This window comes from Glaciimonas sp. CA11.2, assembly GCF_034314045.1.
Taxonomy (GTDB): Bacteria; Pseudomonadota; Gammaproteobacteria; order Burkholderiales; family Burkholderiaceae_D; genus Glaciimonas.
Window position 1 is genome coordinate 4,149,559 of record NZ_JAVIWL010000001.1, and the last position, 57,671, is coordinate 4,207,229.

The following is a 57,671-nucleotide window of genomic DNA, read 5'->3' on the forward strand; positions in this document are numbered from 1 at the left end:
CGAGCATGGTTACGACGGTAGCTACACCCTGGTGCGCGAGTACGTCAACGGTGTGGCCAGCCGGCAGAAGGAAGTGTTCATGCCACTGGCGCATCGCCCCGGCCATGCCCAGGTCGATTTCGGCGAAGCCGACGGGTACATCGGCGGCAAGAAGGTCCGCTTCCACTATTTCTGCCTGGACATGCCGCATTCGGATGCGTGTTTCGTCAAGGCGTATCCGACCGAAGACACGGAAGCCTTTCTGGACGGTCATCTTGCTGCCTTCGCGTTTCTCGGTGGCGTGCCGCAATCAATTCTGTACGACAACACCAGGATTGCAGTGGCCAAGATATTAGGCGATGGCCAGCGCCGACGGACCCATGCCTTTGCCGAATTGCAGAGTTATTACTTGTTTGATGATAAATTCGGACGTCCCGCCAAAGGTAACGACAAGGGTAAAGTGGAAGGACTGGTCGGCTACAGCCGACGCCACTTCATGGTGCCATTGCCGGTGGCAGATGACTTCGCTGCATTGAATAGCCAATTGCTGGACGGCTGCCTGAAACGTCAGCGTGCCGTGCTGCGTGGTCAATCTGACACCATCGGCCAGCGCCTCATCCATGACCGGGCGGCATTGATGCCGTTGCCGGTAACGCTCTATGACGCCAGTCACAAGCAAACCAGCCGGGTATCATCGCAATCGTTGGTCCGTTACCGCACCAACGACTATTCGGTACCGACGCAATACGGTCATCAGGCGGTGCTGGTCAAAGGCACCGTCGACTGGGTCGACATCTATCTGGTTGGCAATCCGGAGTGCATTGCGCACCATCGTCGCAGTTATGCCAAAGCGGACTTCGTGGTGAACCCGCTGCACTATCTGGCGTTGCTGGAGAGGAAGCCGCGTGCGCTTGACCAGGCTGCACCGCTGCAAGAGTGGGCATTACCAGCGGCCTTCGAGCGATTGCGACGCCTGCTGGAAGCGCGCATGGACAAGCGTGGGCGCAAGGAATATATCCAGGTCCTGCGGTTGCTGGAAACCTTCAGCATCGGGCAAGTCGAGCGTGCCATTGGCCAGGCCCATCATCTGGGCGTGCTCAGCTTTGATGCCATCAAACACCTAGTATTGTGCGCCATCGAACGACGACCACCCAAGCTGGATTTAACCCTGTATCCGTATTTGCCGAACGCCACGGTCGGCACGACCGATGCCGGCAGCTACCTCAGCTTGCTCAGCGGGAATGCGCTACTGACGCAACCTGTTACCGGAGACCTCGCATGAACGCCAACAGCGCGGCGCTGTCCGAGACCACCACGGTGGCACCGCAGGTACTGTTGGTCAACCACTTCAAAGCCCTGAAGCTGCCGACCTTTGCCCGGGAGTATGAGAAGGTCGGCGCCGACTGCGCGCGTGAAGGCGTAGATTACCCACGCTATTTATTACGGTTGTGCGAACTCGAACGTATCGACCGTGAACGCCGCACGATGGAGCGGCGCATCCGTCTGGCCAGGTTTCCGGTGACCAAGAGTCTGGATACCTTCGACTTCATGGCGATGCCAACCTTAAACAAATCCCTGGTGCTCGAACTGACACGCTGTGAGTGGATTGATAAGCGCGAGAACGTCATCGCGTTAGGACCTTCGGGTGTTGGCAAGACGCATACTGCGCTGGCACTAGGATTAGCTGCCTGTCAGAAAGGACACAGCGTTGCCTTTACGACGGCCGCCGCCCTGGTCCATGAACTGATGGAAGCGCGTGACGAGAAACGACTGCGTGCCTTGCAAAAGCAACTGACTAACGTGAAGTTACTGATTATCGATGAACTGGGCTATGTGCCGTTCACAGCGGTCGGTGCGGAATTGTTGTTTGAGGTCTTTAGCCGACGCTATGAGCACGGTGCCACGCTGGTGACCTCGAATTTACCGTTTGACGAGTGGACCAGCGTCCTCGGTTCGGAGCGGCTGACTGGCGCCTTGCTTGACCGGCTTACCCATCACGTCCACATCCTGGAAATGAACGGCGAATCGTATCGATTGGCCACCAGCAAGAAACGGCAACAGCGCAATGTCAAACCAAACAGCACTGCTGAAAAAGGAGGGGCCAACCCGTAAAAGCAACGTCTTGAGGGAACGGGCTACGCTGCGCTGCGCCCGCCACCCCAACTCTGCAGAGTATAGAAATGTGCATTGAAAAGAGAATAATTCAGGCCCTCAACGGCTCTATTTATTAACCCGGATTGGTACACTTTTAACGCGCCATTTGGTACATCTTTACTCCGGCATTGACAACTAAAATTACGACAAGCGTTGCTGCACCGAAAAGACCCGCGAATCGCAGTGAATTTTCGCCTTTATTCGTGAGCATAATTGCTGGAAAATATAGCGCTTCTGAAAGAGAAGCGTTTTGGGCCGACTATAGGTAGATCGATTGTATGGGAGTTTAATTTACTCAAGAATTTTATCTTATTTTGACTAAGAATTCTCTAGAGTAGTCACTTTTTTTGGCGTTTAAATGTGAAGTAAAAGATATATAGCCCGTTATTTAGGCTTAAAAAACATAACGCCATAGAAGAAAAAAATTATATCGAGCGTGTTCAGATGGCATTGTTTATGAACAAATCTCCGTCGAAGTGTAGAACTAGAACTTTCTTAGTCGTATGGAGGCGTTCATATGTGTAATATGGTCGGTATCGGTTGCTACACAATACGTGCGGCGATTCGATGATTGCGTCATGCTTTTAATTGAATGTGGAGCGTGATATTTTGCGGATGCTGAAATTAATTAAAATAGTGAAGTTAGCAAAAGATATGGAGACAAGAAGGTGACACGGTGCATCATAAAATGAGTCCATCTACAGTTCGTAATGCGTCCATTGATAAAGCAAGAAGCATTAAAATGCTAAGAGTGGGCTAATCAGCGATCAGGTCGAAAATTTTATGAAAACTATTTGGCGCATTCCTACAGTCTATTTAAAAAAAGACTAAAGATATATTTAAAAAGACGCTAATTATTTTTTTATATTTTCTGGCATTCGCGATGCATCAGAATTATTTACACGTTCGTCTTAAATTAATTCGTGCGACTGAGTGGGGTGTAGTAATTTAAAATCGTTTTTCTTCGGTGAGATCTGTTTTGTTTTTTAGCTTAAATAAACAGAGTTCCATATATTCTTGTCCCACTCATTTGCGACGCCTTAAGCAACTAAATCAGAGATTTCTTAAGGTAATCAGTGAATACACAAATAATCAAAGTAATTATTGCTGATGACCATCCATTTGTATTGGCGGGAATCAGATATGTAATCGCTGCAAGTAGCCTGAAAGTAGTAGCAACAGCTTGTAATTCAACAGAAATAATTGATCTGTTAAATAAGGGTTTATGCGACGTGCTGGTGGCTGACTATGTAATGCCAGGTGGCGAATTTGGCGATGGCATTCCTTTGTTTGAATTCATTCTTCGACGTTACCCAGGCGTGCGTATTGTCGCCATGACCATGATCGATAATCCGGCAATTTTAGGGAAATTAAGAGCGATAGGAGTGCGCTGTATTCTTAGCAAGATGGATGACGTCAATTATTTAATATCGGCAGTCCATATCGCCTATGGAAGTGATAAGGGTGAGTTCTTTTCCCCAACGATAAAATCTATCATGAAGGAATACGGTAATGTGAAAGGACGCTTGGCATTATCTCAGCGAGAGGCAGAAGTACTGCGACTGTATGTCTCTGGTATGGCAATCAGTGAGATCGCAAGTCATCTGCATCGGAGCAAGCAAACTGTGAGCTCCCAAAAAAATAGCGCGATGCGAAAGATCGGAGTCGAATGCGATATGGATCTTTTTAAATACGCGATTGAGGTAGGCCTGGCACCTTCGTCAAGGACCGAAAACCAGAGCTATCACGATAACATCAGCTTCCGAACGCCCCTTTGCTAAAATATCCTATTTAGGTCGGATGAGCCTACGCGAGTGGCGTCGAAGAAAGATACGGACTCGAGATTTAAGTTGTAATGCATCTTTGAATACAATCCACCCGCGCTAATCCTCGTCTTAATTCTAAGAGAGAGTCGCGACATGATGATATTCCAGTTTACATGTAAATTATTGAAAAATTGGAAACGAAGCTAAGACATCATATTTAAATCTGCAAATAAATATATAAATATATAAATATTAAAAATTTACAAAGTGACGCGTTTTACAGATTCATATTTACATGTTGAACCATTTACTTTGCAATCAGTTCCGCCGACATGACTGCTTTAAGATAGGTTGTCGTGGTATCACCACGCTGCCGTTGTGCGATCCACCAGGCGCTGCCTTTACGTATCGACCATTCTTTTTTTTCGCCAGCGATAAGTATCGCAGCTACCTGACCCAGCGTGGGTTGATGCCCGATAATGAGTACTGGTTCGCGAGAGTCTGGCCAATGGGCCGCTGCTAATAGTTGATCAGCAGTGCAGTTTGGGGCGAGTTCTGGATGAATCTTAAATTTGCGTCCCAATGCTTCCGCTGTCTGGATAGTGCGAGTCGCCGGGCTGCAGAGTATCTTACAAGAGTTGGGTAAATTGCGGTCAAGCCAGTCTGCCATTTTCCATGCTTGTTTATGACCTTTTCCGGTCAGAGCACGGCCTTCGTCGGGTTCGCCGACCTCAGCCTCAGCGTGACGCCAGAGTATCAGTTCCATGAAAATTTCCTTAACAATTATTAGATTAGCTGGTTTCTGAAGACGCACCTAAAAGAGACATCAGGTGCTGCTGGGCGCTAAACGCTGCACTACGTGGTCCTTTTTTACGTTTGGTCCAATTTCCATCCGACGACAATTCCCATGCATTGACATTGTCTTTCAGGTAAGGCGTTAGTCCCTCATTGATGACACGCTTTTTTAGTGCTTTGTCTAATATGGGGAATGCCACCTCAACGCGCCTGAAAAGATTACGATTCATCCAGTCGGCACTGGCAAGATAGACATCGTGCTGTAAATTATTCCGAAAGTAATAGATTCGCGTGTGTTCAAGAAAACGCCCGATGATAGAGCGCACCGAAATATTGTCCGATAGTCCGGTCACGCCAGGGCGCAATGCACAGGCGCCTCTAATAATGAGTTCTATTTTCACGCCATCTGCTGAAGCAGCATAGAGCGCTTTGATTACCGACTCATCCAACAACGCGTTCATTTTTGCGACTATCCGCGCTGGTCTGCCTTGCCGCGCTATTTCTGCCTCGTTTCGAATCGCGCGAATTAATTCTTTTTGCAAGGCGAATGGGGCCAGCCAAAGATGGTCCATTTTTTTTGGTTTCGTCAGACTGGTTAGGTGAATGAATACTTCATTCACCTCGATTGCTAACTTTTGGTTAGCAGTTAGCAGACCAAAGTCGGTGTACAGCTTGGTGGTGTTCGGATGATAGTTTCCGGTTCCTAGGTGCGCATAAAAGCACAATCCATTCGTATCGTCTTTTCCTCCATTGATTATTTCGCGGCGGATAACGAGTGCCAGTTTTGCGTGCGTTTTCAAGCCGACTACACCATATACAACATGGGCTCCGGCGCGCTCTAATCGGTCGGCCCAATTAATGTTCGCTTCTTCATCGAAACGTGCCATTAATTCGACTACTACAGTGACTTCCTTACCCAACTGCGCTGCAAGAATTAATGATTCGATTAAATCCGAATTCATCCCTGCGCGATAAATAGTCTGCCTTATAGCAACGACTAACGGGTCATGTGCCGCGCTGCGGATAAAGTCGATCACTGGTTGAAACGACTGAAACGGATGGTGCAACAGGACATCTTTTCTTTTTAATAAGGTGAAAATATCTTCAGATAACAAGTGCGAAGGCAGGCCCGGTGTAAAGGTTGGGAAGCGCAGATTCGGGAGCGTGGTCTGATCAATCATTTCTGATAGTCGCACCAGATTGACTGGTCCATCAACGGCATACATTCGATTTGGCGCGATAGAAAATTGATTGAGTAAAAAGGTAGATAAATGCGGAGGGCAGTTTTGGGCTATTTCGAGACGAACCGCAACGCCAAACTGGCGACTTTGTAATTCACTTTGTAGCGCCTGACGTAGATTTTTCACCTCCTCTTCATCGACCCATAAATCACTATTGCGCGTCACCCGAAATTGGTAGTAGGAGAGTATGTGGCGCCCGCTAAACAGATCATTAATATGCGCATGAATGATTGATGACAGTAAACAGAATGAAATGCCATTCGGCGATAGCGCATCGGGTAATCTAATCACACGCGGTAATACACGCGGCGCTTTCACAATGGCGATTGTCGCTTCTCGTCCGAACGCATCTTTTCCCGCCATTTCGACGATAAAATTTAAGCTCTTGTTGAGAACTTGCGGAAACGGATGAGCCGGATCAAGCCCGATGGGGGTGAGTAAGGGACGAATTTCGTGCTCAAAATACGATTTCACCCAAGCACGCTGGGCTTCGTTACGATCTTTATGCCTTAGAAGATGAACACCATTCGCTGATAGTTGCGGCAAGACTTCCTTGTTCAGGATGGCATATTGACGTGCAACGATATCGTGACATTCGGTACTGGTTAGTTTGAACGCCTCAGTCAGCAGCGGGGGATCAATGACTTGGCTGCCGTCCTCTGTGTGACTATTGGCCAAAAGACTTGCAATGCGTACTTCAAAAAACTCATCCAGATTGTTACTGACGATACATAAATAGCGTAACCGCTCAAGCAATGGAATGTGTCGTTGCTCGGCTTGCGCCAATACCCTCCGATTAAAGGCGAGAAGCGAGAGCTCGCGATTCAAATAGGCAGGGTTGCTATCAATATTTGGTTTAATTGGGTCACTTCCCTCGCCCGGGCTAGTATTTTTTTTCATAAAGTGAGTGTACTAGTCTGGACAATTTGATCGGAGTGTATGCAGACAATATGACATCTTGATGACAAATACGATAGCTATTTGAGCCCTTTATTATTCAAACAGAACACTAATTACACTGTTATGTTGCTCTTCATTGCGTGTCACAAACATGTCATAAATGTTGGTTAAAGTTCCGCCTGTCCCAATGGACGTTATGAATTTGCGGCTTTAAATGTATCAAATAAACCATTTTAGCTAGCCTGATCCGTAAGAAACCGTAAGTTTCTATAGTTTTATTTTAAGTTTGGTGTTTAATTTTAGTGAACAAGGGAGTAATTGAATGCGACTCAATAAAGTCTTTACATCCGTCGTTTTGGCGTTGGGTGCAACGTTCGCAGTTTCATCGGTAATGGCAGCGGAAATCACTGGCGCTGGCGCTTCATTTCCTTATCCGATTTACGCAAAGTGGGCCGAATCTTACAAAGCGGCAACTGGCAATAGCTTGAATTATCAATCGATTGGGTCGGGCGGTGGTATCAAACAGATCAAAGCAAAGACCGTCGATTTTGGGGCGTCCGATATGCCGCTAAAGGCGGAAGAATTGGCCGCTGACAGTTTGATGCAGTTCCCTGCAATCATGGGTGGCGTAGTGCCGGTGGTAAATCTGGAAGGTATTACTCCAGGCCAATTGAAGCTGACTGGTGCATTATTGGGAGACATCTATTTAGGCAAAATTACTAAATGGAATTCGCCAGAAATTGCTGCTTTGAACCCTGGCGTGAAGCTGCCATCTAGCGACATCACGGTTGTGTATCGGGCTGACGGTTCAGGTACATCTTTTGTGTTCACTAGTTACTTGTCAAAAACTAATCCTAGCTTTAAGAGTGGCATTGGTGCAGGTACTTCGGTTAAGTGGCTGGTCGGTGTGGGTGGCAAAGGTAATGAAGGCGTCGCAGCCAACGTCCAAAAAATCAAAGGTTCGATTGGCTACGTTGAATATGCATACGCTAAAAAGAACAAGCTACAGCATACACAGTTGAAAAATCGTGACGGTGGATTTGTACAACCGGATGACGAAACTTTTAAAGCAGCAGCAGCGGGTGCCGATTGGGCTAAAACACCGGGTTTTGCGGTCGATTTCACAGATGCTTCCGGTAAGAATAGCTGGCCTATTACTAGTGCTTCGTTCATCTTGCTGCATAAATCACAAGCTGATGGTGCCAAGGGCAAAGAAGTTCTGAAGTTCTTTGACTGGGCCTACAAGAACGGTGGCGCAGCAGCGACTGAACTTGACTATGTGGCGATTCCTGCTTCTGTCGTTAAGCTAGTAACCGAAGCTTGGAAAAGTGATATTAAGGACAGCGCTGGTAAGGCAATCTGGTAATCAGGGCTGGTTTTAGCGTGTGTCTAGATAGTTAATAAAAATACAGATGGACGGTGATGGTAGACCGTTTGTCTGTAGTCATACTGTAATAGCGCCTCCCGATACCAACATTAAGTTGCAAGGCCCATCGCCTCAATTCCTACGCAGAAAAACTCGCTAGGTGACCGCCGGGCTAATAATTTGTAATAAGTTCCGAGATGTTAGACGGACATGGCACACACTTCATCGGATATCGCTACTCATGAGTGCAAATATTCCTGTTATGGCACAACCAATATCACTCCACCCCAAAAGCCTTGATCAGGCCGGTTTGTCGCAACAAGCATTGCTTGTCACTATGCGCAGACAACGCGTCCAGGACTTCTTCTTTCATAAAATCACGATGGGATTTTCGCTCATCGTACTGTTTGTTCTGATGGGAATTATTGTCTCGCTTGCCATCGGCGCGTGGCCTGTATTTCATACATTTGGTCCGTCTTTTATTACCAGTATTGAATGGGATCCGGTCAACGATCAGTACGGCGCATTAACTGCGATTGCGGGTACGCTGGTGACGTCATTTATTGCATTAGCAATTGCGTTCCCAATCAGTTTCGGTATTGCATTATTTTTGACGGAAATTTGTCCTTCAAAATTACGTCAGCCTTTAGGTACGGCAGTCGAACTTCTCGCTGGGGTTCCGAGTATTATTTACGGCATTTGGGGATTATTTGTGTTTGCCCCGTTGTTTGCGGAATATGTACAGCCCTTGTTAGGTGATACTTTGGGTCATATTCCTGGTATTGGTATCTTATTTTCAGGTCCGCAAATGGGCATCGGCATCTTAACAGCTGGCCTGATTTTGGCAGTGATGATCATTCCTTTTATTGCCTCCGTGATGCGCGATGTATTTGAGGTCGTACCGGCGGTATTGAAAGAATCAGCGTACGGCCTTGGTTGCACCCGTTGGGAAGTCGTCCGCAAGGTGGTGTTGCCCTATGCTAAAACCGGCGTTGTGGGTGGTGTCATGCTTGGACTTGGTCGTGCTCTAGGCGAAACGATGGCGGTGACCTTCGTTATTGGTAATTCGCACCGCTTATCGTGGTCCTTATTCGGTGCCGGTAACAGTATTGCATCGACGCTAGCTAACGAAATCGCTGAGGCTTCGTCAACCTTGCACGTCTCTGCGTTATTCGCACTTGGTCTTATATTATTTGTGATTACTTTTCTTGTACTATCCGCAGCTAAATTGATGTTGATGGGAATGTCCCGGAAAGAGGGGGTCAAATGAGTGCACAGAATTCAGGGCTTTCAACGCAAACTTTTCCTGTCAATCCAGCTGCGAACAAAGTATATCGCAAGCGAATTTTGATACACAAAATTGGCATGGTGTTGTCTTTTTTGGCGATGGCTTTCGGTTTAATTGTGTTGATGTGGATTTTGACAACCCTCGTGGTAAAAGGGGTGGGTGCAATGAATCTTGGATTGCTTACCCAAAACACCCCATCGCCAGGTGGGGAGGGCGGTGGCTTATTTAATCCGATAGTGGGCAGCTTGATGCTGGTTGGACTGGCCACACTGATTAGCACGCCAATCGGAATATTAGCCGGCATTTATTTGGCTGAATATGGGGAAGAAAGCAAACTGGCCCAAGTGACGCGCTTTGTGACCGATATCATGTTGTCAGCGCCGTCAATTGTCATTGGCCTGTTTGTTTACGCAATTTATGTCGCGAAAATCGGTCATTTTTCTGGTTGGGCGGGGACATTTGCTTTGTCATTAATTGCTGTTCCTGTGGTAGTCCGGACAACCGACAATATGCTCAAACTGGTACCCGGCAATTTGAGAGAAGCAGCATTTGCGCTCGGCGCACCGCGCTGGAAGGTAGCATTGACTGTGCGGCTTCGCGCGGTAAAAGCCGGTGTAGTGACGGGCGTTCTATTGGCTGTGGCACGCATAGCCGGCGAAACCGCACCATTGCTTTTTACAGCTTTGAACAATCAATTTTTCAGTACCAATATGAATAAGCCAATTGCCAATTTGCCTGGCGTGATTAATCAGTTTGCCAATAGCCCTTACGACAATTGGGTATCTTTGGCCTGGGCGGGTGCTTTGTTGATTACATTGGGTGTATTGATTTTGAATATCGTAGCGCGTACCTTATTTAGCCAAAAAATTCCAAGTTGAGGCAACGTCTGAAAAAGTGCTATAAGGCATTTTTTTCATTGATGTTTGCTTGGCTAACAGCTAAACCATTTACTGAAAACTGCATTTAATGACTGCGATTGCCATGACTAATCAAGCACTGCAAAGCACCGATTTCAACGCTCTTAAAAAGCCGACTATAGAAATTTCAAAGTTGAATTTTTTCTATGGTAGTTTTCAAGGATTGAAAGATATTAATCTTCATATCAATGAAAAAAAGGTAACCGCATTTATTGGTCCATCCGGCTGCGGAAAATCCACATTACTACGTACTCTCAACCGAATGTACGATCTTTATCCCGGTCAGCGTGCTGAAGGACAAATTATCTACGCTGGGAAGAATATTTTGGATGCCGGTCAGGATCTGAATATGTTACGTGCCAAGGTCGGTATGGTGTTTCAGAAGCCGACGCCGTTTCCAATGTCGATCTACGACAACATCGCTTTTGGTATTCGTCTTTATGAAAATTTGCCAAAAGGTGAAATGGACGAGCGCGTTGAATGGGCACTGACGAAAGCGGCCTTGTGGGGCGAGGTAAAAGATAAACTGAATAAAAGCGGCTTAAGTTTGTCAGGCGGTCAGCAGCAACGTTTGTGTATAGCACGGAGCGTCGCAGTACGTCCTGATGTCCTTTTACTTGATGAGCCGACATCGGCGCTGGACCCAATTTCGACGGCTAAAGTAGAAGAGTTGATTACTGAGCTGAAGCAAGATTACACGATTGCTATCGTGACGCACAATATGCAACAGGCCGCACGCTGCTCGGATTTCACGGCTTATATGTATTTGGGTGAGCTAGTCGAATTTGGCAAGACCGATCAGATATTCATGAATCCGGCCCGTAAAGAAACGCAGGATTACATTACTGGTCGCTTTGGTTAATCAGTTATACGGAGTGGCGTTGGATGATTAACTTCTATTTCGTATGCACCTTTTAACTCTTATTGAATCCGCATAGAACTGTAAGGAATAACCAGATGACTGGCGAACACTCTTCAAAGCAATATGATTCAGACCTTGAAACAATCCGTTCAAAAGTATTACTTATGGGCGGTTTGGTCGAGCGACAATTTCAGGAAGCAATGAATGTCTTCCATAACGGAAATATTGCCGCTGGCGAACGCGTCATCAAGGATGACGATCAAGTCAATTTATTAGAAGTGGAATTGGATAATGCTTGTAGTCACTTGATCGTGCGTCGTCAGCCTACGGCTAATGATTTACGCGTAGTGATGGCGACGATTAAGGTCATTACCGATCTTGAGCGAGTCGGTGATGAGGCCGCCAAAATTGCACGTACGGCGATCCATCTTCATAAGCGTGGCGTCGGAGGTGTCGATCACAATGAAACTGTACGGGTGATTGCTACAGCGGCTGCCGATTTGCTGCACGATGCTCTTGATGCGTTGGCACGTTTGGACGAAAAGCAGGCGATCAAATTGATTTCAGACGATGCAATTATCGATCGGGATTTTCGGTCAATTATGCGCAACGTCATCACTTACATGATGGAAGATCCACGCACGATTTCTGCATTGATGGACACTTTGTGGGTCGCAAAAGCAATCGAGCGTATTGGGGATCACGCTAAAAACATCGCAGAATATGTTATTTATATCGTCGAAGGTAAGGATATACGACATACCGACTATGCAGCGACACACCTTGGCTCAGGTACTTGATTGTTGCGTAAAGCAGGCGAGCAGCGGATCAAGTGAGGAAGAAAAGGGCGAACGCGTATGTTTATAATTCATGGCTTGTTAATTTTTACGTTGACCTGTGCCGATGACTTCTGAAAAAGCATCAATTCTGATCATTGAGGATGAACCGTCGATTGCAGAGTTAGTTGCATACACCATGTCGGAGGCAGGTTGGAGTCCGACGGTGGCGTCTACGGCAGCCGAAGGTTGGTCATCGATTCAGCATCGAACGCCAGAGTTGGTGCTGTTGGACTGGATGCTTCCCGATCAGAGTGGACTCAGATTTTTGTCACGTCTACGTGCAGAACGGCAATTTCAGTCGATACTGGTGATGATGCTAACGGCTAAATCCATGGAAGAGGATAAGATATCCGGTTTGGATAATGGTGCGGATGATTATATGACCAAGCCGTTTTCACCACGTGAGCTAACGTCGCGGGTGAAAGCATTATTGCGTCGTAAAAATCCTGATCAGACTGTTGGCATGATGTCTGCTGGCGCGGTAACGCTTGATCCAGCGAGTTGTTCGGTGCTGATGAATGAACAGAAAATTGATATCGGACACGCCGAGTATCGTCTGCTGAAGTTCTTTATGGCCAATCCCGATCGGGTTTTTTCACGCAGTCAATTACTTGACAAGGTGTGGGGCGATCATGTGGTTATCGAAGAGCGAACGGTAGACGTGCACATACTACGCTTACGGAAGGCTCTGCATGAGGCGGATAATTTGATTCGTACCGTGCGTAGCGTCGGCTACATGTTGTCGACAAAATAAGTCTTTTTACGTTAACGCACTGCATTGCGCTATCTCATTTCCTTTTAATACCTTATGAATCCAACGATGTTGTTCTGGATACCAGCGGCCCTTCGGCTGCTGATGATTTTTGTCGTTTCGGCTTTCGCGTGGCTTTTTTTTGGGGCAATTCCAGGGTTGCTTTTGTGCGCCGCAAGTCTCGTAATGCTGATTGTTTTGCAACTATATTATTTGTATCGTTTAGGTGGCTGGCTGGATAATCCTCGTGGACAAAAGCTTCCAGATGGTTGGGGAGCGTGGACAGACATTTTTTCACGTTTGTATCGTCTGCGACGTGATGATGAAAAAAATCAAGCTGAACTGTCCGAATGGCTGGCGCGTTTTCGACAGGCCATGCATCTATTGCCTGACGGTGTGGTGATCATGGATGACGTTTTATTTTTGGAGTGGTGTAATCCAGCGGCCGAGCGTCATCTCGGCCTCCAACATGGCCGCGACAAAGGAATGCGTGTTACCAATTTGATCCGAAACCCAGATTTCATCGATTACATAATTCTTGGTCGCTATGATCAGCCGCTGCTATTAACGCTACGCGAGCGGAAACTGGTTGTACAAATTATTCCATTTGAAAATCGCCGTCAGATTCTGGTAACCCATGACGCGACTGAATCAGAACGCATCGATATGATGCGCCGCGATTTTATCGCTAATGCCTCACATGAATTACGCACACCGCTGACGGTTATTAACGGTTTTTTAGAAATTGCCCAAGCCCATCCAAATCTCGACCCACAAGTAAGGGCTGGACATCTAAAAATGATGACCGAGCAGGGCCAGCGGATGCAAAATTTGATTGGCGACATGCTGACACTAACGCGGCTTGAGTCAATCGATTATCCGATGCGTCCAGAACGCGTGTATATCGAAGCTATGTTAAAAAATATTTTGCAAGAAGTTGAGTTGTTGTCGGCTGGTCAACATATTTTTTCTCTTCACATAGATGGCCCGGATATCAACGGAAACACAGAAGAATTACGAAGTGCTTTCAATAATTTGGTATCTAACGCTGTGCGGTACACCCCGGCTGGCGGGAAAATAGATTTGATTTGGCAAAATACGCTCAAGGGACCACAGTTCGTGGTGCGTGATACGGGTATAGGATTCAGTGCTGAGCATATGTCGCGTTTGACCGAACGTTTCTACAGGGTGGACAAAAGCCGGTCTCGCGAGACGCGAGGAACCGGGCTTGGCCTAGCCATTGTTAAACATGTATTACTTCGACATGGGGGAGTGTTGGGCGTCGAGTCGAGTCAAGACAAGGGGAGCGTGTTCACAGCACGCCTACCGACGACGATCGTAATAAATAGTAAGGCTGATATACATTGAGGAAAGTTAGGTCGATGATAGAGGCAATACTCATGCCGTGCTAATGAATTCCAGGTGTTCTGCATTTGCGCCATTGTCTAACGCCGAAGTTGTAGCGTTAGTCTGATTAATGGTTTATTTTGCAATCAATTTACCTATCATTCCGGTCGTAATCTTTCGTCGGGCATGGCTGCCGAGGTCCGCCTCTGATGTAAAATCGCTGACTTTCATCGTATTTCTTAATTAATGAACGCTATCTTATCGCCTCGTTGCCTGCCAGTAGTCAGATCATCGCTGTCTATTTTGCTCACTTTGTCTTTAGTCACAGCCTGTACGACTATTGCACCAGTCGCGCCAGTGACACCCGTAGTCACGGTGCCGGTTGTTCAAAAAGAAGCGCCGCGGCACATTAAAATTGGCCTTGCCTTGGGTGGTGGCGCGGCACGTGGCTTCGCGCACATTGGAGTCATTAAGGCTCTTGAAGCCCAAGGCATAGTTCCGGATATCGTCGTTGGTACCAGCGCAGGTAGCGTTGTTGGGGCGCTTTACGCCGCAGGAAACAACGGATACGCATTGCAAAAATTGGCATTGAAAATGGATGAGGCGGCATTTTCTGATTGGTCGATTCCCTTATTTGCCAAGGTAAGCGGAGTTTTAAAAGGCATCGGCCTTGAAAACTATGTTAATAATACCATCGGTAATGTTCCGATCGAAAAACTGAAAATCCCATTCGGAGCAGTCGCTACAGATCTGAACTCAGGCCAGCCGATTTTATTTCGGCGAGGAAATACTGGGTTAGCAGTGCGTGCTTCCTCAGCCGTCCCGGGCGTATTTCAATCGGTCAAGATTGGTAGCCATCTATATGTAGATGGTGGGTTGGTGGCCCCGGTACCAGTTCGATTTGCCAAGGAAATGGGTGCCGACTTTGTGATTGCTGTCGATATCTCTGCCGTGCCGAAAGCGCAGGCCGCATCTAGTTCTGTCGATGTGTTACTGCAAACCTTTGCTATTATGGGTCAGACGATTAATGAAAAGGACCTGAAAGAGGCGGACATCGTCATCCAACCTAGGCTCGACGCTATGAAGGGTAATGACTTCAATGGACGGAATATGGCAATTCTTGCGGGGGAGCAAGCCGTGATGGCTCAAATGGTCGAGATCAAAAGGAAGTTGCTAGAGAAGCGCGGTGGGTGAAGCGGAACCGTTAATAAGGCTTGCGCAGGATTCCAATTCCTACATTTCTTGTGCTATTCGAAACAGCAAAAAGCCACATCTATGGATGTGGCTTTTTGCTGTTAAATAAGTAAATGAATAGACAGTGTTTCTATTTTTGCGCTGCTGTAATATTTGCAACTGTTGCCGGATCCAGATCACTAATGCGACGCGCGCCGTTGAAGCGATTTTTCCAATAAGCTATATCCATGCTTTCTACTCGCACTGAAGAACCGGTCCTTGGAGCGTGGATAAACTTGTTATCCCCTAGATAGATGCCGACATGAGAGAAGCTGCGTTTGAGGGTGTTATAAAAGACCAGATCGCCAGGTTTTAAGTCATCCTGGTCAACTTTTTCGCCTTCTTTGCTGAGTTCTGCTGAGGTGCGGGGTAAGTTAATACCGAGCGCTTCCTTAAACACGTATCGCACCAAGCCGCTGCAATCAAGTCCAGTTTGCGGCGTGTTGCCGCCGTATTTATAATTAATACCGATTAAACCGATGGCACTTTGTGCAAGATCTGATGCACGTTCGGTAAGTTGCTCAGTGAATTGTTGAAATTTACTGCGAGGCGGTTGGGCGGGAGGGGCGCTATCGAAAACAGTTATATCTGACGACCAGGCCGGGCTGGCGATCCAGCAACTAGCGAGTACGGTACACGCCATTGCTAAAGCACGAAAAAGTGGAATGTCAATTTTAATCGTCATCGTAATTGAGGCTTGGGTCAAATGACCGCATGAATGTAAGTGAATAAGAGTCCCCGTGTCAAAACAAGGGCTTAACTCAAGATGCATAACCAGACGGCAGATTCGGCTACAAGTTCCCGAAACGAATATTAATTAACGATGTTAATGCAAAAAAGTGGTTTTTGCATGAATTTTTTTCTGAAACCCATAATGGGATAGCATCATGTGGCCTCACTAAAGTACAATCCTCGCCATCATCCAAGGAGAAATAATGAAATCGAAACAAGTATTAACACTCGACGATCTAAAGAAAATTGCGAATGCGGCAGAAGCTGAAGCCAAAGCAAATAACTGGGCTGTGACGATTTCTATTGTTGATGACGGCGGACATTTATTGTGGCTGCAGCGGTTGGACGGTGCGGCGCCAATTTCGGCCCACATTGCGCCATCCAAAGCCAAAACGGCCGCTCTTGGTCAGCGCGAATCTAAAGTGTATGAAGATATGATCAACAATGGTCGTTTCTCTTTCATCACTGCGCCTAACCTGGATGGATTACTTGAAGGTGGCGTTCCTATCGTTATCAATGGCGAATATTTGGGCGCGGTCGGCGTGTCTGGCGTTAAATCATCGGAAGATGTACAAATTGCTAAGGCAGGGATCGCCGCTTTAACTGCATAACTTAGTGGCAAAATAGCTAATCGCAATAGTTGTCAAATAATTAATTAAACGCAAATGAGCGTTGTCGTTGAATTTATTGTGTTCTGCGATGGACTCTTAAGTTAATTATTAGTCAAGTTGGTAGGTGGGAATTAGCGCTGGTTATTGTGAGTGGGCGCGGTAAGGCTCAACGCCATAAATTAATTTTGTAATAACCAGCGTCTTTTTCGAGAATAGCGCGGTTCACCTGATTGTCTGAAGGGTGGTTTTGCTCTATAATCGGAGGGTTAAGCCCAATTTACTCCGCCGTAGCGCATACAACTCCATTCCGTCTCAAAAAGACTATCAATATCTCCAGATTGTTGGAGGGTTTCTTAGCGGTCGTTTGGCACAGCGTAGCGGCGGTAACAACATCAGGAGTTACCTTTGCCGCCATTTTTTTCTGGCCATGCTGTTCCGGCCATCCTCGCGCTAGCAGATGGATCAATTTTTCAAGGTTTTTCGATTGGCGCTGTTGGCCACACGACCGGCGAAGTGGTATTTAATACCGCAATGACCGGATACCAGGAAATTCTTACCGATCCTAGCTATAGTCAACAAATCGTCACACTGACTTACCCTCACATCGGCAATACCGGTGTTAATCCAGAGGATATCGAGTCGTCCCGCGTGCATGCTGCGGGCTTGATCATTCGCGATTTGCCGCGTTTGATTTCGAATTTTCGCTCTACCCAAACGCTTGAGTCTTACTTGCAAGATGCGAATATTGTCGCTATCGCCGGCATAGACACGCGCAAGCTGACACGTATTTTGCGTGAAAAAGGTGCGCAAAGCGGTGCCATCGTAACGGTCGACACAGACGTTGCCAGCGCGAAGGCGAAGGCCTTAGAGTTAGCGCGCGTCTTTCCTGGTTTGGCTGGAATGGATCTGGCTAAAGTGGTGTCTACCACCAAAGCTTATAGCTGGAGCGAGACAGAATGGCGTCTCGGTCGCGGCTACGATCAGCAAATTACCGCTAAATATCACGTCGTAGCGTTTGACTACGGCGTTAAATTCAATATCTTGCGCATGCTGGCCGCCCGTGGCTGCAAAGTAACCGTGTTGCCTGCCCAGGCGACCGCCGCTGAAGCGTTAGCGCTCAATCCAGATGGCATATTTCTGTCAAATGGTCCTGGCGATCCCGAGCCATGCGATTACGCAATTTCAGCGACCAAAGAATTAATCGAGCGAGGCATTCCTACTTTTGGTATCTGCCTCGGACATCAAATCATGGCGCTGGCATCCGGCGCGAAGACGTTGAAGATGAAATTCGGCCATCACGGCGCCAATCATCCGGTACAAGATCTCGATACCAAGCAGGTCATGATCACTTCGCAGAACCATGGTTTTGCGGTTGACCCGACAACGTTGCCCGCTAATTGCCGCGTGACACATGTCTCGCTATTCGACGGCTCGTTACAAGGCTTTGCTCGTACTGATAAGCCGGCATTTTGCTTTCAGGGACATCCAGAAGCATCACCTGGCCCGAATGACGTCGCCCCCTTGTTCGATCGCTTTGTGGCGATGATGGAGAAAAATAAAAATGCCTAAGCGTCTCGATATAAAAAGCATCCTGATTATTGGTGCTGGTCCGATCATTATCGGCCAGGCCTGCGAGTTTGATTATTCCGGCGCGCAAGCCTGCAAAGCGTTGCGTGAAGAAGGCTACAAAGTCATTCTGGTTAATAGCAATCCTGCGACCATCATGACTGATCCGGAAATGGCTGATGTCACGTACATTGAGCCGATTACCTGGCAAGTAGTTGAGCGCATTATTGCGAAAGAAAAGCCGGATGCAATCCTGCCTACGATGGGCGGCCAGACCGCGCTGAATTGTGCGCTGGATTTGCATCATCATGGCATTCTGACTAAATATAACGTTGAGTTGATTGGTGCTTCGCCAGAAGCGATCGACAAGGCAGAAGATCGCTCCAAATTTAAAGCGGCCATGACCAAAATTGGTCTTGGTTCGGCCCGCTCTGGTGTCGCGCACACCATGGACGAAGCATGGGTTGTGCAAAAAGAACTCGGCTTCCCGACCATTATTCGTCCATCGTTCACTATGGGTGGAACCGGCGGCGGTATTGCGTATAACGCGGAAGAGTTTGAAGCGATTTGCAAGCGTGGCCTCGAAGCCTCGCCAACTAAAGAATTGTTGATTGAAGAATCATTGATCGGTTGGAAAGAATTCGAGATGGAAGTTGTGCGCGATAAGGCGGATAACTGCATTATTGTCTGCTCAATCGAAAATCTGGATCCGATGGGCGTGCATACCGGTGACTCCATTACGGTTGCGCCAGCACAGACATTGACAGACAAAGAATATCAAATCATGCGTAACGCCTCACTCGCTGTTTTGCGTGAGATTGGCGTTGATACAGGTGGTTCTAACGTACAGTTTTCAATCAATCCGGCTGATGGTCGGATGATTGTCATTGAGATGAATCCTCGGGTATCACGTTCATCAGCATTGGCATCGAAAGCGACCGGTTTTCCGATCGCGAAGATCGCGGCAAAACTGGCAGTTGGTTTTACGCTGGATGAACTTCGTAACGAAATCACTGGCGGAGCAACGCCTGCGTCATTTGAGCCTTCGATCGATTACGTCGTGACGAAGATCCCGCGTTTTGCATTCGAAAAATTTCCTGCAGCTGACGACCATTTAACCACCCAAATGAAGTCGGTTGGCGAAGTAATGGCGATTGGCCGCACTTTCCAGGAGTCATTCCAAAAGGCATTACGCGGACTTGAAGTTGGCGTTGATGGCATGAACGAAAAAACTCAGGATCGCGAAGTTATTGAAGAAGAGCTTGGCGAACCTGGTCCAGATCGTATCTGGTACGTCGGTGACGCGTTTGCACAAGGTTTTACATTGGAAGAAGTGCATCAACTGACCCATATCGATCCATGGTTTCTATCGCAAATTAAAGAAATCGTTGATACTGAATTGTGGCTGGAAAGCACCCAAACGCTAGAGGGGCTCGATCGCGATACGCTGTATAAACTAAAGCAGCAAGGCTTTGCCGATCGTCGTCTGGCGAAGCTGCTGAAAGTTACCGATACCGAAGTTCGTGCCAAGCGCCATGCGCTGAATTTGCGTCCGGTCTATAAGCGTGTTGATACCTGTGCTGGTGAGTTTTCGACGAATACCGCTTATATGTACTCGACCTATGAGGAAGAGTGCGAGTCGAATCCGACCGACAAAAAGAAAATCATGGTACTGGGCGGCGGACCTAACCGTATCGGCCAAGGTATCGAGTTTGATTATTGTTGCGTACATGCGGCACTGGCACTAAGAGCAGATGGATACGAGACCATCATGGTCAACTGCAATCCGGAAACCGTTTCGACCGATTACGACACGTCTGATCGTTTGTATTTTGAATCGCTGACGCTGGAAGACGTACTAGAAATCGTCGATAAAGAAAAACCATACGGCGTCATCGTTCAATACGGTGGTCAAACGCCGTTGAAACTCGCGCTGGATCTGGAAGCGAATGGCGTACCGATTGTCGGCACCTCACCAGACATGATTGATGCTGCCGAAGATCGGGAACGTTTTCAAAAACTATTGCATGATTTGAATCTCCGTCAGCCACCAAACCGTACAGCACGTACTGAAGAAGACGCATTGCGTCTGGCTCAGGAAATAGGCTATCCGCTGGTAGTGCGCCCGTCCTATGTATTGGGTGGTCGTGCTATGGAAATCGTCCATGAGCAACGTGATCTTGAGCGCTACATGCGTGAAGCCGTGAAGGTTTCGCACGATTCTCCGGTATTGCTGGATCGTTTCCTGAACGACGCGATTGAAGTCGACGTCGATTGCTTATCAGATGGCGAGCGTACATTCATCGGTGGCGTCATGGAGCACATTGAGCAAGCGGGTGTCCATTCGGGGGACTCAGCATGTTCGCTGCCACCTTATTCTTTGGCGCAGGAAACTATTGATGAGTTGAAGCGTCAGACTGCATTGATGGCTAAAGGCCTGAATGTGGTCGGCTTGATGAACGTGCAGTTTGCCATTCAGCAGATTGATGGCAAGGATGTTGTGTTCGTTCTAGAGGTTAATCCGCGTGCATCGCGTACGGTGCCGTTTGTTTCTAAGGCTACCGGTTTGCAATTGGCTAAGATTGCGGCGCGCTGCATGGTCGGCCAATCTCTGGATAGTCAGGGGATCAAGGACGAGGTCGTACCGAAATACTTCAGTGTCAAAGAAGCGGTATTCCCGTTTGTTAAGTTCCCCGGCGTGGATACCATTCTGGGGCCGGAAATGAAGTCAACCGGTGAAGTGATGGGCGTGGGCAAAACGTTCGGCGAGGCTTTCGTTAAATCGCAACTCGGTGCCGGTATCAAATTGCCAACATCGGGTCAGGTATTTCTCAGCGTTAAAGCTAGCGATAAGCCACGTGCAGTGAAAGTTGCCAAGGATTTAGTAGCGATGGGATTCTCAGTGGTCGCCACGAAGGGCACAGCTGCCGCTATTCATGCAGCGGGTATTCCGGTGAAGACTGTCAACAAAGTGGTTGAGGGTCGTCCACATGTCGTCGACATGATTAAGAACAATGAAATTACATTGGTCATTAATACGGTCGAAGAGAAGCGTAGTGCGATTGTCGATTCACGCGCTATCCGCACATCAGCCTTGCAAGCGCGGGCGACGACTTACACCACCATCGCGGGAGCGGAGGCGGCGGTTCAGGGTATGCGGCATCTTGATGAGTTGAACGTCTACGATTTACAAGGTCTGCATAAAACCTTACACTAAGTCCATACGTATCACTATCCTCTTGGTAAGTCGCTACGAGTTGTAGCGACAACTATGCTGATCGGGGCAATCAGTTTGCGTTAAATGAGGCAGAAAAGTCGAAGTAGTCTCAATGACTATGAGGATTTTTGAGTTCTACTTAGCACCAATCAATGCCTGAGTAGTAAGATGAGATGCAGATTTTAGACGTCCCACGCGGAGGTCGCACACAGTGCCGAAATTCGGTGCCGTTTGTGACCTCCGTGGCATTTTATTGGCACGATTCTTTCGGATTAAAAGAGCAGTGTCGATTTTTTGGCAGGTAGTTAGATTTTTTGTATCGCTGCTCTATTTTGTATCCCGTTCCACTATGCAAGACTAGAAAATAACGCTGGCGAATGTTGTTAAGAGTGTCACCGCGACGGGGCACAACAACATCAATTCGTCAAATTGACAACTTTAATTAGATTTGAATAAGATTCCTATGAGCTCAGTACCTCTTACCAAGTTTGGCGCCGAATTACTGAAGTCTGAACTGGTACGCCTGAAAACCAAAGAGCGCCCATCCGTGATCAATGCAATTGCTGAGGCGCGTGCGCACGGCGATCTTTCGGAAAATGCCGATTACGACGCAGCCAAAGAGCGTCAAGGTTTTATCGAAGGTCGGATTGCCGATCTAGAAGGTAAATTAGGTGCAGCGCAAATCATTGATCCGACTACGCTGGATGCGGATGGTCGTGTAGTTTTTGCTGCAACTGTTGATCTCGAAGATTTGGAGACTGGCGATAAGGTGACTTACCAAATCGTTGGCATGGATGAAGCAGACATAAAAGTTTCAAAAGTCTCTGTTACCTCGCCGATTGCTCGTGCCTTAATCGGTAAAAGTGCTGGCGACGTGGTCGGCGTTCAAGCGCCGTCCGGGATTCGCGAGTACGAAATTTTGGAAGTGCGCTACATCTAAATTTTTTGATGATTGGGTAGTTCGTGTGTGTAACCCTAACGAGGGTACACACAAGAGGCTGATTGCATTTCGGGTAGCTTACGTGAAATCATCCAGATAGTTTCCTGTGTTGATAGCTTGTCAGTATTACTGGAAGTGCGGAGAAAATAAGCCGTTAGTATTTCCATTGAGACCCGGTCGATTGCGGCCGCGGCAGAGGACACAATGATAGTAGTGCGCGCAAGATTATTGATTGCCACCTTATGGGTTGGCAGCTTATGGACCGTTGGATACGTGGTTGCGCCGACATTATTTGCAACATTGGCAGATCGCGCTTTAGCAGGCACGATTGCCGGTAGTTTATTTAGAGTTGAGGCTTGGCTCGGTGTTGCCTGTGGGCTGTTGCTAACGCTGTTATTTGGTTTTCGGACCGCAGATGATAACGCGCCGTTGCGCAAAACTTTATTGCGTTTAACTTTGGTGATGCTGCTTTGTACTGTGGTTGGCTATTTTGGTATTCAGCCGTTCATGGCATCGCTACGCGAGGCGATCGCATCCGGTGGCATTATGAGTCCGGCTGCTAAAACACAATTCGGAATTTTACACGGCGTCGCAAGCGGCATATATCTCATCCAAAGCCTGTTTGGAATGGGCCTGATTTTAAAGCTACGCACATTGCGTTAACGCGCGACCCGGTCAATATCGTTGCAAGGGAATTCACCTTTATGGGTTTTGCCCTTGCAACTTCGGGTAAAATACGCGCACTTTCATGAGCTTAATGTATCGCGTGCTTAGTTCACAATTACTGACCAAGCGCAGATTTCTTGCGGCTCTTTTGACGTGGTTTTTCACGTTTAATATTGCCACCAGCAGTAACGCGTTCATTGCCTTTTACCATTACCTTGGTAACTGACGGGCGCTTTGTGCCACTTGGACTTGGTTTAACGATAGTGACTTCCCGCATACCCTTACCACGTGTTTCGGTGCGTGCCTTATTAGCAGCATCTTTTTGTGGGCGATACATTATCAGGAGTTTACCAATGTGTTGTACCGGCGCGGCACCGAGTTTGTCGCAAATAGTTTCGTAGATTGCAATCCGCGCTTCGCGGTCGTCGCCAAATACACGCACTTTGATAAGGCCGTGAGAATTCAGGCTGTTGTCAATTTCCTTCATCAGTGAAGGTTTTAAACCTTCTTCACTGATCAGGACAACTGGACTTAGTGCATGGGCTTCGGCGCGGAGTTCGCTGCGCTCGGCGGGTGTGAGTTTCAACATAAATATAAAAATTCCTTAAAAACGGTATTCTACGCGAATGGCAAAGAAGAAATTAAACAAAAACTGGCTACACGATCACATTAATGATCCATATGTGAAGCTGGCACAGAAAGAAGGCTATCGCGCCCGGGCTGCTTATAAGCTAAAAGAAATCGACGAAGTTGATAAGTTGATTAAGCCAGGGCAAATTATAGTTGACCTTGGCTCAACACCTGGAAGCTGGTCTCAATACGTTCGTAATAAATTATCCGGTCAAGAAGGCGGCGGAATCCATGGAATGGTTATTGGATTGGATATATTACCGATGGATCCTATTGCCGATGTGCATTTTATCCTGGGGGATTTTCGCGAGCAAGAAAGTCTCTCTCAACTTGAACGGTTGCTAGCTGGTCGTAAAGTTGACCTTGTGTTGTCTGATATGGCCCCTAATCTATCAGGTATTGCCATAGCGGATGCCGCACGGATGGAGGAAATTATTGATTTGGCAATTGAATTTACTGTAAATCACATGAAGCCGTCTGGCGTGTTGTTGGCGAAATGCTTCAATGGCCGAGGATATAACGAGATACTAAGCAAATTTCGCGCAACATTCGAGAGTGTTGGCTCTAGAAAACCGAAAGCGAGCCGTGATAAATCGTCAGAAATATTTTTATTGGGCCGGAATTTAAAGAATTCGGCTTAAATTTCGATTTTAAACACTTTATTGTGGATTTATCCTTGATTTTTCATGGGTGTGTCCACATATCCAACCTAGTAACGACTGGTGATTCCGAGTAAAATCAGGTTTCAGCCCGAAAGCAATAAACACAGTGCGAGCCCAACCCGAAGCACCACGACTATCGGCGCGTCGCGCGCTCAAGGAGTTCTAGTGAATAACATGTTTTCAAAAGCCGCCATCTGGGTGGTCATTGCCTTGGTGCTCTTTACCGTATTTAAACAATTCGATACTAAAGGATTGTCTAACGGTGCGGCGCCAATTGCTTATTCCGACTTCATTAACGAGGTGAAGGCGGGACACATCACTGATGCGGTGATTGAAGATCGTAATATTATTGCCAATACCTCTGACGGCAAAAAAATCAAGACCACTACAACGTTCCTTGATCGTGGGCTCGTAGGCGACTTACTCAATAACGGCGTTAAGTTCGACGTTAAACAACCTGAAGAACCGTCATTCCTGTCGCAAATTTTCATATCTTGGTTCCCGATGATTTTGTTGCTCGGCGTCTGGATATTTTTTATGCGTCAAATGCAAGGCGGCGGGAAAGGTGGTGCGTTCTCGTTCGGGAAGTCTAAAGCGCGGATGCTGGATGAAACTACTAATACAGTCACTTTTGCCGACGTCGCAGGTTGCGATGAGGCGAAAGACGAAGTCTCTGAAATTGTAGATTTTCTACGCGATCCCACTAAATTTCAAAAGTTGGGTGGTCGAATTCCGCATGGCGTGTTAATGGTTGGTCCTCCAGGAACGGGTAAAACATTGTTGGCGCGCGCGATTGCCGGTGAAGCCAAGGTACCGTTTTTTACTATTTCCGGTTCGGATTTTGTTGAAATGTTCGTTGGTGTCGGTGCTTCACGTGTCCGTGATATGTTCGAAAACGCCAAAAAACATTCTCCTTGTATCATTTTTATTGATGAAATTGATGCGGTTGGTCGTCATCGTGGCGCTGGTATGGGCGGCGGTAATGATGAACGGGAACAAACACTAAATCAAATGCTGGTCGAGATGGATGGCTTTGAAGTTAATTCGGGCGTGATCGTGATTGCTGCGACCAACCGTGCTGATGTGCTTGATAAAGCACTGTTGCGTCCAGGTCGTTTCGACCGTCAGGTTGTAGTTGGATTGCCGGATATACGTGGCCGTGAGCAGATTCTCAATGTGCATATGCGCAAAGTGCCTATTTCGACTGACGTTAAGGCTGATATTTTGGCGCGTGGTACACCAGGCTTTTCAGGCGCGGACTTGGCTAATCTTGTAAACGAGGCCGCATTGTTTGCAGCGCGGCGCACCAAGCGTTTAGTAGAAATGCAGGACTTCGAGGATGCTAAGGACAAGATCGTAATGGGTCCTGAGCGTAAATCGGCTGTTATGCGCGAAGAAGAGCGTCGTAACACTGCTTATCATGAGTCGGGTCACGCAGTTGTTGCTAAGTTGCTTCCAAAAGCTGATCCTGTACATAAAGTCACCATTATGCCGCGCGGATTTGCGTTAGGTTTAACCTGGCAGTTGCCTGAGCATGATCGTGTCAATATGTATAAAGACAAGATGCTCGAAGAAATCGCTATTCTGTTTGGCGGCCGTATTTCTGAAGAGATCTTCATGCACCAGATGTCTACTGGCGCATCGAATGACTTTGAGCGCGCAACGAAGTTGGCGCGTGCAATGGTGACGCGTTACGGCATGTCGGAAACCCTCGGCACGATGGTGTACGAAGATACAGAGCAAGATGCTTATTTTGGTCGGATGGCTTCAAAAACTGTTTCCGAAGCAACTCAGCAAAAAGTTGATGCAGAAATTCGCAGCATTTTGGATCAGCAATACGCTTTATCGCGTAGATTGCTAGAAGAAAATCGCGATAAAGTCGAAGCCATGACTAAGGCTTTGCTGGATTGGGAAACAATTGATGCTGATCAAATTAACGACATCATGGAAGGCCTCGAGCCACGTTTGCCAAAATATGGTATCCCGGTAAAGAAGACGCCGACTGATAGTTCGTCAGGTGGTGGAATATCTCCGACAGCGACAGCACCAGCCTGATTTCGAGCTGAAGGTGGCGTGATCGTGAGTCGAGAATTTTCGATGTAAATAACTAAGGGTGAGGATTTATCCTCGCCCTTTTTCTGTATACGAATAAAAAAATGCAACAATATTTTCAATGTGGACGCTACCGCCTTGCGGTAAATACACCCAACGCACGGCCACTGGTAATGGGAATTCTGAACATCACGCCAGATTCATTCTCCGATGGCGGGCAATTTTATTCGCTAGAATTTGCTCTTTCTCATGCGGAGCAAATGATCGCAGACGGCGTGGATATTATTGACATTGGTGCTGAGTCTAGTCGCCCCGGGAGTCCCACAGTGTCGCTCTCAGAAGAATTGGATCGCTTGATGCCGATTATCTACGCGCTACGCGATTGTGGTAAGCCTCTTTCAATTGATACCTATAAGCCGATGGTTATGCGCGAGGCAATTGCTGCCGGCGCAGATTTAATCAATGATATTAATGCTTTTCGAGCTGACGGTGCACTTGAGGCGGTCAAGGAAAGTGATTGCGGATTATGTGTCATGCATATGCAAGGGCAGCCTCAAACTATGCAGGAGAGGCCGGCATATGACGACGTATTTGCCGAGGTCACGCGCTTTTGGGGTGAACGGGTTGCAGCTTTGGAGCGAGTAGGAGTGGAACGTTCACGCATTAGCATTGATCCTGGTTTCGGCTTTGGTAAGACGCTCGCACATAATCTCGTTTTGCTAAGAAATATTGGTAAAATGCAACAATTGATGGATCTGCCAATGTTGGTTGGAGCTTCACGCAAAACCATGATAGGAAATTTGACGGGCAAACCGATTGAAAGGCGCTTGGCCGGTAGCGTTGCTGCGGCCCTCGTAGCAGTGGCTCAAGGGGCGAAAATCGTGCGCGTTCATGATGTAGCAGAAACGATTGATGCGCTGGCGGTTTGGCAAGCTGGTTTAGCTTAAATTTTGATGATGCGATTGTTGTGAATTGAGCGCGACAGATGAGAGAAGTTATCAGCGTATAACGTTTTTGTATCGGACTAAAATCTTAGGTTATCGTAAATAGTCGGAGTTGGTTGAGAATAGTGTACAAGGTAGCGTTTCTAAAAAAATAATAAATATTTAAAAACAGGCCTTAAATGACTAGAAAATATTTTGGTACAGATGGTATCCGTGGTCGCGTGGGGATTGCTCCAATTACACCGGATTTTGTAATGCGACTTGGCTACGCTGCTGGCAAAGTGCTGGCGCAATCGGAGTCTGCCGCAATCAAGCCAACGGTGTTAATCGGCAAAGATACACGCGTATCCGGCTACATGCTGGAAGCTGCTTTGGAGGCTGGATTTGCGGCGGCTGGCGTTGATGTGATGCTGGCCGGACCGATGCCGACACCGGCGGTTGCGTACCTGACAAGGGCATTGCGCCTGTCTGCAGGAGTTGTCATTTCAGCGTCGCATAATCCGTTTGACGATAATGGGATCAAGTTTTTTTCAGCCCATGGAAATAAGCTGGATGATAGCGTAGAGGCCGCTATTGAAGCCGCACTGGAACATCCGATGAGTTGTGTAACATCGGATAAATTAGGTAAGGCTAAGCGTCTGGATGACGCACCAGGCCGCTATATCGAATTTTGCAAGAGCACGTTTCCGAATGACCTTGATTTGCGCGGAATGACCATCGTTGTCGATGCCGCGCATGGGGCTGCATATCATATTGCATCGCATGTATTTCACGAGTTAGGCGCTGAAGTTATCTCTATTGGCAATCAACCCAATGGCTTCAATATTAATGACGGTTACGGTGCGACCGCGCCCGAGGCGCTGGCGCTTGCTGTGTGTGCGAACAACGCCGATGTAGGCATTGCGTTGGACGGTGATGCCGATAGATTGATTATGGTCGATTCTACCGGGCGGATATACAACGGCGATGAATTGCTCTATATCGTGGTGAAAGACAGGTTGAAAACCGGCATGGTCAGCGGCGTAGTTGGCACCCTGATGACGAACATGGCATTGGAGGTGGCTTTTGGGCAAATGGGCTTGGAGTTTGCACGCGCTAAAGTCGGCGATCGCTACGTATTAGAGCAATTGAAAGAGCGCGGTTGGTTGCTAGGTGGAGAAGGATCTGGCCACTTGTTATGCCTGGATAAGCATACGACTGGTGACGGTATTGTGTCAGCACTGCAAGTATTGTCCGCTTTAAGTCGTAGCGGACAATCCTTGTCCGAAATTACCGCGGACATAAGCATGTATCCCCAAACCTTGATTAACATCAGAGTGGCGGCTGGTTTCGACTGGCAACAGCAACCCGAAGTTGTAGCCGAAAAAGCCGCAGTCGAGAGTGAACTCGGTAACAATGGGCGCGTATTGATTCGCGCGTCTGGCACCGAGCCGTTGGTGCGCGTGATGGTTGAGGCAAAAACGGCGGACTTGGCGCAGACAATGGCGCGTCGCATTGTCGATAAAATTGCCGTTTAAATTTTTTTAATCCGGATTACTATCAGTATGCATTTTCAAACTTATTTTCATATCGCAGATGTCAAAACATCATACTAATATTTTGATTGTCGAAGATGAGCCTGGCATCGCTGAGCTCTTGAGGTTTACGCTCGATGATGCGGGATTTTCCTGCGAAATTGCTGAAAATGCCAACGAGGCGCGCGCGGCAATCACTGCGATGTTACCTCAAGTAGTATTACTCGACTGGATGCTGCCGGACACTTCCGGTTTATCGTTACTGCAAGAGTGGCGTAGTCAGGTTCGGACTGCCACTTTGCCAGTCATTATGTTGACTGCCAAGGGTATGGATGAAGATAAAGTTCGAGGCTTAAATGATGGGGCAGATGATTACGTTACAAAACCATTTTCACCAAAAGAATTGGTCGCTCGTATTCAAGCTCTGTTGCGGCGTAAAGTGCCGGAATTGGGCCATAACACATTAAAATATGGCGCGATCAATATTGATACTGACCGCTATCAAGTTTCTGTTGACTCTCGGACAATCGAACTGGATCAAGCTGAATTCAAGTTACTTCGCTTTTTGATCGCGCATCCGGAACGGATATTTTCACGCGCACAATTGCTCGATAAAGTGTGGGGCGATCATACCTTCATCGAAGAGCGTACTGTTGATGTACATATTATGCGGCTACGTAAATCGTTGGGCTCAGCTGCGGACTACATTAAAACGATCCGTGGAGTTGGCTACAAAATGTCCAACGACACGACTGCATGAAATGCCAATACGCACCGATGAAATCCTCGTGAATGTGCAGGAGCGAGCGACGCGTAAAGCCCGTACGTTTTGGGTGCCGACATTATTGCGTTTTGCTTTACTGTGTCTGATCATGTTGGCAATCGGGGCTTCCTACGGTTTGGTAGTGGGGTTGATTTGGTTTGGATTATCTTTAGTCATCCTGCTATTTCTGCAAATTTGGTCGCTATTTCGTATCGAGGAATGGTTGGATCGTCCTTATGGGACGCCGCGTCCAAAAACCTGGGGATTATGGGCGCACTCAACACGACGTTTAGAAAATATTCGCAGAGAAGACGAGCGCTCGCGTGTCGATATGGTGGAATGGCTTGCGCGTTTTCGCCAAGCCATGAGTTTGCTTCCTGACGGTGTGGTGATTGTGGATGGAGTGATGCATTTGGAGTGGTGTAATCCGGCTGCAGAAAAACATTTAGGACTAGATAGAGTGCGCGACGAAGGGCGCCTTCTGACCAATTTGATTCGTGCGCCAGAGTTTGTCAATTACATGTTGTCGGGCAGCTTTGATCAACCACTTCCGTTTGTTCATCACCATCGAAAAATACAACTGCAATTAATATCCTTTGATAATCGACGGCGAATTCTAGTTACGCATGATGTGACACAGGCGGAAAAACTCGAGACCTTGCGTCGTGATTTTATAGCCAATGCGTCGCATGAATTACGAACTCCTTTAACCGTTATCAACGGCTTCCTGGAGCATGCGTTATCCACTGAAATGGATCAGATGACGCGTCAGCGTCAACTACATTTGATGGCGGAACAAGGTCAACGCATGCAGCGTCTTGTCGCTGATATGCTGACTTTAACCAGGCTCGAATCGTTGGTTCAGCAGCCTTCTGGTGATACGGTACGAATCGTCCCGATGCTCAATCATATTCTAGATCAGGCGCGTGCTCTGTCGGAAGGAAAGCATCTGATCACGCTGGAAGCAGATGACATTAATCTCAAAGGCAATCATGACGAACTTGAGAGCGCATTCACTAACTTATTAACGAATGCTGTGCGCTACACACCGAATGGTGGATCAATTCAAGTAACGTGGAAGTTGTTCGGCGAGGGGGCCGCATTGACGGTTCGTGATGACGGCATCGGAATTGCTGAAGAGCATTTAAGTCGCTTAACTGAGCGCTTCTATCGCGTTGATAAAACACGTTCTCGGGTGACGCAGGGTACTGGTCTTGGCCTGGCAATCGTGAAGCACGTTTTGTTGCGGCATCGTGGTCATTTGGTGGTTGCATCTGAACCTGGAAAGGGCAGCTGTTTCAGCGCCATTTTTAAGAGGCCGCAATTGATCTTGTCAGAAGAGCGATAACAAATTTTAATGAAAGTTTGTTTAAACATATTGACCAAAATGATGTTGGCGGGTATGATTCTGTTCTTCGGAGTGTAGCGCAGCCCGGTAGCGCACCTGGTTTGGGACCAGGGGGTCCAAGGTTCGAATCCTTGTACTCCGACCAATTTGAAAGCGGGCTGTCTTAGGACAGCCCGCTTTTTCATTTCAGAATAGATTTATTAGATAAAATGGTTGATTAATATTTATCTGATTTTTTAAAATGGCTTGGAATTTGCTTCACTATAATAGTGAAATAGTGGGCGTTAATAGCTTGTTAAATCGTCTCAATCTTATTGAAACGTTTTATTGCTTCAACATGTATCATTGAGTGAATGTGCGGGTGTTTGTCCTTGCACATTGGAACTGTTAAAGATCATCTATGCGTCGGTAGCTCAGCTGGATAGAGCAATGCCCTTCTAAGGCATGGGTCGGGGGTTCGAGCCCCTCCCGACGCACTTTTCTTAATTCTTATAAATCAAATAGTTAGATATTTCTGATTGGGTCGCAACTTTTTTGTGATTCTTGTGATTCTTCCTGAGCGAATACTTCGTTGATTTCTCTCCAAACATCCGGATTGAGGAGTCGCGTATGAGCGGCCGGTCAAGAACTGGATGACAAGGCCGAAAGCGCGCTTCGTAGTGAGCGATACTATCCGGCGGCCGACAATCAAACGAGGTCTTCGCGCTTGCTGTGGATTCCGCTTGGCTACACCATCGCTTTACGCGCCAAGAAAAAGAACAGGCCCGAATCGCGGATCTGTAAGGCAGATTCAACCGGTCGATGTAACTGCCGAGTTTACGGATACATCAATAAGAAAGTCTCTTCGACGGCGCGGCTGGATCACTTTCTCTCGGAGCAATATATTGCGAAAAATCAAAAGATTACAGTTTTCTCCGTCAACACAGACGAATTTGAGAAAGCCATCGATGGATCCAGGAGGCCGTTCCATCGGGTTCTGGATTGGTTTCACATCGCCATGAAATGTCGTGTGATCGAATATTCGCACTGAAATTTCCAGACTCGTTGGCGCTGAACGGACGCTCCGTACAAGACGAAATTGCGTCGGCCAAATGGCTGACGTGGCATGGCAACGGTTCCGAAGCCGACGAGAGAATCGAGAGCATCCACGCCATGGTCGAGGTGACGGTCGAACATCCAGCGTACTCGACGCTGTGGTGGAATCTTCGTGGAACGTATTGGTACCTGGAATCCAATGGCCAATACCTTGTCGATTATGAGCGGCGCTATCGGCGGGGCATGCCGATCAGAAGCGTCATTGCCGCAATAGCGGCGAGCGAAGTGGTGAGCTTGCGGTGCGCAAAGAAGCGGCAGATGCGCTGGACGAATAAGGATGCACACTAAATTGTTCAGGTTCGAGTCGCGGTGCTAAATGGCGAGCTCAAAATGCGCGAAATGTCTGAACCACGACGATTTACACCATAGGAGAAAAGTAGCGTTCGTTGCAAGCTTGGTGTCTAGCGCTGCCTCCGGTGTTGACTGCTCTCCATCACTCTTCTTGTCTGTATATTGCAGATATTTATATATGAGTGTTGCATCGCCTAATTGAATCCGCCCTGCATTTAATACATGCCGAAAGCTTTGGCAAGTACTTAAATTAATTCGGTCTACAGTAAAAAACTCCGCTAACCGCTAATGTGTCAATGCCGGAGTAAAGATGTACCAAATGGCGCGTTAAAAGTGTACCAATCCGGGTTAATAAATAGAGCCGTTGAGGGCCTGAATTATTCTCTTTTCAATGCACATTTCTATACTCTGCAGAGTTGGGGTGGCGGGCGCAGCGCAGCGTAGCCCGTTCTCTCAAGACGTTGCTTTTACGGGTTGGCCCCTCCTTTTTCAGCAGTGCTGTTTGGTTTGACATTGCGCTGTTGCCGTTTCTTGCTGGTGGCCAATCGATACGATTCGCCGTTCATTTCCAGGATGTGGACGTGATGGGTAAGCCGGTCAAGCAAGGCGCCAGTCAGCCGCTCCGAACCGAGGACGCTGGTCCACTCGTCAAACGGTAAATTCGAGGTCACCAGCGTGGCACCGTGCTCATAGCGTCGGCTAAAGACCTCAAACAACAATTCCGCACCGACCGCTGTGAACGGCACATAGCCCAGTTCATCGATAATCAGTAACTTCACGTTAGTCAGTTGCTTTTGCAAGGCACGCAGTCGTTTCTCGTCACGCGCTTCCATCAGTTCATGGACCAGGGCGGCGGCCGTCGTAAAGGCAACGCTGTGTCCTTTCTGACAGGCAGCTAATCCTAGTGCCAGCGCAGTATGCGTCTTGCCAACACCCGAAGGTCCTAACGCGATGACGTTCTCGCGCTTATCAATCCACTCACAGCGTGTCAGTTCGAGCACCAGGGATTTGTTTAAGGTTGGCATCGCCATGAAGTCGAAGGTATCCAGACTCTTGGTCACCGGAAACCTGGCCAGACGGATGCGCCGCTCCATCGTGCGGCGTTCACGGTCGATACGTTCGAGTTCGCACAACCGTAATAAATAGCGTGGGTAATCTACGCCTTCACGCGCGCAGTCGGCGCCGACCTTCTCATACTCCCGGGCAAAGGTCGGCAGCTTCAGGGCTTTGAAGTGGTTGACCAACAGTACCTGCGGTGCCACCGTGGTGGTCTCGGACAGCGCCGCGCTGTTGGCGTTCATGCGAGGTCTCCGGTAACAGGTTGCGTCAGTAGCGCATTCCCGCTGAGCAAGCTGAGGTAGCTGCCGGCATCGGTCGTGCCGACCGTGGCGTTCGGCAAATACGGATACAGGGTTAAATCCAGCTTGGGTGGTCGTCGTTCGATGGCGCACAATACTAGGTGTTTGATGGCATCAAAGCTGAGCACGCCCAGATGATGGGCCTGGCCAATGGCACGCTCGACTTGCCCGATGCTGAAGGTTTCCAGCAACCGCAGGACCTGGATATATTCCTTGCGCCCACGCTTGTCCATGCGCGCTTCCAGCAGGCGTCGCAATCGCTCGAAGGCCGCTGGTAATGCCCACTCTTGCAGCGGTGCAGCCTGGTCAAGCGCACGCGGCTTCCTCTCCAGCAACGCCAGATAGTGCAGCGGGTTCACCACGAAGTCCGCTTTGGCATAACTGCGACGATGGTGCGCAATGCACTCCGGATTGCCAACCAGATAGATGTCGACCCAGTCGACGGTGCCTTTGACCAGCACCGCCTGATGACCGTATTGCGTCGGTACCGAATAGTCGTTGGTGCGGTAACGGACCAACGATTGCGATGATACCCGGCTGGTTTGCTTGTGACTGGCGTCATAGAGCGTTACCGGCAACGGCATCAATGCCGCCCGGTCATGGATGAGGCGCTGGCCGATGGTGTCAGATTGACCACGCAGCACGGCACGCTGACGTTTCAGGCAGCCGTCCAGCAATTGGCTATTCAATGCAGCGAAGTCATCTGCCACCGGCAATGGCACCATGAAGTGGCGTCGGCTGTAGCCGACCAGTCCTTCCACTTTACCCTTGTCGTTACCTTTGGCGGGACGTCCGAATTTATCATCAAACAAGTAATAACTCTGCAATTCGGCAAAGGCATGGGTCCGTCGGCGCTGGCCATCGCCTAATATCTTGGCCACTGCAATCCTGGTGTTGTCGTACAGAATTGATTGCGGCACGCCACCGAGAAACGCGAAGGCAGCAAGATGACCGTCCAGAAAGGCTTCCGTGTCTTCGGTCGGATACGCCTTGACGAAACACGCATCCGAATGCGGCATGTCCAGGCAGAAATAGTGGAAGCGGACCTTCTTGCCGCCGATGTACCCGTCGGCTTCGCCGAAATCGACCTGGGCATGGCCGGGGCGATGCGCCAGTGGCATGAACACTTCCTTCTGCCGGCTGGCCACACCGTTGACGTACTCGCGCACCAGGGTGTAGCTACCGTCGTAACCATGCTCGTCACGTAATCGTTCGCGGATACGTACCGCCGTATGGCGCTGTTTCACATGGACTTGCTTATCGGCCTCGAGAATGGCGTCGATGATGGCTGCGAACGGTGCCAGCGTCGGAGAGACCGGGGCCGGCGCTCGCCGATATCCCGGCGGTGCCGCGAACTGGCACATCTTCCTGACGGTATTGCGATGGATACCGAAGTAGCGCGCAACCGCACGCTCACTCTTGTTCTCGACCATCACGGCGCGACGTACTTTGACGTATATGTCCACGGGAAACATCCTTTCCGCCTTTCTTATGCACCATCAAGGGCATAAGACTACAGGCTGGGATTGGTACACTTTTAACGCGCCATTCACGGCCGTTTCAAGTGCGCTATCCGGTACATTATTCACGCGGCATTTATACTAATGGGATGCCCGAGCCTTTAAATAGAGAAGAAACTCTGGTGAGTAGAGTTTTCAGCACAAAAGACGAGGATAAAAAAAATCAGCGCAACCGTATGTTCAAGCGGTTGTGGAGGAAAAATTATTAGGTAAATGAAGCAACGGTGTTGTGATCTTGATGCTTTGGTAGGGAATGAGTATCTTGATGATTTCTATAATGCTTCGGGCTACTTCCAAAGTGGAGTTTAAATGCTCGACTAAAATGCGAAGCGTCATTGAATCCCCATTGATACATGATTTCCGACACTTGGCGACCTTTAAGCACTGGGTTAAGGAGAGCCTCTCCGCAACGCTCCAGACGTTGCTCCTGAATCCAGGAAGAAGCACTTTTCCCCGTTTGCTCGAATACCATATGAAGGTAACGCACCGAAATACGATTTGCTTGAGCAATTCGCCCCAAGCTTAAATCTTCTTCTTGAAGGTGATCGAGAATGTAGTTTTGGATGCCTTTCAAGTAACGCTGAGAAAGACCATGTGGTGTCGTCTCTATTTTTTGCGAAAGGGTCGCAGATACTAATTCCAAAGTGACTCGCTTCAAACAGACCGAATCCATAGCATCGAGACTCTCAAATTGATTTGTCATTGACAATATGTGGGAGAAAAGAATGGCCCCGATTCCCGTTTTGCTATCTACCACACTGCCCCTTATGCTCATATCCCGGGGCAGCCGCTCTTTCAAGTGAGCAAACGGAATCATCAAGGTAGCTTTATGTAAGTTCTCCGTTACGATGAATTCAGTTGTCTGGTTGCTGACCCATAGGACAAGATCGCCGGCTCCAAAAGAAAGTGCTTGATCATCTACTTTGAAGTGCTCCATTCCTCTGGTAGTGATTTGAATGCCAAGATATGGCTCATCGTCCCGTTTGATTTCTTGGGAGGTTCGACTTCCGCCGCATGGGCTGCAGATGCATTCGACGAGTTGGATCCCACCGATATCGCGTTGACGCATTTGAGCGGTAAAGTCTGCGGGAACACGTTTATTAACTTTCCAGTCCCGATAGCTTGACGAAAGGGCTATTTGCCAAGCATCAGTGCGGTCACCGATAGCGATGTCGTCAGTCGAGCACCAATGCCCACTTAGAAAATTATAGGAAGGGGATTTCATTTTGTCTCTCTCCAGCGTTTACATCCCTGTCGAGTCTTTGCCCGAACAATTTTTATAAGATGGGGATGTCTACGGTTCAAAAATCTAAAACGGAATTGTTCAGATTTCTTTATACATTGTGATCTCAATATATATTTTATGTTGTGTGGAAGTGCAAATTGAATTGACTTAAAGAGAAATACGAGCTTCCTTAATAGTAAAAATATCAACTTTAATTACATTTTTTTCAATCCTCGTCCTCGAAGAAGAGCAGCGACTGAAGTCGTTAAACGAAAAGTCGTCGTTAGAGCTAGAAAGTTAACACAAACGTATGCTTTATTGCAGCGTGTTGAATCGCAGCATTCAAGAATGCGAAATACTAATATGACGATAAGCGCAAACGCGAACAACTTACTTCTCCCAGAATCAAGTCGCTATGCATTCTGGTACAACGGCTTTTTACCGCGTCTTGCTATGATCACTTCATCACGAATCAATTGTTTATCAAGTTGGCGTTAAAACGAAGTGATACAAATTGAGATCAGTGGAAACGAGGTCATACGACTTTGTCTACATATAATACTGCAGAAGGAGACTGTAATGAATGCACTGACAAACGCAAGTAAAAAAGAAAAGGTAAGGGAAGAATACGTTCAGATGGATGAGGTTGAGTGGAAGCCCTTTCCTGCGGCTTTTTCAACTGGTGGAATCCGCTGGAAGCTACTGCACGTTTCTCCAGAAATGGGTGCCTGGACCGCAATTTTCGATTGCCCCGAAGACTCATCCTTCGCTCCACACTTTCACGTTGGGCCGGGCGAGTACTTCCTGACTAAGGGGCGGATGGATGTCCGTGGCGGCGTCGCAGCTGGCGGTGACACCGCAGTTGCTCCTGGCTATGGTTACGAATCAGCGAATGCGCGTCATGATAAAACTAACTTCCCAGTCGACAGTGAATTTTACATGACCTTTCTAGGTCCCTTAACTTTCATTACACCTGAAGGTGCGCCAATCGCAGTGATCGGTTGGGAAGAAGCCCAAGGCGCCTGGCTTTCATAAAGTCAACCTTAGCAGGGAATCCAAGGTAAAAAATGATCGGTGGATTTTTCTGATCAGACATGAGACTTCCAGTCCTCTTTTTATGCGGCAACCTGTAGTCAAAAAAGACTCCTTACAGAAAGAAGATGATGAATTCAAATATAACGTCGGACCAAGAAAAAGTGGCGGCAATTAAAGAGTCTTCGAAATCGAATTCCGCTATAGCAACGTCGGAGACGGGGACTATTCTCGGGAGTCATCTGGGCGCATTTGCAAAAGGAGTTGATGCAATCATGGTTGACTATACCGAACAATCTTTGGTGATCACCCCAGACAAAACTTATCGTGGATTAAAAGAAATTCATGCGTTTTTCGATGCGTTCCTCAAGGGAGCAGAGTCAGCATTTTGGGATGCATTTAAGATCCGTACACAAATTGTTGACGGTAACGTTGCGTATTTGGTTTGGGAGGCGAAGCCATTCGTTCCAATGGCCACCGATACACTGATAGTTCAAAATAAGAAAATTTTGACGCAAACTTTCACAGCTTTTGCGAATTGATAGCTTTAGTTAAGAAACAGTTATAAAAGGGCTCTGTCGCATCAACAAAAATTGATGAAATGGTATTGAGAAAAGGGTAATCCCTCTGAATTTGGAGGATTCACCCGCACCATTTCCGTAGTATCAATGACGACCGTGGCCCGCTTCTGGTGCTGATAATAACCAGCAAGGCTATAATCAGCAAGCGACAGCACCGCTTCACCGTAAAAGCCTCCTTCGCTATGCTATTAATGAGCTTGTATCTCAGGTCAGTTCGCTAGTAAAGCGACGTTACCTTACATGCTCTTCCACGAGGTTGCTGCCTCGTCAAGTGGTACTTCAAGAGTTTCAAGGAATCGTGCTGTCATCATGTAATGACCAATCAGAAGCGTCAGCTCGGCAATCTGCGTGTCGTTGAAGAATGCCCTCGCTTCAGCGAACGTCGGCGATGAAACTTTTACATTTTTTACACATTCATCAACGAAGCGAAGAATAGACCGCGACCGCGCATCGGGACCGTGACCCTCTTCGATCGCAGCGATGGCGTTATCGTCCCAACCGGCCTGTTGGGCAAGCGGGAGATGCTGCATGCGTTCGTATTGGCTACGGCTTAGTGCGCCTACCCGCAGGATGATCATCTCCCGGTCCTTGTCGTTGATTAAGCCGCGCGGAAAAGATGCGCCGAGAGACAGGTATCCAGCGGTGGCCCCGGTCGTGCGTAGCAAAGCAAGTGTTAGATTCGCAGGGAAACGGTCGAATTGTAGCTTTTGCTCATCCGACAATTTGTCAATTGATGTAAGTGTGATCCTAGGTGCGTATTCTGGTCAACGTGACCGCTCATTCTGGCCGATCGTGACCGCTGCGCCTGCGATGTTGTTACGCGGTTAAATTGTAATGTCTGCGGTCACGATGGGTCGATAGTTTTCTCCTTTTTGCTGGTTTTAGGTCGTTCTGCGCCACGCAGTGAATCGCCGGTCAGTGTCAGCCGATGATTGCGCTGCAGAATGCGGTCCAGGATGGCGTCGGCAATAGTGGCGTCGCCAATCCAGGCATGCCAATGGTCAACAGGAAGTTGACTGGTAATAATCGTCGCTCTGTTTGCCGCCCGGTCGTCAATCATCTCCAGCAAGTCGGAACGGGTCGTGCTGTCGATCGCGCCCATGCCCCAGTCATCAAGTACCAAGACATCGATCTTGGCGAGTTGGAGCAGCCATTTCCCAAAGCTGCCGCTGCCGTGCCGGATGCGTAGTTCTTCCTGTAGACGGGGTACGCGTTGATAAACAGCAGAGTATCCGCGCCGACAGGCGTACTGTGCCAGTGCGCAGGCCAGCCACGATTTGCCAGCACCGGTCGGTCCGGTAATGAGAATGCTGTGGCCAGCACTGACCCAATCTCCCAGCGCCAGACTCATCACTTCACGGCGGTCGATGCCACGCCCCGAGCGGGCATCAATGTCTTCAATCGCCGCTTGTGCGTATTTCAGGTGGGCGTTCTTAAGCAGGCGCAGGAGCTTGCGGTCATTGCGGCAATGGACTTCGCGATCAACCAAGAGTGCCAGACGTTCCTCGAAACTCATCGCCGCCATACTGGCCTGCGTCAATTGTTCCTCCAGTCCGGTCGCTAAGCCATCGAGTTTTAAGGTCCGCAATTGGGCCAGAGTGGTATGCATCATCATCGTTGACATCCTCATTGATAGTAATCAGGGCCACGCACATGGGCATGGTCAGGACTGACCCAATCGCCAACTGGGGCACACGGTGTGCGATCACGGTTATTTTTGAGAATGTCACGGACGTGGCGGTATTGGCAGGCACCGAGCTGTAAGGCCAGCATGCATCCTGCTTCAAGACGTGGCTTGCCGTAGCGCTTGGCCAATGACAGCAGACCAAGACAGGCACGGTAGCCGTGCTCGGGATGTCTGTTCTCGGCCATCAGACGCGTCACCGCCTCCGCTGTCGCCGTACCGATGGTCTGTCCCCAGTGAATCAGTCGCTGTGGCGTCCATTCCAATTGCGCACGATGCGCCACCGGCATATGCAGGGTGTCGGTGGTGAACCCGCCTTCGCCACTGTTGCGCGGATGACTGGCGACACGTTGACCGCGATGCAGGATTTCCACTGTCGTCGCTGTCATCCGGGCTTCCAGCACCTGACCGACCAGGGCTTGCGGCACACTGTAGTGATGGCGGCCGATCTCAACGTGGTAATCGTTATGCACCCTGACAGTCTTGAAATGCGCCATCTCATAACATTGCAATGGCAAAGGCCGTAGCGCCGGGACATCGAGTTGGGCAAACGCACTGGCGCGACTACCGGGTAGCTTCTGAAACGGCTTATCGTTAAGTACGCTCAGCAGCGGTGCGATGGCGACATCGACCTCGTGGACGCTGCTAAATTGCTGATGTCGCAGACGCGCCATGATCCAGCGCTCGACGATCTGCACTGCTGATTCGGCCTTCGCTTTATCCTGAGGATGACGCGGACGGGCTGGCAAGATGGAGGTGCCGTAGTGGCGCGCAAAATCGCGTACGGTGTCGTTACTGCGTGGTTCGTAGCGATTGGCGTCGGCGATCATAGCCTTCGGATTATCGGGAACAATCAACTGCGGTACCCCGCCGAAGAAGCGCAGCGCACGCGCTGTCGAAGTGAGCCAGTCGGCCATCGTCTCACGCGGCGTAGCACAGGCATAGGTGTAGCTCGATGCGCCCAGAGCAGCGACGAAGATGTGGGCACGGCTACCATCAGTGAGACCGATAGTCGGACCAGCATAATCAATGAACAGTTTCTCGCCAGCCCGGTGAATCTGGCGCATAGAGCGTTTGAGCTGTTTGGCAAACTGCCGGTAATTCACGCAGAACTGTGAGTAGGCATAGGTCTGGTGCTGGGCATAATCGGCACGATACTCTTCCCATAGCAACATCAGCGTCATCCCCTTGCGCCGCAGTTCGTGATGCAGCCTGGCGTAATCTGGCTGGACATGGTCTCGGGTCCGTTCTGGCGTGACCAAAAGCCGGTGCGCCAACTCGGTGTCGTCTACATCTTGCACCGCCGACCAGTCCAAACCGGCAACGGCGGCCAGGCCGACATACTTGGTGACGACTCCTTTTGAAATCCCCAGTGCTGCGGCAATCTGCTGGTGCGATAGTTTGGCATCCAGTTTTAAACGTAATACGTCTTTTATCTTACGCATAGTGATCCTTTGTACGGGCACGTTGTCTCCAGACAAACTGGAAGCGTACCCGTTCGGTTGCTCTATGCGTAACATCATCACGGTGCTGTACGACACCATTCCGGTATCGTGACCGATGATTCTGCTATCGTGACCGCCGATTCTGGTCGGGCTTGAAATCGGTCACGATAGACCGGAATGAGCGGTCACGATGCGCCAGAATGGTCGGTCACGATAGACCAGAATCGGTGGTCACGATCGGCCAGAATACCCACTAGGCATTCTATTTCCTATATTGGTAAATAAAGCTTGTTACTACACCAGCGCCTCAATGCTAGGCGGTGACACGCATTGTGCGAAACGCCTTTACACGGTTGCTTGGTGGACTCCGCCACGGCGAGAAGCCGTGGCAGCATAAATTGGGTAGCGCAACGCGCTCTACTTATCAGCGCAGTTTTCCCTTTCCCCCTGGGGTGGTCCCGGTGCGGCGGCGATACATCTCGATAAAAGCTGAAGTGTTCTGATAGCCAAGCGTATATGCGATCTCTTTGACCTGATTACCTGCTTCTAGCATGTTGATCGCTTTCACGAGGCGCAGCCGCTGACGCCACTCGTTATATGACATGAACAAGTGTGCATGCCACCTTCGCGACAAAGTGCGCTCCGTCGAGCTGCTCTCGTCCGCCCATTGCGCAAGGGAACGCCGATCGCCAGGATTTAATTCGAGCGTTGCTATGATCGGACTTAATAATGGATCATCGGTCGCAGGTAAATAGCTTGCGTATCGCTGGGCGGCGATCAACTGGTCTATTATCACTTGGACCATACGCAGGTCAGTCTCGGCTCGCGGATGCCCAATACCTCGCGACGTGAGGTCAGTCACCAGGGCTTTGGTCACGTCGCTCAGCGCTAATGTGCAAGGCTCGGTGGGCATGTCCACGCAACGGTCGCTTTCAATGTGGACAACTACATACTCGATGTCGAGATTGGCACGTGATGCATGAGTGACTTCAGGAGGAATCCAGATCGCGTAAGCAGGAGGTGACAAGTAGCGCTCGCCCGCAACGTCAAATTCCGCAACTCCCTTCACTGCATAGAGCAGCCGCCCCCATGAGCGACGCTGCTGGGGAAAAACTGTGCCGGCCTTGAATCGGGCGCGGCGCAGCCATACGGGAGCGGGCGGCTCGCCAAACAGATTGATGATCGGCGCCCCAGTGAGCATATCGTCATTCACTGATAATCGCGACAGGTCGCGCCCAACCAGCTGAGGCTTTTGCTACCTTGATCGGCAAAGAAATAACTTCAAAGCCATGCGGAGGCAGTTGTTCAAGATTCGCGAGCTTTTCGATCTGGCAATACGGCACGGTGCTACCGGCAAAATGTCCTTCCCAAATGATCGAGGCGTCTTGCGTTTCCTCGAAGCGTTTCTGCGTAAAGCTAAACGGCGCATCCCAGCTCCAAGCATCGGTTCCAACAACCCGGACACCTTGGCGCGTAAGGTGTAAGGTGGCGTCCCGGCCCATTCCGCAGCCTCGGTGAATGAAATCCTGTTGTCCGTATCGAATACCCGCCGCTGTATTAACAAGGACGATATCGCCAGCTTCTAACTTGTGGCCTATGCGCGTTAATTCTGCGTCGATTTCCGCAGGCGTGACCACATGACCATCTGGTAGATGCCTAAAGTCAAGCTTTACGCCAGGCCCAAAACACCATTCGAGAGGTACCTCATCAATACTCATTGCCGGGGTACCGTCGTCTTGGAGTGATCGGTAATGGATCGGCGCGTCCATGTGAGTTCCTGCATGAGTGCTCATCTGAACGAACTCGACCGCCCATCCTTCGCGGCCAGGTAGATCAGCTGGATCAAGCCCAGGGAAATAATCAGCCAACTGCCGGGCACCTTCCTTATTGTCCGTGTATTTGATGCGCGGCAAAAATTCTTCCGGATCCGATGGAATGCCCTCTTGCAGGACGACGGATAAATCGATGATTCTTCTGCTCATAATTGGGCCTTTAAAAGTAGTTGGGAGAGGCGGCGCGGGCGCCGTGTTAACTCAGTGCTTAGATCTTAGCACTTGTCTTATAGGAGTTAAATATCGATTATCAGACAATCAATATCGATATTCTGACTAGCGCATTCATCACCGACCCGTTGGGCGAGCAATTCGCTCTTATTTGACTTTTCTATGCTCGCTTCAGTCTCTTAACCGAGTATTCAAGTCTTATTTCTTTGACTTTATGGCCTAGCCAAACAACGACCGGCCGCTCTGGGCGTTTTGCCACGTTTTATGAGGGATCAATTGATTGCTGAGCGCACTGGCGGTGATATTTCGATACAGGCGTGTTCAGACGATCCACAGGTGGCAGAACATGCTATTCGTCGCTTGGTTGGATTGGCTTGTGGTATGGTAAAAATTCGTTGAGCCCAAACGGTTTTCGTCAGGGGTTCAATCTGGTGAAACGCCACGCGATCAAATGGACTTTAAAGACGGAACCATGAAAATCCGGCCTAATAATGGCGCGGCTATGAAGCAATTCGTGTGGGTCGGTGACGAAGGTCCAAGTTGGATGCGGGACGAAACGTATATGGTCATTCGTTCGACCCGTATCGCGCTGGAGCATTGGGATCGGATGGAGTTAGGATGTCAGGAGGAAACGGGCGGACGTCATAAATACTCGGGTGCACCGATTGGTAAACAACACGAATTCGATCCAATGGATTTCGATGTCAACGACAATGATGGTAATCCGGTCAGTGCAGAAAGTGCACATGCACGTCTGGCCGCTCCCGCAAATAACGGCGGTGCAGAGATTCTTCGAAGGGCTTACGCTCACGACAATGGTGTAGCCAGTATCGCCGAGCCCTGGCCGCCTTGGCGTCAAGCGATGACTTTTGATGCGGGCCTATTATTCCAGTGCTATCAAAGAGATCCAAGGACGGGCTTCACAAAGATATTTGAAAAAAAGGCTAAACTCGATATGCTGAATCAATTTACGACACATATCGGAGGTGGTTTATTTGCTTGTCCTCCTAGTGCTGAGCAAGGTGAATATATTGAACAGCGGCTGTTTGAGCAGGTTTAAAAAGCCTTGAGTGACACTGCCAGGTTGTTGCGAATGTTTTATCTCTCTGTACTTACTTGGCGGCTTCAGTGGATGGTGGTCTGCGCACCGCCGAACGCAGCCTTCCGCGGCGCCGTTAGGTACCGAATCGGCCTTCAGATTGCGCCCTAAATTCCTTGGGCGTGATGCCTTTCATCTCCAGGAATCGACGATTAAAGTTTGCAACATTGTTGAACCCGACTTCGTAGCAAATATTGGTCACATATTGTTCCGAATTCATCAGTAACTGACAGGCTTTATTAATGCGAATTTGATTAACAAAGTCAGTGAAACTGTTTCCTGTAGCCTTCCGAAAAAATCGCGAAAACTTGGCGGGGGACATATTTAATCTGGTCGCCAAAAAATCGGCTGAAATCGGCGTCCGATAGTTTTCCGTAATGTAATTAAATACGGTATTGATTTGTGCCATCGAAGCATCGTCATCGAATGACTGCATCTGAGCACTGGACAATAGACGGTAGGAGTTGCTTCTGGCTAAAATGCCAAGCAAATTTAGAAATTCTGCAAACCGATTGACATTCTTCGCTTCTCGTATTCGGTAAAATACCGGTTCTACCTGCTCGCTCATGTTAAGGAATTCAATGCCGTACTTGGCACGTTCCAGCAAGGGCATTATTTCCCGTAATTCAGGGATGTACTTAGCTGCCAGTTCCAGCGGTGTATGACCGAATTGGATCGCCATGTCACGAGAGGGAATGCCCTCTGCGGGAATGTTGGAAGAAATCCAGTTGTGGGGTAACCTTGGGCCGGTTAGTACCAGATTACCCGGCGCGAAGTCTCCAATATAGTCACCGACAAATAGCTTCCCACTACTTTTAATAATGAAATGAAGTTCGTATACATCGTGGTAGTGCCAGCGAATAAGCGGGTCAGGAACGCCATGCTCCAAAAAACGTAAAAACTCACTGAATTCGTGATATTCGAGTTCCGGGTTACGGGAGGGGAGTTTGGTGTTCAATGCTGTCTCCTTTAGAGCTATTTTAGTTCTGTTTTGCTTTGCATGCATACTCTTGTATGCATGCTTTTACGATGTTTAACTCATGACATTACCACCATCTACGTTCAGCGTCTGGGCGGTAATATAGGCCGATTCTGCGCTAGCAAGGAAAATGGCGGCACCCGCAACTTCTCCCGGATGTCCCATACGACCAAGAGGAACTGCCTGTCCTACGGCTATTTTCTTTTCTCCCAACTTGAGGCCTTCATATCGGGCGAATAAAGCATCAACATGACCCCACATTGGCGTGTCTACAACACCCGGTGATATAGCATTCACGCGGATGCCGAAAGGGGCCATCGCCAGTGCGGCAGATTGGGTATAGCTGATGACCGCCGCTTTCGTCGCGCAATAATGTGATACCAACGCCTCGCCGCGGCGTCCCGCCTGCGACGCCATATTGATAACCGTTCCCTGCGTGCCAAAGCTGACCATTTGCGCTAGAATCTTTTGCATGGAGAAGAACATGCCTTTGACATTAACATCAAACAAACGCTGATACATCGCCTCATCCGAGTCAAGCAACGGCGCCATATCAAACACACCGGCATTATTGAAAAATGTATCCACTGGTCCGAACGTCTGACTGGCACGGTCAATCATTAATGCGACAGAAGTGGACTGTGTGACGTCGGTGGATACATAGATCAACCGATCTGAATGCGATGCCATCAATAACGCTAACTCAGCGGATGGTTCGGCAGGTAAATCTGCCACAGTGCAAAGCGCTCCTTCCTGCAAATAAGCAGCCGCTACTGCAAGTCCAATGCCACCATTTGCGCCAGTGAGTATGGCGTGTTTTTTGTGAAGACGATCAAGGCTTGTCATTATAGATTTCCTTTTATTGAAAGATACGCACGGCGAACGGTTGCTTCAAGCGTCGGGTCTCCTGCGATCGGCCCCCAGAGAAGGGCGTTGCTACAAAATGCCTGCACACAATCCGTTGCATTAAGAATGTTGGTAACAATCGCTTCACCCATGGCCTGATCTTTATAAGGAAACGCAACTCTCCCTTCAGCCCTCTGTTGGAGAAAAATCAAAAAAAGTGCCGGCAGCGTGGCAGTACTGTCAAACGGTTGGTTTTGCGCCAGGCGTTCAGCGATGGTTGGCGCAATAAAACCCGGTATTTTGGCAAAACCATCTGCGGCAACCCGTTCGATCGTATCGTTGATATGAGGATTGCTAAAGCGGTCTAACACTGTATCTCGATACAGGGCCAGATCAATGATACTGGGTGACAAACAAGGAATGACGTCGTTGGTGACATAATCAAAGGCCATCTGCGCGATGGTTTTGTCAGCTAATGCGGCATGAATAGTATCGAATCCTTTCAGCGCACCTGCCCACGCGATACAACTATGGCTAGCGTTCAGAATACGAATTTTTGCTTCTTCATACGGCAAGACTGAAGACACCATTTCTACGCCGACTTTTTCCCATGGCGGCCGACCATTACAGAAATGATCTTCAACGACCCATTGACAGAAATCTTCAGCCATCACAGCACATTGGTCAGGGAAGCCTGTTGCCGCTTTTACGCGACCCTTTGTTTCAACCGGTGGCTTTGGCGTAATGCGATCAACCATGCCATTCGGGCATGTCGTATTGTCTTGAGCCCAATTGCGTAATTCAGATTCGCCGCGACGTTCCAGAAAATCAAACAGGCCGGTTCTGAAATGGTCACCATTGCTGCGAATATTATCGCAACAAAGTAAAGTAATCGGCCCCGCATCTTCCTCTCGCCGGGCGCGCAATATGCTGCATATCGCACCATAAATTGTCAGTTGCGTGCCTTGCTCAAGATCCGAACGTAAATCTGCATAGGATAGATCTAACTGTTGGTGTTGATTCAGGTAATAACCAGCTTCAGTCACGGTGAAGGAAATAATTCTGGTGTCTGGATGGCGGCCCATTGTGACCACGGCATGCAAATCAGGCGTCCATGGCAAAATATCACTGATAGAACGTATGCGCTCGTAGGAAAATATGCCCGCAGGAGTGACTGTTTCCAGCGTGTATTCGCCACCTTGTGAATGTAGATCGCTCAGCAACTGGACCATATCGGGCCGAATATTGCCTGCCGCAAGCGTCCATTTTGTTTCGCCGCTATCGATCAGGCGGTTCAGATACCACGCTTGATGCGCGCGATGGAATGCGCCGACACCAAGATGCAAAATGCGCTTGATAGATGCAGGATTTGTATGTGACATAAGAGAGTGGTTAGCGAGCGGTTGCATGTACTTTTCCTGCGCGATCAAAGATGTGCATATGTTGTTGATCCAAGAGCAGGCTGACATGATCGCCTGCGCTAAGGGATGAGCGCTCATTGCGCCTTGCGACAATCTGCAAGCCGTTTTCCATCGTCGAATAGATCAGCGTTTCAGCACCGAGTGCTTCGACGACGTCCACCGTGGCCGAATAGCCTTCGCCCGATACGGTACTCAGTTCAACATACTCGGGGCGGATGCCGACGAATCCGCCTTCTGGCAACGATTGACCAACTTTCGGCGGGTGTGGAAGACCCGAAAGCGGCAACACGTTCATGCTCGGCGTACCAATGAACTGTGCAACGAATTGATTGGCGGGACGGTCGTACAACTCCAATGGTGAGCCAACCTGTTCAATCAACCCGTCGCGTAAAACGACTACGCGGTCAGCTAGCGTCATGGCTTCGACCTGATCATGGGTAACGTAAATCGTGGTGGCGCCCAACTCTCTATGAAGGCGGGCAATTTCGATACGGGTTTGTCCACGTAAAGCAGCGTCGAGATTTGATAACGGTTCGTCGAATAAAAATACCTTTGGCGCACGTACGATTGCACGGCCGATAGCGACCCTTTGCCGTTGTCCGCCGGATAGTGCCTTCGGTGTGCGTTCCAGATACTCGGTCAGGTTGAGGATGCTGGCGGCCTTGTTGACCTTCTCACGGATGATCGCTTTGTCGACGCCAGCCAGTTTCAATGCAAACGACATGTTCTCGAAAACGGTCATATGCGGATACAAAGCATAGGATTGGAACACCATCGCCAAATCGCGTTTGGAAGAGGGTAAATGGGTGATGTCCTTTCCATCAAGTGTCAGGTTGCCGCCATTCACCGGCTCCAGACCCGCAATCAATCGGAGTAAGGTCGATTTTCCGCAGCCGGATGGGCCAACAAAAACGACAAATTCACCTTTTTGAATCTCTAGATTGATTCCTTTGATGGCGTGATGTGCATCAAAATATTTATCGAGATTGTTTAATGTCAGGAAAGCCATGATGGTGTGTCCTTAGAATTTTTTAATAGATTTGCTTTAAATCCATCTGCAACCAACACAATGTGTTGATTACGCCAGCTTATTTAACAGCGCCAAAGGTCAGGCCTTGCACCAATTGCTTCTGGCAGAACCAGCCAAATACGATGATTGGCCCGATGGCCATCAACGACGCAGCGGAAAGCTTTGACCAGAATAATCCCTCCGGACTGGAATAGGAGGCAATCAGCGAAGCGAGCGTTCCGGCATTGGCAGCGCCAAGATTAAGCGACCAGAACGATTCGTTCCATGACAATACAAGGCACAATAAAGCTGTCGAGGCCAGGCCGCCGAGAGCCAGCGGCAAGACGACATAGCGAAACTCCTTGAATATGCTGGCGCCATCCATGCGTGCCGCTTCTAAAATTTCACGTGGGATTTCTTTGAAATAGGAATACAACATCCAGACCATGATCGGCAGATTTGATAGTGTAAAAATAATGGTTAATCCCCAACGGGTATCTAGTAATCCAAATTTTTGGTACAGAACATAGATCGGCACCAATACACCGACCGCTGGCAACATCTTGGTGGAAAGCATCCAGACCAAAATATCTTTGGAGCGCTTGGTCGGTGAGAACGCCATCGAATAGGCAGCTGGTGCGGCAATTAGCAGACCAAGAAGCGTTGATCCCACGCTGGTGATGATCGAATTCATTGCGTATAGCAAGTAGTTACTACGCGCCTGAACTTCAATAAAATTTGCTAACGTTGGTGAGAAGAAGAGCTCGGCTGGAACCGCAATCGCTTGCAGTTCCGTTTTGAACGCCGTTAATCCTAACCAAAAAATCGGAAAAAAAAGCAGCAGGGCGAGTAACCATGCCATGGCAGTACGGCCGACAAGGGCCACTTTATATGCGCTGGTATACGTTACTGCTGGTGCTGCAATAAGGGGTTTCGCTTTGGTCATTGTTTGCATGGCCAGCTCCTATTTATCTAAGTTCTTGCCGATCAGGCGAATGAAGAAAATGGCTGCGATATTTGCTAGCAATACGGCAAACAAGCCACCAGCAGAAGCCACACCGACATCAAAACTAGCGAGTGCCTGTCTGAATATCAAGAAAGCGACGTTGGTCGTCTCGAAGCCTGGACCGCCGCCGGTGGTCGTAAATATTTCTGCAAAAATGGACAGCAAGAAAATCATCTCAATCATGATCACGACCGCAATTGAACGTCCCAAATGAGGAATGTAAAGGTAACGTAATTGTTGTAAATAATTAGCGCCGTCCATCCGCGCCGCCTCTAACTGTTCTCGATCCATCGATTGCAAAGCTGTGATGAAGATCAGGCAAGCAAAAGGCAGCCATTGCCAGGCAATCATGAGAATGATGGAAAAAAGGGGATATTCCGATAGCCAGTCAATTGGAACAAAGCCGAAAAAATGGCTGATCTGTGCAAACAATCCATAAATCGGATTCATCATCATGTTCTTCCACATCAGCGCATTGACTGCCGGCATGACGAAGAACGGCGAAATAAGTAACACGCGAACAAATGCTCTGCCCGGAAAGGGCTCATTGATCAGCAACGCTAACGCGATGCCAATCACGACCGTGATGCCCATCACCGAGAATAGAAGAGTCAGGGTGTTTTTTACCGCCGGAATAAATGCATCGTCGGTAAAAAAGTAATGGTAATTGTCGAGTCCGGCAAACGGGTGTACACCCGGCTCGAGCAAGTTATAACGCAATAGTGAGAAATAGATCGTCATCGCGAGAGGGACGATCATCCAGACGAACAGAGTCGTCATCGCAGGCGTGAGCAGAAGCCGCGCTGTGAGTCGTTTCATGGTGTACTCGCACGTAAAGTCGGAGGCGGCCCGCAATCCATGGCCAGCCGCCTGCGGTCAATCGGAATAATCCTTCAGTGTTGGAGGATTATTTGTAATAGCCGCTCTTACGCATTTCGCGATCGGCTGCTTGTTGCGAAATTTCCAGCGCTTTGTCGACCGATTCTTTGCCCAGCAAGGCTGCGCTCAGTTGTTGCCCGGCCATGGCACCAATCGACTGGAACTCAGGGATAGCCGCAAACTGCACGCCGACATAAGGCGACTGTGGCAAGGTGCTGTGGTTTGGATCGGCTGAGTAGATCGCTTTCTGTTCCGCTGCTGCAAATTTAGCGACTTTTTGGAATTCAGGATTGGCGTAAGTGGATTTGCGGGTGCCAGTCGGAACGTTACTCCAACCGGTTTCTTTGGCCACCAAAGCAATATATTCCTTCGACGTTGCCCATCGGATAAATTTCTGCGCAGCATCGACGTGTTTGGAGCTCTTTGGTATAGCCAAAGACCATGCCCACAGCCAGTTTGCACCTTTGTCAGTCACTGCGACCGGGGATTGAGCAAAGGCCACTTTGTCAGCGACCTTGCTTTGTTTTGGATCGGTAATGAATGAGGCCGCAATCGTGGCGTCGATCCAGATTCCGCATTTACCTTGATTGAATAGGGCTAAAATTTCGTTAAAGCTGTTGGAAGATGAGCCTGGAGGTCCATAGTTTTTTAGCAGATCAACGTATAGGGTAACGGCTTTTTTCCACGGTTCGCTGGTGAATTGCGGCTTCCACTTCATGTCAAACAATTGTCCGCCAAACGAGTTCGCCATGGTCGTCATAAAGGCCATGTTATCGCCCCAGCCAGGTTTGCCACGTAAACAAATACCGTACACGCCATTGGCAGGATCATTGATTTTAGCGGCTACCTCACGAATGTGATCCCACGTCGGACGGTCTTCAATGGTCATTCCTGCCTTTTTGACCAGATCGGAACGATACATAATCATGGAACTTTCACCATAGAATGGCGCGGCATATAGCTTGCCGCCGACTGATAAACCTGTGCGGATTGAGGGTAAAAGATCGTCGACGTCGTAGCCAGCGTCTGGTTTCAACTCAACGAGCCAGTCTTTTTTACCCCAAATCGGTGCCTCATACATCCCGATCGTCATCACATCGAACTGGCCGCTGCCTGTGGCGATATCGGTCGTGACACGTTGGCGCAAAACGGCCTCTTCTAACGTGACCCACTTTAATTTGATATCAGGATTGGCTTGCTCGAAGAATTTCCCTAGTTTGGCCATCTCGATCATATGACCATTATTGACCGTAGCAACCACCAGATCGACGGCAGACGCATTAATAGTGGCTGTTGCAGTTGCTGCGAATAGGCTGACGCACAACGCGCTTCTAGCGATGAATTTCATACTTGTCTCCGTTTTGATTTATTTTTGGGTACTGGGATGATATTAGCACTCAGTTCTGATACGCCTTGATACTATAAGGTCAAAGCCCGATACTTTTTTGCGAGTATTAATATCGGAAGAACATAATTAGCAGCATTAGTTGTGATGTTTTTAACAGCTTTGGCTGAATCGGATGCGCTTTTGAATAACAGCCGAAGTCGCTGTGTCTATGAAGCTCTGAGGACGGAGGAAGTAATTTTTATTATTGACTGTCGATTGTTATCAATCGTATCGTTTGGTCGGGTTTTCGTTTCTGGTGACGAGCACTAGCCCTCAACCAAGTAGATGCAAACGATGCATTGATTAAATCACGTAGCGTCGTCATTTTAAAGATCCGTGAAAAAGAGCGACCGTTTTGTTGTCACTTACAATTAATGTTAAAAATTGTTTTAAATAATCTCTCGTAACACCGGTTTGTGGAGACATTATTTGCAGAATAAAGTATCGATTAAAGCCGGGCTTCTTTTCATGATTTTGTCGAACTGCGCATTGAGATTTGGTATCCAAATTTGATGCCAAAAATAAATATCACATAATTGTAAAATTGTTTTGCGCTGCGACATAGTTTGCGTGTACTATGCGTGTCTTCGGAGTGTAGCGCAGCCCGGTAGCGCACCTGGTTTGGGACCAGGGGGTCCAAGGTTCGAATCCTTGTACTCCGACCATATTGAATAAAAAAGGCCTGTCTTTGACAGGCCTTTTTTATTTTTTGGACAGTACGTAAAAATCAGAGATTGACCGTTGCTGAGCGTTTGAAGCGCCTTAATCTCGTCCGCGTTTCCTTCAAAGTCACCCACTCGTTTCATTCAAATTGCCAGCCATCATACGATTAGATTAGCTGTCCTCAAATTACGCCTATGTAAAAAAATGCTTGAGTATGCTGAATCGTTGGGCGTCGTCAATTACACTATAAATTTGAGATTGCATCCGCGGCATTTAGCGCAGGCGATTGAGTATCGCAATGTCTTTTAAATTGAAGAAAGTCACATTAACAAATATAAGACAGAGAAATGGCACAGCGCTTTTTGGTAATTTAATATACAAATGGCCGCGTCATTTTCGTAGGAAAAATGACGCGGCCATTGTGACAGCCACAGAATATAAAGACTACTTAGCGACCACGGCCACCTGAGCGATGCGGTGCTGCAGGGCGAGCTTGCGAATTGGCATTGCTGCTTCTGGCCGGACCCGTGTTTGGTTTTGCGCCAGAGGCGGGTGCTTTGCCAGCTGTGCGTTGACCTTGTGTGCGTCCGCCACCGCCACGATTGCCGTTGCCTGCGCCACCGCCACCACTACGCAATTGAATCGGCTGTGCGCGTGCATGTGGATCTGGTTCAAAACCGGCAATAATTTCTTTTGGCAATTCGCGTTTGATCAGCTTTTCAATGTCTTTCAACATTTGATGTTCATCCACGCATACCAATGATACGGCTTCGCCAGTGGCGCCAGCACGACCGGTGCGACCGATGCGATGGACGTAATCTTCGGGAACATTTGGTAGATCATAATTAACCACGTGCGGCAGTTGATCGATATCAATTCCACGTGCTGCAATGTCGGTAGCGACCAACACCTGCAAACTACCGTCTTTAAATTCGGCGAGTGCTTTGGTGCGTGCAGATTGGCTTTTGTTGCCATGAATTGCCATACCGCTGATGCCGTCTTTACCAAGTTGCTCGACCAGTTTGTTTGCGCCATGTTTAGTGCGGGTAAACACTAGCACTTGGCGCCAAGAATGAGCCTTAATCAGATGTGCTAGTAACGGATGTTTTTTATCGCGATCAACTGGATGTATTTTTTGCTGGATGACCTCGACAGTGGAGTTGCGGCGGGCAACTTCAATCATCGCTGGTGAGTTCAACAAGTTATCAGCCAATATCTTGATGTCGTCCGAGAAGGTCGCGGAGAACAATAAGTTTTGACGTTTCTTCGGTAGCACGGCAAGAATTTTTTTAATGTCGCGGATGAAACCCATATCGAGCATACGATCGGCTTCGTCCAAGATCAAAATTTCAACATGCGTCAGATTAACCGTACCTTGTTGCATGTGGTCGAGTAGTCGGCCTGGTGTGCACACCAGGATATCAACGCCATGTTTCAAAATTTTGATTTGCGGATTAATGCCAACACCGCCAAAAATAACCGCTGAAGTTAACGGCAAATATTTACCGTATAAACGAACGCTTTCTTCGACTTGTGCCGCGAGTTCGCGAGTCGGCGTCAAAATCAGTGCGCGAATTGGACGATGGGAACCAGTCGGGTTTGTTGGCGAAGTAGCCAGGCGGTGCAGGACGGGCAAGGTGAAGCCAGCGGTTTTTCCGGTGCCGGTTTGGGCGCCCGCAAGCAAATCTCCGCCAGCTAGCACGGCAGGAATTGCTTGCGCTTGAATTGGAGTAGGCGTTGTGTAGCCGTGCTCGGTAACAGCGCGAACGATGGCATCGGACAAGCCGAGTTCAGAAAATAACATGGAAGCTCAATAGAAGAATATCGGCCTGTCGCCGCTCGGGCGCCAGTCGCAGGCAAACGGGATTAATGAATTCAGGAACTAGCAAGCAATTGTTGAGACAGCTAAAAAGCCCTCTGAACTAAACTTTTCTCGCTCCCTTACGGCGACACTTGACTGGTGAATGGCCGCATAAGGCAGAAGTATAACAGCGAACAACAACAAACCGCGCGTTTGCGCGGCATCGTTCGAAATTTTTGGATTTCTCTCTCAGTCATTAAAAGTGTAGCGAAATTTTTATCGTTAGTGTTTTTCAATAGTGATTGAATTGCCATCGACCTTCATCGCATCGCACGGTGATTGGCAGCTAAATATCACAAAACATTTGGCGCTTTTGATGTGAAAACGGCATCATATAAAAACATATGATGCCGTCAGAGGCGTCGATCATTTGAGTCGATCAGTTGGTTCAAATCACGCCACTTTAGTGATATCCCTGAACCTATTCCCTTGTGACATTCTGGCCTCATCTTTAGGATAGGATGCCATTCAGTTTTTTTCTACTTTTTTGCGTATGGCGATAATAAACTAACCAATTGTGCGAATATTTTAGGGTTGCCAGCCAATACGTCGCCTTTGTAGAGGTAATCAGAATCCCCAACAAAGTTACCGACGATACCGCCAGATTCCGTAATCAGCAAAGTACCAGCCGCGATGTCCCACGGTTTTAAACCTTTTTCAAAAAAACCATCCAGGCGACCCGCTGCAACGTATGCCAGATCGAGCGCAGCCGAGCCGGGGCGGCGCAGACCAGCGCAGTTTTGTGTCATTACGCGGAACATTTTCATGTACTCGTCCATGACCGGCCCTTCGGTCTCGCGGAAAGGAAAGCCGGTTCCAATCAAGCCATCTGCAATGCGAGTGCGTTTGCTGACACGGATACGTTTTTCATTTAAGTAAGCGCCAGCGCCCTTGCTAGCGGTAAATAAATCATTACGAGTTGGGTCATAGATGACGGCTTGGGTAATTTGTCCACGATGCTGTAACGCAATCGACACGCAGTATTGTGGAAAGCCATGGATGAAGTTGGTAGTGCCATCGATTGGATCGATAATCCAGACGTTTTCGTTTTCGTCATGTAGATTGTCGGACGCACCGGACTCTTCGGCCAATATGGCGTGGTCTGGATAGGCGTTCTTCAAAATGTCAATAATTGCCGCTTCGGCATTTTTATCAACTTCAGTGACAAAATCGTTATGTGCTTTTTTTTCTACCTGAAGCAGGTCGAGATCGAAGGAGGCGCGCGAAATGACTGCGGCACCACGACGGGCGGCCTTGATGGCCGTATTGAGCATAGGATGCATATCTGGATTCGGTTCCGTTAAAATGGCGGCACTGTGCCTAATGGGAACAGAACCAACCTATATTATTAATAATGAGCGATGCAGGCCGTCTTGACGGTAACAAGGGCCTGACGGGCTATGCGGAATCGGCTGAAAAATGATCTGGTCAGGTCATGTTTCATCAGTTTCTCGACCAATAGCTGGCTATCGGTGCTGCGAATCTGGCAAAATCTGTCCTCGTTCAGTGCATTTTTCACTTTGATCCGGTCAGACCGACAGGCTCCCGGCTAATACTCCAAGACACTAAACATCAGCGTTTCCTGAAAATTAACCTGCGAATGACGCTATTTTAAATGAACCTGACAAAAACCAACACGTCTCTTTTCAATCGCCTACGCTTTGTACTGGTTGATACCAGTAGTCCCGGCAATGTTGGCGCAGCTGCACGTGCTATTAAAACAATGGGATTTTCCGAGCTGGTCCTGGTGAATCCCCGCTATCCGGACGTTTTACAGCGTGATGAGGCAATTGCATTAGCAAGCGGTGCGCAAGATATTCTATCGTCAGCCAGAATCGTCGAGACTGTCGAACAGGCCTTGATCGGGTGCAATTATGCAGCTGCGCTAAGTGCGCGCCTCCGCGAGTTTTCTCCACCTGTGATGGCACCAAGAGCGGTGGCGGAGCAACTAGCGACAGATAAAACCCTGACTGGGGCAATATTATTTGGAAGCGAGCGCTATGGTTTGCCGAATGAAATCGTCGAGAAATGTAATGTATTAATTAACATTCCGGCGAATCCCGATTATTCCTCCTTAAATTTATCGCAAGCGGTGCAAGTATTAGCTTATGAGTTTCGGGTCGCGGCTAGCGCTGAACAACCGCCTGGCGAGAGTGAGTCAAGTGACGAGATCGGATTTCACGGCGATACCGCTAATCTGATTGAGATTGAAGGTATGTTTGCCCATTTGGAAAAAGCACTGATTGAAATCGATTTTCTCGATCCGGCACATCCGAAAAAATTGATGCCACGCCTGAAGCGTTTGTTTGCACGCGCAGGGTTGGAAACTGAAGAGGTGAATATTTTGCGCGGTATCGCTAATCAGATTTTGACTAAGCGGCGGCGTCTTGATTGATGGAGAAATTTTTTCCGGGTGTTAAAAATTATTGCTTCAAAAGTAATTAAGGAATTTTTGAGTAGTTTTGATTAACGCTAAGAGATGCCGCTTTTCATCCTGAGAGGGGCTTTCAAATGCGCTATTTAGGTTAATTAGCTTACGTCTTCATTAAAAAGTGCGCCTTGATACGCTTGCAATTATCAGCTCTGATCGAGCCGATAATTGCATTTTTAAGGATTAGCCCCAGTTCCGCATTAATCCCACCACTAAGCCTTCTAACGCAAAGTCATCTTGATCTTCGCTGACAATGATCGGTTCAAATTCTGGATTTTCTGGTAGTAGTTGTATCGAAGAGCCAGTTTTTTTGTATCGCTTGACGGTGACGTCATCGCCCAGTCGTGCTACGACTATTTGACCGTTTCTCGCTGATTCCGTTTTTTTGACAGCTAGTAGATCCCCATCAAGAATACCGGCATCACGCATAGACATGCCGCGTACCTTCAGCAAGTAATCCGGTTTATCGCTAAAAAAGGTAGGATCAATGTTGTATCGTGCCTGAACGTGTTCCTGTGCCAGGATTGGTGATCCGGCAGCCACGCGTCCCACCAATGGAAGATTGAGTTGCATTAATGCAGGATGGGGTAAGGTAAATTGCTGCCCGATGTCATCATTATTGCGCTTACTAGTCGGGCTAGGGCCTTTTGCAAGAAGCCGTATTCCGCGAGACGTCCCCGGCGAAATTTCGATGGCGCCTTTGCGTGCAAGCGCCTGCAAATGCTCTTCAGCTGCATTGGCTGAGCGAAATCCTAACTCGGATGCGATTTCAG

At 48.5% G+C, this 57,671-nt stretch carries 48 protein-coding genes, 3 tRNA genes and 2 pseudogenes (2 of these 53 only partly in view); 31 read left to right on the forward strand and 22 right to left on the reverse strand.

Going from position 1 to position 57,671, the window contains the following annotated elements; translation table 11 throughout:
* From istA (RGU75_RS17985) to RGU75_RS17995, 3 genes are all read left to right on the forward strand, one after another.
* On the forward strand, positions 1 to 1,261 hold the 3' portion of the coding sequence (gene istA, locus RGU75_RS17985; RefSeq protein ID WP_322232686.1) for an IS21 family transposase. It extends 275 nt beyond the left edge of the window; only the last 1,261 of its 1,536 coding nucleotides appear in the window; its start codon lies beyond the left edge, outside the window; it ends in the stop codon at positions 1,259 to 1,261.
* A complete protein-coding gene (gene istB / locus RGU75_RS17990) occupies positions 1,258 to 2,091 on the forward strand; it encodes an IS21-like element helper ATPase IstB (RefSeq protein WP_322232684.1) in 834 nt (277 codons plus the stop codon). The genes istA (RGU75_RS17985) and istB (RGU75_RS17990) overlap by 4 nt, the downstream gene beginning before the upstream one ends.
* 1,118 nt (positions 2,092 to 3,209) lie before the next feature.
* Positions 3,210 to 3,914, forward strand: coding sequence for a response regulator (locus RGU75_RS17995; protein ID WP_322238308.1), 705 nt, complete (start codon positions 3,210 to 3,212; stop codon positions 3,912 to 3,914).
* 292 nt (positions 3,915 to 4,206) lie between these two features.
* Here the strand turns inward: RGU75_RS17995 and RGU75_RS18000 are convergent, their stop codons facing one another.
* Both RGU75_RS18000 and ppk1 read right to left on the reverse strand, forming a co-directional pair.
* Entirely contained in the window at positions 4,207 to 4,665 is a 459-nt protein-coding gene (locus tag RGU75_RS18000; protein WP_322238310.1) for a SixA phosphatase family protein, read from the reverse strand.
* A gap of 25 nt (positions 4,666 to 4,690) precedes the next feature.
* The gene (gene ppk1, locus RGU75_RS18005; protein WP_322238312.1) at positions 4,691 to 6,835 is read right to left on the reverse strand and encodes a polyphosphate kinase 1; all 2,145 of its coding nucleotides are present in this window, start codon (positions 6,833 to 6,835) and stop codon (positions 4,691 to 4,693) included.
* A gap of 322 nt (positions 6,836 to 7,157) precedes the next feature.
* Between ppk1 and pstS the strand changes: the two genes are divergently transcribed.
* The 8 genes from pstS (at position 7,158) to RGU75_RS18045 (ending at position 15,399) form a co-directional block, all read left to right on the forward strand.
* Positions 7,158 to 8,201 (forward strand): phosphate ABC transporter substrate-binding protein PstS, encoded by a 1,044-nt coding sequence (gene pstS, locus RGU75_RS18010; RefSeq protein ID WP_322238314.1) that lies wholly within the window; start codon positions 7,158 to 7,160, stop codon positions 8,199 to 8,201.
* 337 nt (positions 8,202 to 8,538) lie between these two features.
* Positions 8,539 to 9,471 (forward strand): phosphate ABC transporter permease subunit PstC, encoded by a 933-nt coding sequence (pstC, locus tag RGU75_RS18015; RefSeq protein ID WP_416186880.1) that lies wholly within the window; start codon positions 8,539 to 8,541, stop codon positions 9,469 to 9,471.
* Positions 9,468 to 10,367 (forward strand): phosphate ABC transporter permease PstA, encoded by a 900-nt coding sequence (gene pstA, locus RGU75_RS18020; RefSeq protein WP_322238317.1) that lies wholly within the window; start codon positions 9,468 to 9,470, stop codon positions 10,365 to 10,367. Before pstC ends, pstA begins: the two co-directional genes overlap by 4 nt.
* 103 nt (positions 10,368 to 10,470) lie before the next feature.
* Complete coding sequence (gene pstB, locus RGU75_RS18025; RefSeq protein ID WP_322238319.1) at positions 10,471 to 11,268, forward strand: phosphate ABC transporter ATP-binding protein PstB; 798 nt, start codon at positions 10,471 to 10,473, stop codon at positions 11,266 to 11,268.
* Positions 11,269 to 11,363: 95 nt separating this feature from the next.
* The gene (gene phoU, locus RGU75_RS18030) at positions 11,364 to 12,068 is read left to right on the forward strand and encodes a phosphate signaling complex protein PhoU (protein WP_322238321.1); all 705 of its coding nucleotides are present in this window, start codon (positions 11,364 to 11,366) and stop codon (positions 12,066 to 12,068) included.
* Between the two features lie 103 nt (positions 12,069 to 12,171).
* Entirely contained in the window at positions 12,172 to 12,861 is a 690-nt protein-coding gene (locus RGU75_RS18035) for a winged helix-turn-helix domain-containing protein (protein WP_322238323.1), read from the forward strand.
* Between the two features lie 54 nt (positions 12,862 to 12,915).
* Positions 12,916 to 14,226, forward strand: a complete 1,311-nt coding sequence (gene phoR, locus RGU75_RS18040; protein ID WP_322238325.1) for a phosphate regulon sensor histidine kinase PhoR — start codon at positions 12,916 to 12,918, stop codon at positions 14,224 to 14,226.
* A gap of 225 nt (positions 14,227 to 14,451) precedes the next feature.
* Positions 14,452 to 15,399, forward strand: a complete 948-nt coding sequence (locus RGU75_RS18045) for a patatin-like phospholipase family protein (protein ID WP_323507615.1) — start codon at positions 14,452 to 14,454, stop codon at positions 15,397 to 15,399.
* A gap of 130 nt (positions 15,400 to 15,529) precedes the next feature.
* On the opposite strand, the gene RGU75_RS18050 is transcribed toward RGU75_RS18045, so the two are convergent.
* Entirely contained in the window at positions 15,530 to 16,123 is a 594-nt protein-coding gene (locus RGU75_RS18050; protein WP_322238331.1) for a C40 family peptidase, read from the reverse strand.
* Positions 16,124 to 16,373: 250 nt separating this feature from the next.
* On the opposite strand from RGU75_RS18050, the gene RGU75_RS18055 reads away from it, so the two are divergent.
* From RGU75_RS18055 to RGU75_RS18075, 5 genes are all read left to right on the forward strand, one after another.
* Complete coding sequence (locus RGU75_RS18055) at positions 16,374 to 16,781, forward strand: heme-binding protein (protein WP_322238333.1); 408 nt, start codon at positions 16,374 to 16,376, stop codon at positions 16,779 to 16,781.
* Between the two features lie 405 nt (positions 16,782 to 17,186).
* Positions 17,187 to 18,350 carry a glutamine-hydrolyzing carbamoyl-phosphate synthase small subunit gene (carA, locus tag RGU75_RS18060; protein WP_322238336.1) on the forward strand — a complete coding sequence of 388 codons (1,164 nt, stop codon included), beginning with the start codon at positions 17,187 to 17,189 and terminating at the stop codon, positions 18,348 to 18,350.
* Complete coding sequence (gene carB, locus RGU75_RS18065) at positions 18,343 to 21,564, forward strand: carbamoyl-phosphate synthase large subunit (protein WP_322238337.1); 3,222 nt, start codon at positions 18,343 to 18,345, stop codon at positions 21,562 to 21,564. The genes carA and carB overlap by 8 nt, the downstream gene beginning before the upstream one ends.
* 463 nt (positions 21,565 to 22,027) lie before the next feature.
* On the forward strand, positions 22,028 to 22,504 hold the full coding sequence (gene greA / locus RGU75_RS18070) for a transcription elongation factor GreA (protein ID WP_322238339.1): 477 nt from the start codon (positions 22,028 to 22,030) through the stop codon (positions 22,502 to 22,504).
* Between the two features lie 204 nt (positions 22,505 to 22,708).
* The gene (locus RGU75_RS18075) at positions 22,709 to 23,167 is read left to right on the forward strand and encodes a DUF4149 domain-containing protein (RefSeq protein WP_322238341.1); all 459 of its coding nucleotides are present in this window, start codon (positions 22,709 to 22,711) and stop codon (positions 23,165 to 23,167) included.
* A 118-nt stretch (positions 23,168 to 23,285) separates the two neighbouring features.
* On the opposite strand, the gene RGU75_RS18080 is transcribed toward RGU75_RS18075, so the two are convergent.
* Positions 23,286 to 23,759: a YhbY family RNA-binding protein gene (locus RGU75_RS18080; RefSeq protein ID WP_322238343.1), complete on the reverse strand. Its 474-nt coding sequence runs from the start codon at positions 23,757 to 23,759 to the stop codon at positions 23,286 to 23,288.
* A gap of 37 nt (positions 23,760 to 23,796) precedes the next feature.
* On the opposite strand from RGU75_RS18080, the gene RGU75_RS18085 reads away from it, so the two are divergent.
* The 9 genes from RGU75_RS18085 (at position 23,797) to RGU75_RS18125 (ending at position 32,466) form a co-directional block, all read left to right on the forward strand.
* Positions 23,797 to 24,441 (forward strand): RlmE family RNA methyltransferase, encoded by a 645-nt coding sequence (locus tag RGU75_RS18085; protein ID WP_322238345.1) that lies wholly within the window; start codon positions 23,797 to 23,799, stop codon positions 24,439 to 24,441.
* A 186-nt stretch (positions 24,442 to 24,627) separates the two neighbouring features.
* Positions 24,628 to 26,517 (forward strand): ATP-dependent zinc metalloprotease FtsH, encoded by a 1,890-nt coding sequence (gene ftsH / locus RGU75_RS18090; protein ID WP_322238347.1) that lies wholly within the window; start codon positions 24,628 to 24,630, stop codon positions 26,515 to 26,517.
* A 101-nt stretch (positions 26,518 to 26,618) separates the two neighbouring features.
* Positions 26,619 to 27,461: a dihydropteroate synthase gene (gene folP / locus RGU75_RS18095; RefSeq protein ID WP_322238349.1), complete on the forward strand. Its 843-nt coding sequence runs from the start codon at positions 26,619 to 26,621 to the stop codon at positions 27,459 to 27,461.
* Between the two features lie 176 nt (positions 27,462 to 27,637).
* Positions 27,638 to 28,975, forward strand: a complete 1,338-nt coding sequence (gene glmM / locus RGU75_RS18100) for a phosphoglucosamine mutase (protein WP_322238351.1) — start codon at positions 27,638 to 27,640, stop codon at positions 28,973 to 28,975.
* 58 nt (positions 28,976 to 29,033) lie between these two features.
* Entirely contained in the window at positions 29,034 to 29,732 is a 699-nt protein-coding gene (locus RGU75_RS18105) for a response regulator (RefSeq protein WP_322238353.1), read from the forward strand.
* A gap of 1 nt (position 29,733) precedes the next feature.
* Complete coding sequence (gene phoR, locus RGU75_RS18110) at positions 29,734 to 31,083, forward strand: phosphate regulon sensor histidine kinase PhoR (RefSeq protein ID WP_322238355.1); 1,350 nt, start codon at positions 29,734 to 29,736, stop codon at positions 31,081 to 31,083.
* A gap of 68 nt (positions 31,084 to 31,151) precedes the next feature.
* Positions 31,152 to 31,228 (forward strand) — tRNA-Pro (locus tag RGU75_RS18115).
* 257 nt (positions 31,229 to 31,485) lie between these two features.
* Positions 31,486 to 31,559: transfer RNA gene (locus RGU75_RS18120), tRNA-Arg, on the forward strand.
* A 526-nt stretch (positions 31,560 to 32,085) separates the two neighbouring features.
* Entirely contained in the window at positions 32,086 to 32,466 is a 381-nt protein-coding gene (locus RGU75_RS18125) for a hypothetical protein (RefSeq protein ID WP_322238357.1), read from the forward strand.
* Between the two features lie 470 nt (positions 32,467 to 32,936).
* Here RGU75_RS18125 and istB (RGU75_RS18130) read toward each other — a convergent pair whose 3' ends face one another.
* The 3 genes from istB (RGU75_RS18130) to RGU75_RS18140 form a co-directional block, all read right to left on the reverse strand.
* Positions 32,937 to 33,770 carry an IS21-like element helper ATPase IstB gene (gene istB / locus RGU75_RS18130; RefSeq protein ID WP_322232684.1) on the reverse strand — a complete coding sequence of 278 codons (834 nt, stop codon included), beginning with the start codon at positions 33,768 to 33,770 and terminating at the stop codon, positions 32,937 to 32,939.
* Positions 33,767 to 35,302 (reverse strand): IS21 family transposase, encoded by a 1,536-nt coding sequence (gene istA / locus RGU75_RS18135; protein ID WP_322232686.1) that lies wholly within the window; start codon positions 35,300 to 35,302, stop codon positions 33,767 to 33,769. The genes istB (RGU75_RS18130) and istA (RGU75_RS18135) overlap by 4 nt, the downstream gene beginning before the upstream one ends.
* 250 nt (positions 35,303 to 35,552) lie before the next feature.
* The gene (locus RGU75_RS18140) at positions 35,553 to 36,572 is read right to left on the reverse strand and encodes a helix-turn-helix domain-containing protein (protein WP_322238359.1); all 1,020 of its coding nucleotides are present in this window, start codon (positions 36,570 to 36,572) and stop codon (positions 35,553 to 35,555) included.
* 579 nt (positions 36,573 to 37,151) lie between these two features.
* Between RGU75_RS18140 and RGU75_RS18145 the strand changes: the two genes are divergently transcribed.
* Positions 37,152 to 37,607: a 2,4'-dihydroxyacetophenone dioxygenase family protein gene (locus RGU75_RS18145; protein ID WP_322238362.1), complete on the forward strand. Its 456-nt coding sequence runs from the start codon at positions 37,152 to 37,154 to the stop codon at positions 37,605 to 37,607.
* 125 nt (positions 37,608 to 37,732) lie between these two features.
* On the forward strand, positions 37,733 to 38,146 hold the full coding sequence (locus RGU75_RS18150) for a nuclear transport factor 2 family protein (RefSeq protein WP_322238364.1): 414 nt from the start codon (positions 37,733 to 37,735) through the stop codon (positions 38,144 to 38,146).
* Between the two features lie 275 nt (positions 38,147 to 38,421).
* Here the strand turns inward: RGU75_RS18150 and RGU75_RS18155 are convergent, their stop codons facing one another.
* From RGU75_RS18155 to RGU75_RS18175, 5 genes are all read right to left on the reverse strand, one after another.
* On the reverse strand, positions 38,422 to 38,850 hold the full coding sequence (locus RGU75_RS18155) for a carboxymuconolactone decarboxylase family protein (RefSeq protein ID WP_322238366.1): 429 nt from the start codon (positions 38,848 to 38,850) through the stop codon (positions 38,422 to 38,424).
* Positions 38,851 to 39,029: 179 nt separating this feature from the next.
* Complete coding sequence (gene istB / locus RGU75_RS18160; protein ID WP_322232626.1) at positions 39,030 to 39,800, reverse strand: IS21-like element helper ATPase IstB; 771 nt, start codon at positions 39,798 to 39,800, stop codon at positions 39,030 to 39,032.
* 11 nt (positions 39,801 to 39,811) lie between these two features.
* Positions 39,812 to 41,335, reverse strand: coding sequence for an IS21 family transposase (gene istA, locus RGU75_RS18165; RefSeq protein ID WP_322240175.1), 1,524 nt, complete (start codon positions 41,333 to 41,335; stop codon positions 39,812 to 39,814).
* 403 nt (positions 41,336 to 41,738) lie between these two features.
* Entirely contained in the window at positions 41,739 to 42,527 is a 789-nt protein-coding gene (locus RGU75_RS18170) for a helix-turn-helix transcriptional regulator (protein WP_322238368.1), read from the reverse strand.
* Positions 42,520 to 43,296, reverse strand: a complete 777-nt coding sequence (locus tag RGU75_RS18175; protein ID WP_322238370.1) for a cyclase family protein — start codon at positions 43,294 to 43,296, stop codon at positions 42,520 to 42,522. The genes RGU75_RS18170 and RGU75_RS18175 overlap by 8 nt, the downstream gene beginning before the upstream one ends.
* A 249-nt stretch (positions 43,297 to 43,545) precedes the next feature.
* On the opposite strand from RGU75_RS18175, the pseudogene RGU75_RS23980 reads away from it, so the two are divergent.
* Both RGU75_RS23980 and RGU75_RS18180 read left to right on the forward strand, forming a co-directional pair.
* Positions 43,546 to 43,716: pseudogene (locus RGU75_RS23980) on the forward strand (Dyp-type peroxidase domain-containing protein); the annotation flags it as partial.
* 34 nt (positions 43,717 to 43,750) lie between these two features.
* Positions 43,751 to 44,377, forward strand: a pseudogene (locus RGU75_RS18180) (Dyp-type peroxidase); the annotation flags it as partial.
* A gap of 115 nt (positions 44,378 to 44,492) precedes the next feature.
* Here RGU75_RS18180 and RGU75_RS18185 read toward each other — a convergent pair.
* The 7 genes from RGU75_RS18185 to RGU75_RS18215 form a co-directional block, all read right to left on the reverse strand.
* Positions 44,493 to 45,374, reverse strand: coding sequence for an AraC family transcriptional regulator (locus RGU75_RS18185; protein ID WP_322238372.1), 882 nt, complete (start codon positions 45,372 to 45,374; stop codon positions 44,493 to 44,495).
* Positions 45,375 to 45,449: 75 nt separating this feature from the next.
* On the reverse strand, positions 45,450 to 46,241 hold the full coding sequence (locus RGU75_RS18190) for an L-iditol 2-dehydrogenase (protein WP_322238374.1): 792 nt from the start codon (positions 46,239 to 46,241) through the stop codon (positions 45,450 to 45,452).
* Entirely contained in the window at positions 46,241 to 47,650 is a 1,410-nt protein-coding gene (gene dalD, locus RGU75_RS18195) for a D-arabinitol 4-dehydrogenase (protein ID WP_322238375.1), read from the reverse strand. Before dalD ends, RGU75_RS18190 begins: the two co-directional genes overlap by 1 nt.
* Positions 47,634 to 48,671, reverse strand: a complete 1,038-nt coding sequence (locus RGU75_RS18200; protein ID WP_322238377.1) for a sn-glycerol-3-phosphate ABC transporter ATP-binding protein UgpC — start codon at positions 48,669 to 48,671, stop codon at positions 47,634 to 47,636. Before RGU75_RS18200 ends, dalD begins: the two co-directional genes overlap by 17 nt.
* Positions 48,672 to 48,750: 79 nt before the next feature.
* Positions 48,751 to 49,632, reverse strand: a complete 882-nt coding sequence (locus tag RGU75_RS18205) for a carbohydrate ABC transporter permease (protein WP_416186881.1) — start codon at positions 49,630 to 49,632, stop codon at positions 48,751 to 48,753.
* Positions 49,633 to 49,635: 3 nt separating this feature from the next.
* A complete protein-coding gene (locus tag RGU75_RS18210; RefSeq protein WP_322238379.1) occupies positions 49,636 to 50,496 on the reverse strand; it encodes a sugar ABC transporter permease in 861 nt (286 codons plus the stop codon).
* A gap of 88 nt (positions 50,497 to 50,584) precedes the next feature.
* On the reverse strand, positions 50,585 to 51,904 hold the full coding sequence (locus tag RGU75_RS18215; protein WP_322238380.1) for a sugar ABC transporter substrate-binding protein: 1,320 nt from the start codon (positions 51,902 to 51,904) through the stop codon (positions 50,585 to 50,587).
* A gap of 627 nt (positions 51,905 to 52,531) precedes the next feature.
* Here RGU75_RS18215 and RGU75_RS18220 point away from each other — a divergent pair.
* A tRNA-Pro gene (locus RGU75_RS18220) sits at positions 52,532 to 52,608 on the forward strand.
* 446 nt (positions 52,609 to 53,054) lie between these two features.
* Here the strand turns inward: RGU75_RS18220 and RGU75_RS18225 are convergent.
* Together RGU75_RS18225 and RGU75_RS18230 are read right to left on the reverse strand one after the other, a co-directional pair.
* Positions 53,055 to 54,410 (reverse strand): DEAD/DEAH box helicase, encoded by a 1,356-nt coding sequence (locus tag RGU75_RS18225; RefSeq protein WP_322238382.1) that lies wholly within the window; start codon positions 54,408 to 54,410, stop codon positions 53,055 to 53,057.
* Positions 54,411 to 54,946: 536 nt separating this feature from the next.
* Positions 54,947 to 55,750: an inositol monophosphatase family protein gene (locus RGU75_RS18230; RefSeq protein WP_322238384.1), complete on the reverse strand. Its 804-nt coding sequence runs from the start codon at positions 55,748 to 55,750 to the stop codon at positions 54,947 to 54,949.
* A gap of 332 nt (positions 55,751 to 56,082) precedes the next feature.
* Here RGU75_RS18230 and RGU75_RS18235 point away from each other — a divergent pair, with 332 nt between their 5' ends.
* On the forward strand, positions 56,083 to 56,862 hold the full coding sequence (locus tag RGU75_RS18235; RefSeq protein ID WP_322238386.1) for an RNA methyltransferase: 780 nt from the start codon (positions 56,083 to 56,085) through the stop codon (positions 56,860 to 56,862).
* Positions 56,863 to 57,081: 219 nt separating this feature from the next.
* Here the strand turns inward: RGU75_RS18235 and lexA are convergent, their stop codons facing one another.
* Positions 57,082 to 57,671: the 3' portion of a transcriptional repressor LexA gene (lexA, locus tag RGU75_RS18240; protein ID WP_322238387.1), read on the reverse strand. 85 nt of this gene lie beyond the right edge of the window; the window shows 590 of its 675 coding nt (coding positions 86-675); the start codon falls outside the window, past its right edge; its stop codon occupies positions 57,082 to 57,084.

Coding starts and splice junctions, on each gene's coding strand:
- RGU75_RS18050 (WP_322238331.1), bottom strand. CDS start 16,123: ATGACGATTAAAATTGACATTCCACTTTTTCGTGCTTTAGCAATGGCG.
- ppk1 (WP_322238312.1), bottom strand. CDS start 6,835: ATGAAAAAAAATACTAGCCCGGGCGAGGGAAGTGACCCAATTAAACCA.
- RGU75_RS18230 (WP_322238384.1), bottom strand. CDS start 55,750: ATGCATCCTATGCTCAATACGGCCATCAAGGCCGCCCGTCGTGGTGCC.
- RGU75_RS18175 (WP_322238370.1), bottom strand. CDS start 43,296: ATGAGCAGAAGAATCATCGATTTATCCGTCGTCCTGCAAGAGGGCATT.
- RGU75_RS18215 (WP_322238380.1), bottom strand. CDS start 51,904: ATGAAATTCATCGCTAGAAGCGCGTTGTGCGTCAGCCTATTCGCAGCA.
- RGU75_RS18075 (WP_322238341.1), top strand. CDS start 22,709: ATGATAGTAGTGCGCGCAAGATTATTGATTGCCACCTTATGGGTTGGC.
- phoR (WP_322238355.1), top strand. CDS start 29,734: ATGCCAATACGCACCGATGAAATCCTCGTGAATGTGCAGGAGCGAGCG.
- RGU75_RS18190 (WP_322238374.1), bottom strand. CDS start 46,241: ATGACAAGCCTTGATCGTCTTCACAAAAAACACGCCATACTCACTGGC.
- RGU75_RS18145 (WP_322238362.1), top strand. CDS start 37,152: ATGAATGCACTGACAAACGCAAGTAAAAAAGAAAAGGTAAGGGAAGAA.
- istB (WP_322232684.1), top strand. CDS start 1,258: ATGAACGCCAACAGCGCGGCGCTGTCCGAGACCACCACGGTGGCACCG.
- phoR (WP_322238325.1), top strand. CDS start 12,916: ATGAATCCAACGATGTTGTTCTGGATACCAGCGGCCCTTCGGCTGCTG.
- RGU75_RS18150 (WP_322238364.1), top strand. CDS start 37,733: ATGATGAATTCAAATATAACGTCGGACCAAGAAAAAGTGGCGGCAATT.
- pstS (WP_322238314.1), top strand. CDS start 7,158: ATGCGACTCAATAAAGTCTTTACATCCGTCGTTTTGGCGTTGGGTGCA.
- pstA (WP_322238317.1), top strand. CDS start 9,468: ATGAGTGCACAGAATTCAGGGCTTTCAACGCAAACTTTTCCTGTCAAT.
- RGU75_RS18035 (WP_322238323.1), top strand. CDS start 12,172: ATGACTTCTGAAAAAGCATCAATTCTGATCATTGAGGATGAACCGTCG.
- glmM (WP_322238351.1), top strand. CDS start 27,638: ATGACTAGAAAATATTTTGGTACAGATGGTATCCGTGGTCGCGTGGGG.
- pstC (WP_416186880.1), top strand. CDS start 8,539: ATGCGCAGACAACGCGTCCAGGACTTCTTCTTTCATAAAATCACGATG.
- folP (WP_322238349.1), top strand. CDS start 26,619: ATGCAACAATATTTTCAATGTGGACGCTACCGCCTTGCGGTAAATACA.
- istA (WP_322232686.1), bottom strand. CDS start 35,302: ATGTTTCCCGTGGACATATACGTCAAAGTACGTCGCGCCGTGATGGTC.
- RGU75_RS18045 (WP_323507615.1), top strand. CDS start 14,452: ATGAACGCTATCTTATCGCCTCGTTGCCTGCCAGTAGTCAGATCATCG.
- RGU75_RS18235 (WP_322238386.1), top strand. CDS start 56,083: ATGAACCTGACAAAAACCAACACGTCTCTTTTCAATCGCCTACGCTTT.
- dalD (WP_322238375.1), bottom strand. CDS start 47,650: ATGCAACCGCTCGCTAACCACTCTCTTATGTCACATACAAATCCTGCA.
- carB (WP_322238337.1), top strand. CDS start 18,343: ATGCCTAAGCGTCTCGATATAAAAAGCATCCTGATTATTGGTGCTGGT.
- istB (WP_322232626.1), bottom strand. CDS start 39,800: ATGATGATGCATACCACTCTGGCCCAATTGCGGACCTTAAAACTCGAT.
- RGU75_RS18225 (WP_322238382.1), bottom strand. CDS start 54,410: ATGTTATTTTCTGAACTCGGCTTGTCCGATGCCATCGTTCGCGCTGTT.
- RGU75_RS18055 (WP_322238333.1), top strand. CDS start 16,374: ATGAAATCGAAACAAGTATTAACACTCGACGATCTAAAGAAAATTGCG.
- RGU75_RS18125 (WP_322238357.1), top strand. CDS start 32,086: ATGTCGTGTGATCGAATATTCGCACTGAAATTTCCAGACTCGTTGGCG.
- greA (WP_322238339.1), top strand. CDS start 22,028: ATGAGCTCAGTACCTCTTACCAAGTTTGGCGCCGAATTACTGAAGTCT.
- phoU (WP_322238321.1), top strand. CDS start 11,364: ATGACTGGCGAACACTCTTCAAAGCAATATGATTCAGACCTTGAAACA.
- RGU75_RS18085 (WP_322238345.1), top strand. CDS start 23,797: ATGGCAAAGAAGAAATTAAACAAAAACTGGCTACACGATCACATTAAT.
- RGU75_RS18080 (WP_322238343.1), bottom strand. CDS start 23,759: ATGTTGAAACTCACACCCGCCGAGCGCAGCGAACTCCGCGCCGAAGCC.
- RGU75_RS18140 (WP_322238359.1), bottom strand. CDS start 36,572: ATGAAATCCCCTTCCTATAATTTTCTAAGTGGGCATTGGTGCTCGACT.
- pstB (WP_322238319.1), top strand. CDS start 10,471: ATGACTAATCAAGCACTGCAAAGCACCGATTTCAACGCTCTTAAAAAG.
- RGU75_RS18200 (WP_322238377.1), bottom strand. CDS start 48,671: ATGGCTTTCCTGACATTAAACAATCTCGATAAATATTTTGATGCACAT.
- istB (WP_322232684.1), bottom strand. CDS start 33,770: ATGAACGCCAACAGCGCGGCGCTGTCCGAGACCACCACGGTGGCACCG.
- RGU75_RS18210 (WP_322238379.1), bottom strand. CDS start 50,496: ATGAAACGACTCACAGCGCGGCTTCTGCTCACGCCTGCGATGACGACT.
- RGU75_RS18105 (WP_322238353.1), top strand. CDS start 29,034: ATGTCAAAACATCATACTAATATTTTGATTGTCGAAGATGAGCCTGGC.
- RGU75_RS18000 (WP_322238310.1), bottom strand. CDS start 4,665: ATGGAACTGATACTCTGGCGTCACGCTGAGGCTGAGGTCGGCGAACCC.